52 protein-coding genes and 1 tRNA gene (1 of these 53 running past the window's edge) are annotated in these 57,671 nt (G+C 32.3%); 28 read left to right on the top strand and 25 right to left on the bottom strand.

Annotated elements, in window-relative coordinates:
* The 3 genes from CHB81_RS23560 to CHB81_RS23550 form a co-directional block, all read right to left on the bottom strand.
* Positions 1 to 896 carry the 5' portion of a serine hydrolase gene (locus CHB81_RS23560; RefSeq protein ID WP_089354278.1) on the bottom strand. Its footprint begins 214 nt before the window's first position, so 896 of the gene's 1,110 nt are visible here — the first part of the coding sequence; its start codon is at positions 894 to 896; its stop codon lies beyond the left edge, outside the window.
* Positions 897 to 1,406: 510 nt separating this feature from the next.
* Positions 1,407 to 2,462 carry a serine hydrolase gene (locus CHB81_RS23555; protein WP_089354277.1) on the bottom strand — a complete coding sequence of 352 codons (1,056 nt, stop codon included), beginning with the start codon at positions 2,460 to 2,462 and terminating at the stop codon, positions 1,407 to 1,409.
* Positions 2,463 to 2,942: 480 nt separating this feature from the next.
* Positions 2,943 to 3,017, bottom strand: a tRNA-Val gene (locus tag CHB81_RS23550).
* A gap of 264 nt (positions 3,018 to 3,281) precedes the next feature.
* Between CHB81_RS23550 and CHB81_RS23545 the strand changes: the two genes are divergently transcribed.
* Entirely contained in the window at positions 3,282 to 5,072 is a 1,791-nt protein-coding gene (locus CHB81_RS23545) for an ABC transporter ATP-binding protein (protein WP_089354276.1), read from the top strand.
* 39 nt (positions 5,073 to 5,111) lie between these two features.
* Entirely contained in the window at positions 5,112 to 6,419 is a 1,308-nt protein-coding gene (locus CHB81_RS23540; protein ID WP_089354275.1) for a hypothetical protein, read from the top strand.
* Positions 6,420 to 6,496: 77 nt separating this feature from the next.
* Here CHB81_RS23540 and CHB81_RS23535 read toward each other — a convergent pair whose 3' ends face one another.
* Positions 6,497 to 7,666, bottom strand: a complete 1,170-nt coding sequence (locus CHB81_RS23535) for a proline dehydrogenase family protein (RefSeq protein ID WP_089354274.1) — start codon at positions 7,664 to 7,666, stop codon at positions 6,497 to 6,499.
* Positions 7,667 to 8,006: 340 nt separating this feature from the next.
* On the opposite strand from CHB81_RS23535, the gene CHB81_RS23530 reads away from it, so the two are divergent.
* The 6 genes from CHB81_RS23530 (at position 8,007) to recQ (ending at position 17,266) form a co-directional block, all read left to right on the top strand.
* Positions 8,007 to 10,316 (top strand): O-antigen ligase family protein, encoded by a 2,310-nt coding sequence (locus CHB81_RS23530; RefSeq protein WP_089354273.1) that lies wholly within the window; start codon positions 8,007 to 8,009, stop codon positions 10,314 to 10,316.
* Positions 10,317 to 10,519: 203 nt separating this feature from the next.
* The gene (gene aroB, locus CHB81_RS23525; RefSeq protein ID WP_089354283.1) at positions 10,520 to 11,587 is read left to right on the top strand and encodes a 3-dehydroquinate synthase; all 1,068 of its coding nucleotides are present in this window, start codon (positions 10,520 to 10,522) and stop codon (positions 11,585 to 11,587) included.
* Between the two features lie 297 nt (positions 11,588 to 11,884).
* The gene (locus CHB81_RS23520) at positions 11,885 to 13,288 is read left to right on the top strand and encodes an arginine decarboxylase (protein WP_089354272.1); all 1,404 of its coding nucleotides are present in this window, start codon (positions 11,885 to 11,887) and stop codon (positions 13,286 to 13,288) included.
* 110 nt (positions 13,289 to 13,398) lie between these two features.
* Positions 13,399 to 14,367: a deoxyhypusine synthase family protein gene (locus CHB81_RS23515; protein WP_065450200.1), complete on the top strand. Its 969-nt coding sequence runs from the start codon at positions 13,399 to 13,401 to the stop codon at positions 14,365 to 14,367.
* A 7-nt stretch (positions 14,368 to 14,374) separates the two neighbouring features.
* On the top strand, positions 14,375 to 14,779 hold the full coding sequence (locus CHB81_RS23510) for a DNA primase (RefSeq protein WP_089354271.1): 405 nt from the start codon (positions 14,375 to 14,377) through the stop codon (positions 14,777 to 14,779).
* A gap of 168 nt (positions 14,780 to 14,947) precedes the next feature.
* A complete protein-coding gene (gene recQ / locus CHB81_RS23505; protein WP_089354270.1) occupies positions 14,948 to 17,266 on the top strand; it encodes a DNA helicase RecQ in 2,319 nt (772 codons plus the stop codon).
* Between the two features lie 110 nt (positions 17,267 to 17,376).
* Here the strand turns inward: recQ and CHB81_RS23500 are convergent, their stop codons facing one another.
* The 4 genes from CHB81_RS23500 to CHB81_RS23485 all read right to left on the bottom strand — a co-directional run bounded on the left by CHB81_RS23500 (position 17,377) and on the right by CHB81_RS23485 (position 22,309).
* Positions 17,377 to 17,892: a DinB family protein gene (locus tag CHB81_RS23500; protein ID WP_089354269.1), complete on the bottom strand. Its 516-nt coding sequence runs from the start codon at positions 17,890 to 17,892 to the stop codon at positions 17,377 to 17,379.
* Positions 17,893 to 17,921: 29 nt separating this feature from the next.
* Positions 17,922 to 20,507 carry a phosphoenolpyruvate carboxylase gene (locus CHB81_RS23495; RefSeq protein ID WP_089354268.1) on the bottom strand — a complete coding sequence of 862 codons (2,586 nt, stop codon included), beginning with the start codon at positions 20,505 to 20,507 and terminating at the stop codon, positions 17,922 to 17,924.
* A 90-nt stretch (positions 20,508 to 20,597) separates the two neighbouring features.
* The gene (locus CHB81_RS23490) at positions 20,598 to 21,077 is read right to left on the bottom strand and encodes an Lrp/AsnC family transcriptional regulator (RefSeq protein WP_007805990.1); all 480 of its coding nucleotides are present in this window, start codon (positions 21,075 to 21,077) and stop codon (positions 20,598 to 20,600) included.
* Positions 21,078 to 21,154: 77 nt separating this feature from the next.
* Positions 21,155 to 22,309: a M14 metallopeptidase family protein gene (locus CHB81_RS23485; protein WP_089354267.1), complete on the bottom strand. Its 1,155-nt coding sequence runs from the start codon at positions 22,307 to 22,309 to the stop codon at positions 21,155 to 21,157.
* 312 nt (positions 22,310 to 22,621) lie between these two features.
* On the opposite strand from CHB81_RS23485, the gene CHB81_RS23480 reads away from it, so the two are divergent.
* Positions 22,622 to 23,098 (top strand): helix-turn-helix transcriptional regulator, encoded by a 477-nt coding sequence (locus tag CHB81_RS23480; RefSeq protein WP_089354266.1) that lies wholly within the window; start codon positions 22,622 to 22,624, stop codon positions 23,096 to 23,098.
* Positions 23,099 to 23,181: 83 nt separating this feature from the next.
* On the opposite strand, the gene CHB81_RS23475 is transcribed toward CHB81_RS23480, so the two are convergent.
* Entirely contained in the window at positions 23,182 to 23,733 is a 552-nt protein-coding gene (locus CHB81_RS23475; protein WP_089354265.1) for a 1-acyl-sn-glycerol-3-phosphate acyltransferase, read from the bottom strand.
* Positions 23,734 to 23,797: 64 nt separating this feature from the next.
* On the opposite strand from CHB81_RS23475, the gene CHB81_RS23470 reads away from it, so the two are divergent.
* The 6 genes from CHB81_RS23470 to CHB81_RS23445 all read left to right on the top strand — a co-directional run bounded on the left by CHB81_RS23470 (position 23,798) and on the right by CHB81_RS23445 (position 28,574).
* Positions 23,798 to 24,463 carry a spermidine synthase gene (locus tag CHB81_RS23470; protein WP_089354264.1) on the top strand — a complete coding sequence of 222 codons (666 nt, stop codon included), beginning with the start codon at positions 23,798 to 23,800 and terminating at the stop codon, positions 24,461 to 24,463.
* Between the two features lie 11 nt (positions 24,464 to 24,474).
* On the top strand, positions 24,475 to 25,152 hold the full coding sequence (locus CHB81_RS23465; protein WP_089354263.1) for a peptidoglycan DD-metalloendopeptidase family protein: 678 nt from the start codon (positions 24,475 to 24,477) through the stop codon (positions 25,150 to 25,152).
* 6 nt (positions 25,153 to 25,158) lie between these two features.
* Positions 25,159 to 25,635 carry a hypothetical protein gene (locus tag CHB81_RS23460; RefSeq protein WP_089354262.1) on the top strand — a complete coding sequence of 159 codons (477 nt, stop codon included), beginning with the start codon at positions 25,159 to 25,161 and terminating at the stop codon, positions 25,633 to 25,635.
* 9 nt (positions 25,636 to 25,644) lie between these two features.
* Positions 25,645 to 26,169, top strand: a complete 525-nt coding sequence (locus tag CHB81_RS23455; protein WP_089354261.1) for a hypothetical protein — start codon at positions 25,645 to 25,647, stop codon at positions 26,167 to 26,169.
* 51 nt (positions 26,170 to 26,220) lie between these two features.
* Complete coding sequence (locus tag CHB81_RS23450) at positions 26,221 to 26,691, top strand: nuclear transport factor 2 family protein (protein WP_089354260.1); 471 nt, start codon at positions 26,221 to 26,223, stop codon at positions 26,689 to 26,691.
* Between the two features lie 140 nt (positions 26,692 to 26,831).
* On the top strand, positions 26,832 to 28,574 hold the full coding sequence (locus CHB81_RS23445) for an APC family permease (protein ID WP_089354259.1): 1,743 nt from the start codon (positions 26,832 to 26,834) through the stop codon (positions 28,572 to 28,574).
* Between the two features lie 321 nt (positions 28,575 to 28,895).
* Here CHB81_RS23445 and CHB81_RS23440 read toward each other — a convergent pair whose 3' ends face one another.
* The 3 genes from CHB81_RS23440 to CHB81_RS23430 form a co-directional block, all read right to left on the bottom strand.
* The gene (locus CHB81_RS23440) at positions 28,896 to 29,501 is read right to left on the bottom strand and encodes an NAD(P)H-dependent oxidoreductase (RefSeq protein WP_089354258.1); all 606 of its coding nucleotides are present in this window, start codon (positions 29,499 to 29,501) and stop codon (positions 28,896 to 28,898) included.
* Positions 29,502 to 29,622: 121 nt separating this feature from the next.
* The gene (locus tag CHB81_RS23435) at positions 29,623 to 30,483 is read right to left on the bottom strand and encodes an AraC family transcriptional regulator (RefSeq protein ID WP_089354257.1); all 861 of its coding nucleotides are present in this window, start codon (positions 30,481 to 30,483) and stop codon (positions 29,623 to 29,625) included.
* 253 nt (positions 30,484 to 30,736) lie between these two features.
* On the bottom strand, positions 30,737 to 32,224 hold the full coding sequence (locus tag CHB81_RS23430) for an aminotransferase class V-fold PLP-dependent enzyme (RefSeq protein WP_089354256.1): 1,488 nt from the start codon (positions 32,222 to 32,224) through the stop codon (positions 30,737 to 30,739).
* Between the two features lie 182 nt (positions 32,225 to 32,406).
* Between CHB81_RS23430 and msrA the strand changes: the two genes are divergently transcribed.
* The 4 genes from msrA (at position 32,407) to CHB81_RS23410 (ending at position 36,381) form a co-directional block, all read left to right on the top strand.
* Positions 32,407 to 32,940, top strand: a complete 534-nt coding sequence (gene msrA / locus CHB81_RS23425; protein ID WP_089354255.1) for a peptide-methionine (S)-S-oxide reductase MsrA — start codon at positions 32,407 to 32,409, stop codon at positions 32,938 to 32,940.
* Between the two features lie 167 nt (positions 32,941 to 33,107).
* Positions 33,108 to 34,676, top strand: a complete 1,569-nt coding sequence (locus CHB81_RS23420) for a YdiU family protein (protein ID WP_089354254.1) — start codon at positions 33,108 to 33,110, stop codon at positions 34,674 to 34,676.
* A gap of 178 nt (positions 34,677 to 34,854) precedes the next feature.
* The gene (locus CHB81_RS23415; RefSeq protein ID WP_089354253.1) at positions 34,855 to 35,757 is read left to right on the top strand and encodes an OmpA family protein; all 903 of its coding nucleotides are present in this window, start codon (positions 34,855 to 34,857) and stop codon (positions 35,755 to 35,757) included.
* Between the two features lie 15 nt (positions 35,758 to 35,772).
* Positions 35,773 to 36,381, top strand: a complete 609-nt coding sequence (locus CHB81_RS23410; protein WP_089354252.1) for a hypothetical protein — start codon at positions 35,773 to 35,775, stop codon at positions 36,379 to 36,381.
* A 91-nt stretch (positions 36,382 to 36,472) separates the two neighbouring features.
* On the opposite strand, the gene CHB81_RS23405 is transcribed toward CHB81_RS23410, so the two are convergent.
* The gene (locus CHB81_RS23405; RefSeq protein WP_217899738.1) at positions 36,473 to 37,438 is read right to left on the bottom strand and encodes a YpdA family putative bacillithiol disulfide reductase; all 966 of its coding nucleotides are present in this window, start codon (positions 37,436 to 37,438) and stop codon (positions 36,473 to 36,475) included.
* Entirely contained in the window at positions 37,435 to 37,917 is a 483-nt protein-coding gene (locus CHB81_RS23400) for a CYTH domain-containing protein (RefSeq protein WP_089354250.1), read from the bottom strand. The genes CHB81_RS23405 and CHB81_RS23400 overlap by 4 nt, the downstream gene beginning before the upstream one ends.
* 201 nt (positions 37,918 to 38,118) lie before the next feature.
* On the opposite strand from CHB81_RS23400, the gene CHB81_RS23395 reads away from it, so the two are divergent.
* Positions 38,119 to 39,030: an OmpA family protein gene (locus CHB81_RS23395; protein WP_089354249.1), complete on the top strand. Its 912-nt coding sequence runs from the start codon at positions 38,119 to 38,121 to the stop codon at positions 39,028 to 39,030.
* 20 nt (positions 39,031 to 39,050) lie between these two features.
* Positions 39,051 to 39,602 carry a hypothetical protein gene (locus CHB81_RS23390; protein WP_089354248.1) on the top strand — a complete coding sequence of 184 codons (552 nt, stop codon included), beginning with the start codon at positions 39,051 to 39,053 and terminating at the stop codon, positions 39,600 to 39,602.
* 46 nt (positions 39,603 to 39,648) lie between these two features.
* Here the strand turns inward: CHB81_RS23390 and CHB81_RS23385 are convergent, their stop codons facing one another.
* The 8 genes from CHB81_RS23385 to CHB81_RS23350 form a co-directional block, all read right to left on the bottom strand.
* Positions 39,649 to 40,695 carry an o-succinylbenzoate synthase gene (locus CHB81_RS23385; RefSeq protein ID WP_089354282.1) on the bottom strand — a complete coding sequence of 349 codons (1,047 nt, stop codon included), beginning with the start codon at positions 40,693 to 40,695 and terminating at the stop codon, positions 39,649 to 39,651.
* Positions 40,696 to 40,827: 132 nt separating this feature from the next.
* The gene (locus CHB81_RS23380) at positions 40,828 to 42,030 is read right to left on the bottom strand and encodes a M48 family metallopeptidase (RefSeq protein ID WP_089354247.1); all 1,203 of its coding nucleotides are present in this window, start codon (positions 42,028 to 42,030) and stop codon (positions 40,828 to 40,830) included.
* 41 nt (positions 42,031 to 42,071) lie between these two features.
* Positions 42,072 to 42,584, bottom strand: coding sequence for a DUF2199 domain-containing protein (locus CHB81_RS23375; RefSeq protein ID WP_089354246.1), 513 nt, complete (start codon positions 42,582 to 42,584; stop codon positions 42,072 to 42,074).
* Positions 42,585 to 42,849: 265 nt separating this feature from the next.
* Complete coding sequence (locus CHB81_RS23370) at positions 42,850 to 43,527, bottom strand: metal-dependent hydrolase (protein WP_089354245.1); 678 nt, start codon at positions 43,525 to 43,527, stop codon at positions 42,850 to 42,852.
* 30 nt (positions 43,528 to 43,557) lie between these two features.
* Positions 43,558 to 44,520 (bottom strand): 1,4-dihydroxy-2-naphthoate octaprenyltransferase, encoded by a 963-nt coding sequence (gene menA, locus CHB81_RS23365; RefSeq protein WP_089354244.1) that lies wholly within the window; start codon positions 44,518 to 44,520, stop codon positions 43,558 to 43,560.
* Between the two features lie 98 nt (positions 44,521 to 44,618).
* The gene (locus CHB81_RS23360; protein WP_017498510.1) at positions 44,619 to 45,452 is read right to left on the bottom strand and encodes a 1,4-dihydroxy-2-naphthoyl-CoA synthase; all 834 of its coding nucleotides are present in this window, start codon (positions 45,450 to 45,452) and stop codon (positions 44,619 to 44,621) included.
* A 699-nt stretch (positions 45,453 to 46,151) separates the two neighbouring features.
* Positions 46,152 to 46,925, bottom strand: a complete 774-nt coding sequence (locus CHB81_RS23355) for a hypothetical protein (RefSeq protein WP_089354243.1) — start codon at positions 46,923 to 46,925, stop codon at positions 46,152 to 46,154.
* A 74-nt stretch (positions 46,926 to 46,999) separates the two neighbouring features.
* On the bottom strand, positions 47,000 to 47,860 hold the full coding sequence (locus CHB81_RS23350; RefSeq protein WP_089354242.1) for a S1 RNA-binding domain-containing protein: 861 nt from the start codon (positions 47,858 to 47,860) through the stop codon (positions 47,000 to 47,002).
* 166 nt (positions 47,861 to 48,026) lie between these two features.
* On the opposite strand from CHB81_RS23350, the gene CHB81_RS23345 reads away from it, so the two are divergent.
* Positions 48,027 to 49,376: a M20/M25/M40 family metallo-hydrolase gene (locus CHB81_RS23345; RefSeq protein WP_089354241.1), complete on the top strand. Its 1,350-nt coding sequence runs from the start codon at positions 48,027 to 48,029 to the stop codon at positions 49,374 to 49,376.
* Positions 49,377 to 49,434: 58 nt separating this feature from the next.
* On the opposite strand, the gene CHB81_RS23340 is transcribed toward CHB81_RS23345, so the two are convergent.
* The gene (locus tag CHB81_RS23340) at positions 49,435 to 49,779 is read right to left on the bottom strand and encodes a DUF2853 family protein (protein WP_089354240.1); all 345 of its coding nucleotides are present in this window, start codon (positions 49,777 to 49,779) and stop codon (positions 49,435 to 49,437) included.
* Between the two features lie 98 nt (positions 49,780 to 49,877).
* The gene (gene menD, locus CHB81_RS23335) at positions 49,878 to 51,539 is read right to left on the bottom strand and encodes a 2-succinyl-5-enolpyruvyl-6-hydroxy-3-cyclohexene-1-carboxylic-acid synthase (RefSeq protein WP_089354239.1); all 1,662 of its coding nucleotides are present in this window, start codon (positions 51,537 to 51,539) and stop codon (positions 49,878 to 49,880) included.
* A 176-nt stretch (positions 51,540 to 51,715) separates the two neighbouring features.
* On the opposite strand from menD, the gene CHB81_RS23330 reads away from it, so the two are divergent.
* The 3 genes from CHB81_RS23330 to pip all read left to right on the top strand — a co-directional run bounded on the left by CHB81_RS23330 (position 51,716) and on the right by pip (position 54,455).
* A complete protein-coding gene (locus CHB81_RS23330) occupies positions 51,716 to 52,894 on the top strand; it encodes a thioredoxin family protein (RefSeq protein WP_089354238.1) in 1,179 nt (392 codons plus the stop codon).
* Positions 52,895 to 52,982: 88 nt separating this feature from the next.
* The gene (locus tag CHB81_RS23325) at positions 52,983 to 53,480 is read left to right on the top strand and encodes a GNAT family N-acetyltransferase (RefSeq protein ID WP_089354237.1); all 498 of its coding nucleotides are present in this window, start codon (positions 52,983 to 52,985) and stop codon (positions 53,478 to 53,480) included.
* A gap of 63 nt (positions 53,481 to 53,543) precedes the next feature.
* The gene (gene pip, locus CHB81_RS23320) at positions 53,544 to 54,455 is read left to right on the top strand and encodes a prolyl aminopeptidase (RefSeq protein WP_176427575.1); all 912 of its coding nucleotides are present in this window, start codon (positions 53,544 to 53,546) and stop codon (positions 54,453 to 54,455) included.
* Positions 54,456 to 54,532: 77 nt separating this feature from the next.
* Here the strand turns inward: pip and CHB81_RS23315 are convergent, their stop codons facing one another.
* A complete protein-coding gene (locus tag CHB81_RS23315) occupies positions 54,533 to 55,120 on the bottom strand; it encodes a glutathione peroxidase (RefSeq protein ID WP_089354235.1) in 588 nt (195 codons plus the stop codon).
* A gap of 885 nt (positions 55,121 to 56,005) precedes the next feature.
* Here CHB81_RS23315 and CHB81_RS23310 point away from each other — a divergent pair.
* The 3 genes from CHB81_RS23310 to CHB81_RS23300 all read left to right on the top strand — a co-directional run.
* Entirely contained in the window at positions 56,006 to 56,536 is a 531-nt protein-coding gene (locus CHB81_RS23310) for an RNA polymerase sigma factor (protein ID WP_089354234.1), read from the top strand.
* A complete protein-coding gene (locus tag CHB81_RS23305) occupies positions 56,536 to 57,324 on the top strand; it encodes an anti-sigma factor (RefSeq protein WP_089354233.1) in 789 nt (262 codons plus the stop codon). The genes CHB81_RS23310 and CHB81_RS23305 overlap by 1 nt, the downstream gene beginning before the upstream one ends.
* Positions 57,325 to 57,407: 83 nt before the next feature.
* On the top strand, positions 57,408 to 57,671 hold a 264-nt coding region (locus CHB81_RS23300; RefSeq protein ID WP_141130449.1), incomplete at its 3' end, for a transposase.

Genomic DNA, 57,671 nt, shown 5'->3' with positions numbered 1-57,671 from the left:
AAGCCGTCATATGTTCCGTTGTTTAATTTTACTGGCTCCCAAATGGTGTCCATTTTCTTGTTGTTTTTTAAGAATTTACCTGATAGTAAACCAATTATCCATTTTGCCATTTCTTCTGCTGTTGTAAAAGCACCAGCATCGGTTATCATTTTTGATGGGAATTCTTCATATGTTTCCCGTAATTTGGTTCCTTTTATATATTCATTAGTTGCTTTATCTTGCTGGTAATAGGAATAAGTTGGACATTTATTTTTAATAACGTCATAGGAATTTCCATAATATATCTGCTTCATTCCAATTACATCAAATTGATTTTTACGAACAAAATCTTCAAATTTGTTTAGACTGCATTTTTCAATAATTCGTTGTAATATGTAATAATTAGTAGCGTTGTAATAGAATTTTTCTCCAGCTTCGGATTGTAGAGGAAGTTTTTTGACTTTTACCCATGCAGAATCCTGCCCCATATTTCCAATTAATCCTTTTTCATCCTCAATGTCAGGAAGTCCTGAGGTATGACTTAGTAATTGTTTGAGCGTAATTTTTTTCCAAGTTTCAGGAATGGAATCAATATATTTTGAAATAGGGTCATTGATGCTGAGTTTATTTTGCTCTTCTAACTGTATTATAGCAACTGAAGTAAAAACTTTGGCTATTGAATTTATTGAGAAGATTGTATTTGTTTTGGTAGGAATCGAAAATGGAACATTTGCAATTCCAAGTGCTTCAGAAAATAAAACTTTATTATCCTTAATTACCACTAATTGACAGCCTGGAATTTGTTGTTCCGTCATTTCTTTTTTAAGATAATCAATAATTTCACTTTTCCTATTCTGAGAAAAAGCAAAATTTCCGCAAAATAATAATATCAGAACGACAATTTTTTTAATTTCCATAGTTGTAAATGAGTTCTAAAAAAGTTACACATAACTTATGTATATCCGCTACTTTATAGCGTATATCTGCCTCTGGATAGATGTATATGTGCTATTAATTAAGCATAAAGTTTTACAATACTACACAAAAAGAACTATATGATTGGCTTTTTTGGGCAAATTGAAATTTATTTTTTAAGAAAGTAAAAAATTAAGCTAAGTGATTCGTGAAGTATGTTAACAAAAACAGCGCCATTGGAATCCAATGGCGTTGTTTGTCTTTGTGTGGAGTGTCAGGGATAGCAATCGAACACCTTGTGTCTATTTTGAATCTATTTAATGAGGTTTAAAATAGTTAATTGATTGCCAATATTTTTGTGTTTACATCTATATATGACTTTTATTTTCTGGGGATTTCTGTGTAAAAATGCAATTGCTGAAGCAAGAGAATAGACAAAGTAGGTACAATTTCATAGTGTTTAGATTGCTGGATTTATTTTGATTTCTTCTATAGATCTCCTTAGCAATAAATTAAAGGATTACTCTCCCAATTCTAGAAGCATAATCCCCCAAATCTGTCAGGTTTGTATTTGATAAAATAATAATACTCAAGTCCTTATTTAAATAGTGAAACCAAACAGCATTTGCACCTGCTATACTACCATAACGCTCCATTCGTTTATATTTTCCAACATCCCTTATCCATACGCTATAGCCATAATCATCTAAACCAGGTGTTAAAAGCTCATCCAGGTTTTCCTTTTTAATCAGTTTAAAATTAAACAACGCATTATTAAATTTCATAAGATCAGATGTCGTGGAATACATTGCACCAGCGGCAGAAAAATCTTCCACATAGATTGGTATGTTTGGAATTAAGTGATCGATACTTTTATCTTTATAATATGACGTTGCCAGCCCTTTAATCACTTTATATTGCGAAATCAGACCTGAATTTTGCATCCCTAACGGAACGAGAATTTCATTGTTCAATATTTCCTCAAATGTCTTCCCATAAATAACTTCCAAAATTCGACCTAAAATCATATACTCTCCATTATTATAATCGAATTTTGTTCCGGGTTCATTAACTAAATCATTTGAACAAAATTTGTTTACAATATCTTTTAATTGATAGGGAAAATGATAAAATCCAATACCATATTTTAAAAAATTTGTACCTTTGACTGTATCGGTATTTTTCATTCCGGATGTATGATTTAATAACTGACGAACACTTATCTTATCTCCGCCTTTACCTTTGTAATCTGTTAAATAGTCACGAATTTTACTATTGAGGTTAATTTTTCCTTTCTCAACAAGCTGAAGGATAAGAACAGCTGTAAATGTTTTTGTGATTGAGCAGACCTGATATTTCGTTTCATTAGTGACTTTCGAATTAAATGAACGCTCAGCAACCCCAAAGCTTTTATGATAAATGATCTTATGATTATTTTGAACTAGCACCGTTCCATTGAATTGGTTCTTAACAGCATATTCATCCACCATTTTGCTTATATTGCTTTTTTGAGCAAAACTATATGTGCTTATAAAAAGTAGAAGGATTAAATTCAAAACATTTTTCATTTTTATTAATTTTATTGAAATTCGTAATAATTTCAGGATTTAAGATTAAATACTGCTTTTGTGGCTTCTTCATAAGGGCAGTGTTTAGTTCAGCCCACTCTGATTTTCCAGCTTTTGCAGAAAGTAAAATTAGTCGATTGGCATGTCATTAAATTGTAAAAATGCGAATGGCACGCTATTTTTTATTTCATCTTATTTATCCATCATTGCTGAATCATTATAAATAAAAATGCAAGAAAAAAAATTGACTTAAACTCAGAAAAGTAATTAAGAAAATGGGAAAGGAAATTCCGAGGTGCAATTAACTATCTGGCAAAAGTGAGGTTTACGCTTTTCCTTTTGCTCATAGAGAAAGAAATTAAAAGCAGAATGGAATGTTTATTAAATCCTTAAATAGTTGCACCAATTAGGAGAGAGTTTTGAAAAAATGCTATCAAAAAATAAAGCCATTGGAATCCAATGGCTTTATTTGTCTTTGTGTGGGCGATGAGGGGTTCGAACCCCCGACCCCCTCGGTGTAAACGAGGTGCTCTGAACCAGCTGAGCTAATCGCCCTATTTTACTAGGTTGCTATCGTTTTGTGATTGCGAGTGCAAATGTACAGTTAGATTTTGTATTTACAAGTGTTTTTAGAAAAAAAATGAAAACTTTTTCAGCGTTTTGCTTTACTAATCTCTATTACAGGTTTTTAAAAATAAAATAAAAATCGCAATTTCTTTACGTTTAGTTAAAAACACAAATACGAAGCCCTAAATTATAATATTCTTTTGTAATCGTTTGCTATAATCATACATTTGCATATCTTAATTGTATATTCAAATGGCAAGATTTCAAGAAAATGATTTACCAAAGGCTAAATTAGACTCTAATTCACTTCAAAAAGCTTTCAGAATTTTTAAATACGGAAAAGGACACAAATGGAAATTTTTCCTTGGTTTAATTTTCTTATTATTAACCAGTGCTACTGCCCTGGCCTTTCCTAAGTTAATGGGAATGTTGGTAGATTGTGTTACCAATAAAAACCTAAATAGAGCCAACGAAATTGCTGTTGGATTAATGGTGATTTTAACGCTTCAGGCAATCTTCTCTTTCTTTAGAATTTCTCTTTTTGTGAATTTCACAGAGAATTCATTATCTAATATCCGTTTTGCTTTATATGAAAATCTGGTAAAACTGCCAATGTCTTTCTACTCTCAAAAGCGTGTTGGAGAATTAAATAGTAGAATCAGTGCTGATATTTCGCAGTTACAAGACACTTTTACAACTACAATTGCAGAGTTTCTACGTCAGTTAATCCTGATTATTGGAGGATTTGTTATTTTAGGAAACATCAGTCCTAAATTAACTTTGATGATGCTAGCAATTGTACCAATCGTTGCTGTTGCAGCTGTTATCTTTGGGAGATTTATTCGTAAATACGGAAAGAAAACACAAGATAAAGTAGCCGAAAGTCAGGTAATCGTTGAAGAAACTCTACAAGGAATCAGTAATGTAAAAGCTTTTGCTAACGAATGGTACGAGATTCAGCGTTATAAAAATAAAATCAAGGAAATTGTAAAAATCGCTATTAAAGGCGGTCAATACAGAGGTTATTTTGCTTCATTTATCATTTTATGTCTTTTTGGATGTGTGGTTGCTGTTGTTTGGTACGGAATCACATTGACTATCAAAGGTGAAGTTGAAGGGGTTGGAGATTTAATTTCGTTCGTACTTTATACAACCTTTATTGGAGCTTCTTTTGGAGGAATTGCCGAAATGTATGCACAAATTCAGAAAGCAGTTGGAGCAACAGAACGTGTTTTTGAATTATTAGAAGAAACTCCGGAAGCAATCAATGCAAATCCAAAAACAACTCCTATAGAAAAAATTAAAGGAATTGTTTCATTCAAAAATGTAGCTTTTAGTTATCCTTCAAGAAAAGAAGTTCAGGTTTTGAAAGATGTAAATTTCTCGGCTGAATTTGGACAAAAGATTGCTATTGTTGGACCAAGTGGAGCAGGAAAATCGACTATTTCGTCACTTCTATTACGTTTTTACGATATAACTTCGGGAGAAATCTTAGTTGACGGAAAAAATATTTACGATTATGATTTAGAAAATCTTCGTGGAAACATGAGTATCGTTCCTCAGGATGTTATTTTATTTGGAGGAACTATTAGAGAAAATATTGCTTACGGAAAACCAGATGCTACAAACGAAGAAATTATGTTGGCAGCAAAACAAGCCAATGCCTTGAATTTTGTAGAAGGTTTCCCGGAAAAATTCGAAACTTTGGTTGGAGAACGCGGTGTAAAATTATCAGGAGGTCAACGCCAGCGTATTGCAATCGCCAGAGCATTGCTTAAAAATCCAAGTATTCTAATCTTAGACGAAGCAACATCATCATTAGATAGTGAGAGCGAAAAATTAGTTCAGGAAGCATTAGAAGTTTTAATGGAAGGAAGAACAAGTATTATTATCGCTCACCGACTTTCAACCATCAGAAACGCTGATAAAATTTTAGTTTTAGACAACGGAATAATCACTGAAGAAGGAACGCATCAGGAATTAATAAATCTCGAAAACGGTATTTATAAAAACCTGAGTAATCTACAGTTTAGTAATTCGTAACTAAATAAAAATATCACTAATTAATTTTAAATTACAGAAATGCCACATTTAAGAATTATTTTAATTTTATTATTTATTGTTTTAAATACCCTTAATGTTCTCGCACAAGATAAACCTTTCAACATAGTTAATATTTCCAAAGACGGATCACAATATATTAAATTCGGAATGAACCTTCAGGTTTGGGGAAGATATACCGAATTAAACGAAGGCAGTAAAATTGGTACAACTGAAGTGAGTGATACTTATGATATTGTTATTAGGCGTTTGCGCTTGCAGGCAATGGGAATGCTTACAGAGAATATTTTCTTTCATTTGCAATTAGGTCAGAACAATATCAATTTTACACAAAATAATGGTCCTTCAAATGCGCCGCTTTCCGTTATGGATGCCTTGGGTGAATATCATTTTAACGATAAACTTCACATTGGTGGCGGATTAACAGCCTGGGGAGCAGGAACAACCCGTTATTCGGCAAATAGCTCTTCTTCTCAGCTTACTTTAGATACGCCAATGTATCAGCAATTTGCCAATACATCATCAACTTTTGGGAATAGAAATTTGAGTATTTATGCAAAAGGATATTTAGGAAAATTTAATTATCGTGCAGCGATTACAAATCCGTATAGAAATTCAAACAATAATCTTGGGTTGAATTCTACTGTAAGTATCGAAACACCAAGAGCGCAATATTCAGGAATTCTAACGTACTCTTTCCTTGATAAAGAATCAATTGAAGATGCGTATCACAAAGGGACTTATTTGGGAACAAAAAAGGTTTTCAATCTGGCATTGGGATATATGACACAAGCCAAAGCGATGTGGCATTTAACACCTGATGCAACTGTAGCTTATGATGATATGAAAGTTTTAGGGCTTGATGTTTTTTATGATAGCCCAATTAACAGTAAAGGTGCTGCTCTAACAGCTTATGCAGCCTTTAACAACAATAATTACGGTAAAAACTACATTCAGTCTGTTAATACACCAAATCCCGCTATTGGTGATAATACACTGATTAATGGTTCTGGTGCAGGATTTATAGGCGTAGGAACCGGCAATATTTATTATGCTCAGTTGGGGTATCTTTTTGGAAAATCAGACAATGCAGCTAAAAAAGGGCGTTTTCAGCCTTACGCAGCGACACAAATTGCTGATTTAGAAGCTTTAGATACACCAATGACTATGTATGAGTTGGGTGTGAATTATTATACAACAGGTACTTTAGGTCCGAAGTTTAGTTTAAATTACCAAAACAGAGCGGTTTATGACAAAACACTTATTGGTGCGTACAAACAAAGCGACCGTTTAGGAATGATCGTTTTACAATGCCAGGTTTCCTTCTAAAAAAGCTTAAAAAATCCTATATAAAAAAACTCCACTTGTAACACAAATGGAGTTTTTTTATAGGAAAAATCTAAAATCTACTTCCCTTTTCTACGTTTACGTTCTGCTTTAATCATAGATAATTCGCGGCTTGTTTGCCCTGCAACCGAAGTATTTTCTTCAGCACGACGAATTAAATACGGCATAACATCTTTTACAGGTCCGAAAGGCAAATATTTAGCAACATTATAACCATTTTCGGCAAGGTTGTAACTAATATTATCACTCATTCCGTATAATTGTCCAAACCAGATTTTATTATCGTTTTTGGCAATTCCTTTTTCCTGCATCATTTCCATCAATTTATAAGAGCTCAATTCGTTGTGAGTTCCTGCAAAAATTGACATTATCTCTAAATGCTCTAACATATAATGTACAGCAGCATCATAATTAACATCTGTGGCTTCTTTAGAAACACAAATTGGCGAAACATAATTTTTCTCTTCCGCTCTTTTGTTTTCTTTTTCCATGTAAGCACCACGAACTAGTTTCATTCCAATAAAGAAACCTTCATTTTTGGCAACTTCATGTAATTTTTTCAAATAATCCAAACGATCCCAACGGTACATTTGCAAAGTATTGAAAACAATTGCTTTCTCTTTGTTGTATTTACGCATCATATCGGTAACCAAATCGTCGGCTGCATCTTGCATCCAGCTTTCTTCACCATCAATCAATAAAGCCACATCTTTTTTGTGAGCTTCACCACAAACATGATCAAAACGAGCTACTACTCTATCCCATTCTGCTTGTTCTGCTGGAGTCAACGTTTGTTTTTCTCCTAATTTTTCATACAATTCAAAACGGCCAAAACCAGTTGGTTTAAATACCGCAAACGGAATTGCTAAACGTTCTTTAGCAAATTCAATCGTTTTTAAAGTCATTTCTAAAGCAGCATCAAACTGCTCTTCTTCTTCTTTTCCTTCAACAGAATAATCTAACACAGATGAAACTCCTTTGGTAAACATTTTGTCTACTACTGTAATACAATCGTCTTCGTTTACACCACCACAAAAATGGTCAAAAACAGTTGCACGAATCAATCCTTCTACCGGAAGATTTGCTTTTATAGCAAAATTGGTAACAGCAGTTCCTATCCTCACCAAGGGTTGGCTGTCGATCATTTTAAAAAGAAAATAAGCTCTATCAAGTTCCGTATCACTTTTTAGTGAAAATGCAACTTGAGTGTTATCGAATATTTTTTCCATTAAATTTAGTTTTGGTGCAAAGATATAGAGTGTTTTGAATATTATTTACTAAAAAGTGCCATATTTTTCAATATCATTAATAACAATGTGTTAAATGTCGAATTGTACATTAAGAGTTCACACTCATTCTACGGGTGGTTTAGAATTTTGAAGAATGAAACTAAAAATTTCTGTATTAAAGTTTTCAGAAATTATTAGTTTCAGAATAAATTCAAGATAAAAAATAAGTTAGATATAATGAAACGGTATATTTTATCTTTAAAAGTAAGAATAAATTTATTTTAATTTAAAAAATAAGTAAGATTATACTTTTTAAAATTACATTTGCAAAAAAAATAGCATGAATAATATTCGAACAAACACAAATGATAGAATATCCATTATTCCGGAATATATTGTTTTAATTTTTATTGCCTTACTTCTACTTATAGATTTTATACCTAATACTTCCGGAGCTCTCATTGCAAATATTCAATTTTTGTACTTATCCGTATTAAATTTTGCAATTGGAATCTATTTTTATAGGAACTCAAAATTGATTTCTCTAAATATAATTCCAACGTTAAAAAGAAGCTATATTGTTTTAGGATATCTGCTTTTTTTGATAATTTGTGGGTTTTCGGTTTTTGTCGCAAGAAATACTTCTCTTGTTATAACCAGAATTACAGAATTAATAATCGTTTTTTGCCTGTTTTTAAATCTTTCTATTTTATTAAAAGATAAACTTGATCTGCTCTACAAAATTATTTTTATAGTTGCTATAGGCGCGTTCTTTCAGTCGGGTTTGGTATTATTTAAATTTTCACAAATAGCGAGATATATTTCTATAGAAGAAGCTTTAAGGAATATGACCGGCAATACAGGAAACATAAACATCTTTGCAGCAAGTTTAACAATTAAAATTCCTTTTTTGCTACTTGGAATTACTCATTTTTCCGGCATTAAAAAGAACTTTATACTTCTTGCATTTTTCTTTGCAGGTTTGGCTGTTTTTTTGACTGGTGCCAGAACATCACTGCTTAATCTACTACTTATTATTGCTGTATATGTCTTTTATTACTTAAAGATTAATACATTTAATAAATCAAGTTTTCTAAAAGTATTGGTGTTAATCATTCCGCTAATATTTGCATTATTTATTTCAAATAGATCTTTTGAAAAATCTAAAAATAACGAGCGTTATGTATCTGTAGAAAATAGATTCTCGCAAATCAATACTACAGATGCTTCCGCAAAAGCAAGGTTAACTTATTGGGGAAATGCTTTAAAAATAAGCAATGCAAATCCTTTATTAGGAATTGGACTTGGTAATTATAGGATTGAATCAATTCCTTATGAAAAAACAACCGAAAATGATTTTACGGTTTCATTGGATCCTCACAATGATTTTCTTGAAATTCTAGCTGAAACCGGAATAATAAATGCTTTATTGTATTTGTCTTTATTTGTCTTTATTCTTTTTATCAATATAAAAAGAGTCTTGAAATCTACAGATACAAATATACAAACAGTTGCTATTCTTACTTTAATGCTGTTAATTGTTTATGGAGGTGATGCATTTTTTAATTTTCCAATGTATAGACCAACAATGCAAATATTCTTTAGTTTAATATTAGCGTTGACAATAGCAAACAGCTCAAGAGTATTTGATCAGGATAATATTGTAATATTTGATACAAAAAAACTTCTGTCTGTTTTAGTTGTTTTAAGCTTTATTACCAGTTATTCAGCTTTTATAATTTATAAAGCTTCAAATCTAGAAGCCGAAATTATTAGAGACGACATTAATACAAATTTAAAAGGAGCACTAACCGGTGAAGAGATCCTTGATAGAATGCCTAAATATCCTAACGTATTTCTTACCTCAGAGTCATTTTATGAGTATGCTGGTATTTATTTTATTCGTGAGAAGAATTACAATAAAGCACTTTCCTGTTTTTCTAAAGCAAGTAAAATTAATCCGTATTCAGGTAGGATAAACTTCTATAAACATATTATTTCTAAGGAAAAAGGAGATTTAGATAGCGCTTACGTTTATAGTAAAGAAGCTTTTTATTTACGTCCAAGAAATCTATTGTTTTTTAAATATGCAACCAATATGGCGGCTATAAATAAAGACACAGTTGAAATACTAAAAGAACATAGAATATTTTCAGGATATAGAAAAACACCCGAAGCATGGATCGTTTCTGCCACTGAGTTACAAAAAGCAAATTTTAATCAAAAGAATCTAATTCATTTTGTAGATCAGGGATTAAAGGAAATACCTAATGACAGTACTTTGCTAAAATTTAAAAATGATATTTTAGTCAAAAGGTATACGTATGAAGGGCAAGTATTTCTTTCACAATCAAAGTTTGATAAATCTCTGGAGTCTTTTGAAAAAGCCTTAAAAATAAATCCTAAAGATGTTTATTTACTGCAAAGTATTGGCTTGAATTACTATTATTCAAAAAAATATACTCAAGCTCTTGGATACTTCCTTGATGCAATAAAATATCCTGGTTTGAATAATGGGCTGACTGAGTTTTATATTGGTACTTGTTATTTAAACATTAACGATAGAGAAAATGCCTGCAAATATTTTAATTTATCTAAGGCTAAAAATTTTGCAGGAGCTCAACAACAGTTAATTAAGGATTGTAAGTAAAATAAAGCTGAGTTTTATTGTTGTAATTAGTAAATAAAAAAAGGTAAGAGTTTACTGCTTTGCGTAATTTTGATCATAAAGAATCAAAACAAACCCTCTGATTCTTATTTGGAATGATTCATTTTAAAACAAATTAGACTTAAAGTTTGAATATTATTTAGTTAAAAATGCCTTATTTTGCGCTTTCAATTAACTACAGATATATGCAATCCATTCAAGCCAATAATTATCTCGTACATTTTAACCAAAATGCATACGAAGCTTTAAATAGTCATTTAAAAGAAAATAAATATTCTAATTTGTTTATTATAGTTGATAATGAAACAAACGAATATTGTTTGCCAAAGTTTTTGCCTTTACTTGAAACTGATTTAACGATAGAAATTATTGAATTTGAAGCTGGAGAAGCTAATAAAAATATCGAAACCTGTATTGAAATCTGGAATGTATTAACAGAACTTGGTGCAGATAGAAAATCGCTTGTAATTAACCTTGGTGGTGGTGTTGTAACGGATCTGGGAGGATTTGTTGCTTCGACTTTCAAGCGCGGAGTTGACTTCATAAACATCCCTACTACTCTATTATCTATGGTTGATGCTTCTGTAGGAGGAAAAACCGGAGTAGATTTAGGAAATCTTAAAAACCAAATTGGTGTTATCAACGTTCCTCAAATGGTTTTGATTGATACTCAATATCTTGATACTTTACCGCAAAGCGAAATGCGCTCGGGATTGGCAGAAATGCTAAAACACGGTTTAATATACGATTCCGCTTACTGGAAACAGTTTTTAGATTTAAAAGCAATTGATTTTGCTGATTTTGATGAATTAATTTATCGTTCTGTCGAAATTAAGAATGATATCGTAATACAAGATCCAACAGAAAAAAACATCCGTAAAGCCTTAAATTTTGGACACACTTTAGGTCACGCTATCGAAAGTTATTTTTTAGAAAGTAAAACTAAGAAAACTTTATTACACGGTGAAGCAATTGCGATTGGAATGATCCTGGAAAGTTATATTTCATTGCATAAAGGTTTAATTACTGCCGAAGAATATGCAGAAATTAAAACTGCAATTAAGAGTATTTATGACGATGTAAAAGTGGAAGAAAATGACATCGATCCGATTCTTGAATTGCTAATTCACGACAAAAAAAACGAGTACGGTTTGATTCAATTTGCATTAATTGAAGGTATCGGTAAAATAAAAATTAACCAATCCGTTGAAAATAAATTAATTCTAGACGCGTTTCAGGATTATAAATCTTAAACTTTTTTTAATAAAAAGCTTTGCTTTAGGTATATATTATTTTTTACATTTGCCACGATGAAAACAAACAATAAACAAAGACAATTCAGTTCTTATAGAAACCGGCTCAATAGTTCCTTACTAAGGATGTTGAATCGTTTTTATAATAGTAAAAGTCCGCTTTGCTTTGATGTTTTCTTGTGTTCGAAAGCAGAACATGAAAAATTGCAAATTGTATTTGCCAATATTAGGGTTTGAATTTTAGATTTAGCACCGTTTCCTAAATTAAAAATCATAATCTAAATATTTAAAAATATAATGAATACAAAATATTCTGATCTAATTAATCAAACTTACTACTTCCCACAAGAAGAATTCAAATTAAACAAAGACAACTTGCAATTTCACAATATCGATTTGATGAAATTGGTTGAACAATACGGTACACCACTAAAATTTACTTATTTACCACAGATTTCTGAGAATATCAATAAGGCAAAAGCCTGGTTCAGAAAATCGATGGAAAAAAACAAATACGAAGCAAAATATTTTTATTGTTATTGCACAAAAAGTTCTCATTTTGAATATATTATGAATGAAGCTTTCAAGAATAATATTCATGTTGAAACTTCATCTGCTTTTGATATCAATATCGTAGAGAATTTGTTAGAAAACGGTAAAATCAACAAGAGTACTTATGTTATTTGTAATGGTTTTAAGAGAGATGAATATATTAGCAATATTGCGAGATTAATCAATAACGGACATAAAAACACTATTCCGATCATTGACAATTATGAAGAACTTGATTTGCTTCAGGCAGAAATAAAAGGAAAATTCAAAATTGGAATTCGTATCGCCGCTGAAGAAGAGCCAAAATTTGAGTTTTATACTTCGAGATTAGGTATTGGATACAAAAATATCGTTGCGTTTTACAAAAAACAAATTCAGGAAAATGATAAGCTAGAGCTTAAAATGCTTCACTTTTTTATCAATACCGGAATAAATGATACAGCATATTACTGGAATGAGTTGGTGAAATGTATTAAAGTTTACATTGCACTTAAAAAGGAATGCCCTACTCTTGATGGCTTAAACGTTGGAGGTGGTTTTCCGATTAAAAACTCATTGGCATTTGAATATGATTATCAATATATGATTGATGAAATTATCAATCAGATTAAAATTGCCTGCGATGAAGCTGAAGTTGATGTTCCGAACATCTTTACAGAATTTGGGTCATTTACAGTAGGTGAAAGCGGTGGCGCTATCTATCAGATTTTGTATCAAAAACAACAAAATGATAGAGAAAAATGGAACATGATTGATTCATCATTCATTACCACTTTGCCGGATACCTGGGCGATAAATAAACGTTTTATTATGTTGGCGGTAAACCGTTGGAATGATACTTATGAGCGGGTTTTATTAGGAGGTTTGACTTGTGACAGTGATGATTATTACAACTCAGAACAAAATATGAACGCGATTTATTTGCCTAAATACAACAAAGAAAAACCATTATATATTGGGTTCTTTAACACCGGTGCATATCAGGAAACAATTGGAGGTTATGGAGGTTTACACCACTGTTTGATTCCACAGCCTAAACATATTTTGATAGATCGTGACGAAAACGGAATTTTAGCTACTGAAGTTTTCTCAGAACAACAAACTTCTGACGATGTATTGAAAATTTTAGGGTACACAAAAAAAGCATAAAAAAAAACTTGCAAATTAAATGTTAATGTCAGTAAAATTATTAATTTGCAGTACCATCTAAAAGGTTAAACTTTTAATTCAAAAAAAAAAAAAACAAAAACAAAAAAAAAATGAAAGGACCAATCAGTCAGTTTATTGAAAAACATTATTTACACTTTAACTCTGCTTCTTTAGTTGATGCTGCAAAAGCATACGAACAACAATTGGCAAATGGTGCTAAAATGATGGTAAGTATGGCTGGCGCTATGAGTACAGCAGAAATTGGTAAAATTTTTGCCGAAATAATTAGACAAGATAAAGTACAAATTATTTCATGTACTGGAGCCAATCTAGAAGAAGACATCATGAATTTGGTTGCTCACTCACACTACGAAAGAGTACCAAACTACCGTGATTTGACACCAGAAGACGAATGGGCATTGCTTGAAAGAGGATTAAACCGTGTTACTGACACTTGTATCCCTGAGCATGAAGCATTTCGTCGTTTACAAAAACACATTTATAAAATCTGGAAAGATGCTGACGACAAAGGTGAGCGTTATTTCCCACATGAATTCATGTACAAAATGCTATTATCCGGTGTTTTAGAGGAATATTATGAAATAGATTTAAAAGATAGCTGGATGTATGCAGCTGCAGAGAAAAACTTACCTATTATTGTACCGGGATGGGAAGATAGTACAATGGGAAATATCTTTGCTTCATACGTAATCAAAGGAGATTTAAAAGCTTCTACTATGAAGTCAGGAATTGAATATATGGTATTCCTTTCTGATTGGTATCCAAAAAACAGTACTAACGGAATTGGATTTTTCCAAATTGGTGGTGGTATTGCAGGAGATTTTCCTATTTGTGTGGTACCAATGTTGTATCAGGATATGGAAATGCATGATATTCCGTTTTGGAGTTATTTCTGTCAAATTTCAGATTCAACAACTAGTTACGGATCTTATTCCGGAGCAGTTCCAAACGAGAAAATTACTTGGGGTAAATTAGATATTAAAACCCCTAAATTTATTATTGAGTCGGATGCTACAATTGTTGCACCATTAATTTTTGCTTATTTATTAGATTTATAGGATATTTATGAAAAGAGTTATAGTAGACTACGCTAAACTTACCAATGAAATTTTGAACCTTTTAGTAGAGAAATTTCCTGATGGTTATGATGATTCGGATGTAATCCGTTTTAGAAATGCTAAAAACGAATTGATCGAAGCTGTTGAAGTTCGTACTGAAGACACTATTTATTTAGTAAAAATTAGTACTAAACTTGCTGACAGAATCGAGAATTACGATGAAGATGATGACATCGATCTTGATGTTGATACAATCGAGCCAGTAAAAGGTCTTGATCTTGACGATGATAGTGATGATGACGATGATGACGATACACAAGACAAACCAGATGTTGATGGTGGAGATGACGATGATGATGACAGAGATCCGGATGACATCGCTGACGAAGATGATGAAGACGATGAAGATTAATTTATATCTTTAAAAATAAACTAAAGGAACTCTACTAGGGTTCCTTTTTTTATGGAAATGACAAAATGGTTGGAATATTTGATTTTAAATATATTTTTTATTTTATAAGAAAAATAGTATATTTAATACTTTTACAACATTCGAAATAATAATGAAAATATCTGCCAAATGAGTTCAGAAGTATTACACGCCAAATTAAAAGAAAATTTTGGGTTTGAAAAATTCAGACCTAATCAGGAAACAATCATAAATACAATCCTTTCAGGTCAGGATACTTTGGCTATTATGCCAACTGGTGGAGGAAAATCAATTTGTTTTCAATTGCCAGCTTTGGTTTTACCGGGAATCACGATTGTGATTTCACCGTTAATTGCCCTGATGAAAGACCAGGTTGATAGTTTGAAAACCAATGGAATCAATGCTTGTTACATAAATAGCAGCCAATCTAGTGAGGAACAGCAATTTTATATTGATAATTTAAAATCTAATAAATTTAAACTTGTTTATATAGCTCCAGAAAGTTTATCTTATTTGGATGTGGTTTTTAATGAGTTGACAATCAGTTTAATTGCGATTGACGAAGCACATTGTATTTCTTCATGGGGACATGATTTTCGTCCGGCATATACAAATTTAGGATATTTAAAAAACCGCTTCCCTACTACTCCAATTCTGGCTTTGACCGCAACTGCTGATAAAGCAACGCGTACAGATATCACAAAACAATTAAACTTAAAAAATCCAAAGACATTTGTAGCTTCTTTTGATAGAAAAAATTTAAGTTTAGAAGTTCGTCCGGCATTAGATCGGGTGAAACAAATTATTGATTTTGTTGAAAAGAAACCAAATGAATCAGGTATTGTTTATTGCTTAAGCAGAAAAACCACAGAAGAACTTGCCGATAAATTGCGAAAAAACGGTATAAAAGCCAAAGCTTATCATGCAGGTTTAGACAATAAACTTCGGGCAAAAACGCAAGATGAATTTATAAATGATGATTGTCAGGTAGTTTGTGCTACAATTGCTTTTGGTATGGGAATTGACAAATCGAACGTACGATGGGTTATTCATTATAATTTACCAAAAAACATCGAAGGTTACTATCAGGAAATTGGTCGTGCCGGTCGTGATGGATTGCCTGCCGAAACAGTTTTGTTTGAAAGTTATGCCGATGTGATTCAGCTTCAGAAGTTTGCGTCCGAAGGATTAAACTCTGATGTTCAGTTGGCAAAACTGGAAAGAATGAAACAATATGCAGATGCATTAAGTTGTCGTAGAAAAATTCTTCTTTCCTATTTTGGTGAACTCGTTAAAGAGAATTGCGGAAACTGCGATATTTGCAAAAATCCTCCAACTTTTTTCGATGGTACGATTCTCGCACAAAAAGCATTGTCAGCAATTACACGATTAGAGCAATCTGAGCCTTTGGCTGTAATTGTAGATTTTTTGCGTGGCTCGAGAAACGCGTATATCTACGAAAAAAATTATCAAAGCTTAAAAACGTACGGAATTGGCGCTGACATTTCCTGGTATGATTGGAATCAATATTTAATTCAATTAATTAATCTTGGATATTGCGAAATTGCCTTTCATCAGCACAATAAAATTTTATTAACTCCTTTTGCAAAAAAAGTTTTGTTTGAAGGGGAAAAAGTAAAATTGAATACTGTTGTCAAAAAAGTAATTGATAAAAACGAAATCAAAGAGACAAAAACTAAAGCAGCTAAAAATTCTCTTTTTGAAATTCTTAGAAAACTTCGTTACGAAATTGCAAAAGATGAAGAAGTTCCGGCTTATGTGATTTTTAGTGATGCCGCTTTAAGACAAATGGAAAGTTTAAAACCAACAAATGATGAAGAGTTCCTGGCAATTGATGGTGTTGGTAAAGCTAAGCTTGAAAAATATGGTTCAGAATTTATAGATGCCATAATTTATTATGAAAAAGTAAAAAAAGCAAATGCTAAAGTAAAAAAAGAAAGCAACACTTATAAAACAACTTTAGAACTTTTTAAAAGTGGTAATAGTGTTGAAGAAATTGCCGAAAAAAGAAATTTGGGACAAGCAACTATCGTATCGCATTTGGCAAAATTATATGTTGACGGACATGATTTTGATTTAAGTCAGTTTGTTTCAGAAAAAGAAATTTCTCAATTGCAAAAAGTGCAAATCGAGCTTGAATTTCCAACTGCATTGAAACCTTATTATGATTATTTTGAAGAAAAAATATCTTACGATAAAATTCGATTTGGATTAGCTTTTCTAGAAAGGCACAAAAATGATGATGAAAAGCTAAAAATTAAAGCTTATTCATTGGATGAGAAAAGATTAGAAAATCCTGAAGCTTATAAAAAATGGAGTTCAGAGGAAGATTCAGATCTTGTTCATAATTTTTATCAAGGAAAGAAAGTGAAAGAAATAGCGCTTTTGTTAGGAAGAAATGAAGGCGCAATAAACTCCAGATTGAAAAAATTAGAATTGAAAAAATAATTTTCTCAGTTTTTTTTATTTCATTTTTGACTTAGTAGAAATTATAAATCATCTGTAAAAAAAATCCTGTGAAAGAAACTTCACAGGATTTTTTTATATTAAATAAAGAACTACAAATACCTCTCTTCAAAAACTTTTTGATGATGCTTTTGGTGTCCGATAATTACAAACCCCAAAGCACGAACAGAAATTTGATTGTTAGATGCGGTACCAATTCTTTTAAGTTGTTCTTCAGATAAACTTTTGTAAAACAATAGATTTGAATGTCTCAATGCTGATAATTCAGTCAGTAAACTCTGAATACTTCTGCTTCCTGAATCTGTGCTATTTGCGTAATCGTCTTCTTCAAAACTAGGCAATGGCGTTTTATCATTTCTGGAGAATCGCAAAGCGCGGTAAGCAAAAATACGCTCACAATCCATTATGTGTTGGATGATATCTTTAATAGTCCATTTTCCTTCTGCGTACCGATAATCAAATTTATCCATTGGAATATTTTGAACAAATTTTATAAAATCATGCAAAGAGATTTCTAACTCTTCAAACAAATTTACATTTCCGGCCTCTTTAATATAATTAGTAAATCCGCCTGAATATTCATTTTCTGTCAATTGATCTGCATTCATTTTTTACAACTTTTTATATTATAATTTTGTTATGCTGAATTTCTACTCGCATTAGTATTTCCGAAAAGTGATCTTGTAACAATTTTTTCATATACTTTGATCAGATCTTCGTTCGCACTATTTTCTTTGTTTAATTCATTAATTCTTAACAAAGCATATTGTTGTATTGTTAAGAGTGGTAGTACAATACGTTCTCTTATTTGAATAGAAGCTATACCATCAGGATAATTTTCCATAAGGGTTTTATGATCTGCAATTTTAAGTAAAAGACGTTTTGTTTCTAAGAATTCATCATAGATAATTTGCCAGAATTCTCCAAACTCAGGGTCTTTTTTCATGTATGCTGTAAGTGGGAAAAATGATTTTGCCAATGACATCATACTGTTTTCAAGCAAGGTTTTGAAGAATAAAGAATTGTGATACAAATCATATACTTTGTCCCATTGACCACTTTCTTCAAAATATTTTAAAGCAGATCCAACTCCAAAGAAACCAGGTACATTTTGTTTTAACTGACTCCATGAACCTACAAATGGAATTGCACGTAAATCTGCAAAATCCAACTGTTCAGATTTACTTCTTTTTGATGGACGGCTTCCAATATTTGTTTTAGAATAGTATTTCAAAGTACTCATCTTCTCTAAATACGGGATAAATTTCGGATGGTTTTTAAAACTCAAATATTTATCATATCCCAAACCTGCTAATTGCGTTAAAATTGCAGTTTCTTCAGCAGATAATTCATTTTGAGCTTTACTGAAAACTTGGTTTGTAACACCGGCACTCAATAGATTCTCAATATTGTAACGGCAAGAATCAAGAGTTCCAAAATTAGAACTAATCGTTTGCCCTTGTACTGTAATCTGAATTTCGTTATTTTCAATTTTTGGTCCTAACGACGCGTAGAATTTATGTGTTTTTCCACCACCACGAGCCGGAGGCCCGCCACGTCCATCAAAGAAAATAGCTTTAATTCCGTATTTTCTGGAAATTTCAGTTAATGCAACTTTAGCCTGATAAATACTCCAGTTTGCCATTAAGTAACCGCCATCTTTAGTTCCATCAGAGAAACCAAGCATAATAGTTTGTTTATTTCCTCTTGCTTCAAGATGTTTCGAATATTCAGGATTGGTGTACAATTGCTCCATGATTTCATGAGCATTTTGTAAATCATCAACTGATTCAAAAAGCGGAATAATGTCAACAGTAGGATTTTCCCAATCATTCAAACGAATCATTGCAAAAGTTTCCATTACATTCAAAGCACTTTCATTATTGCTAATAATGTAGCGATTAGCGCCAAACTCACCATTAGCTTTCTGAATTGCTTTTATAGCTTGTACAGATTCCAGAGTAGATTTTGTAATCTCGTCATTAAAGTCATTAGGATCTAATTCTCCTTTAACTTTCGATAAAACTGCTATTTTTTCAGATTCAGACAATTCAAAATAATTCTCAGGGAATATATTTGAACCGGAATTCAAATAATGATTCACTACATCTTTAAATACAGCGTCGTGAATTTTACTATTCTGACGAATATCCAAAGTAGCAAAATGGAATCCAAATAGATTAATTTTTACTAAGAAAGCTTCCAGTTCATCAAGATATAATGACTGGTGTTTCTCGATAATAATATTTCTGATTTTGTTTAATTGCGATAGTAATTCTTCTAAAGTGATGTAAATCTCTCCTTTGGAATAAAAAACAGAACGATAAAGTTTATGTTCAAGTTCTGCTACCAAAGTATCTACTCCTGAGAAGGTTAGCTTACGTTTAAGATTTCTCATTTCAACATAATAACACTTTAAAATAGAAGTGCGCAAACGGTCTGCCACTTTTAAAGTAATCTCAGTTGTAACGAATGGGTTTCCGTCACGATCTCCTCCAGGCCAGAATCCTAGTTTGATTAATTGATTCTCAATTGACTTTCCTTCATTTATGTTTTTCTGCAAATAATGAACAATTTCTCCCGAAGTAGCATAAAACACATTCTCTAAATACCAAATCAAAGAAACCGCTTCATCATAAGGATTTGGCTTTTCGTTTTGAATAAAAGGAGTTTTTCCTAATTGTGCTAATAATTGTTTTATTTTTAGTAAATCATTTAAACGAATTGCTTCGGTTAAATCATTGATAATACCCAAAACAGGTCCAGGATAAAATTGTGTTGGATGCGCTGTCAAAACTGTTCTAACGTTAAAACTTTCAAGGAATTCCATTAATTCCTCGTCTTTTTCCTTAGCATCTGATTTTTCTTTGATATCACGCAAAGATCCACGACCTTCCATGTTGTTAACAACTGGAAAAGCAGCATCTTCGATTGCATCAAAAAGTACAATTTGGCGCTCTATATACTGAATAAATCGAAACATTAAGTCGATTTTTTCAGTCTCTGAAGCATTGTTTAGGTATTTATTTGAAAAGAAATCAAAGATTTCTTTTGGAGTTTCTTGTTTTTTAAAGCCCGTTTCGCAAGTTTCTGTAAATAAAGGAAGTAAAACTCCGGTATTATCTATAGAATCAAATGGTAATGTTATAAAAACACTATTATAAATGTGATATTTAGAGAGAACATCTTGATTAAAACGTTCAATTTTGGGTAACGTGTACATAATTGTGTTGTAGTTGGTTGGTTAATTAGTCATAAAAAAACCCCAAGAATAAACTTGAGGTTATATTTTAATATAGCATTCAAGAAAATATTACATATTTTTAAAAATAGTATGCATCAAACGCTTCTTATCGTTTATACTTTCTTCTAATGAAATCATTGTTTCTGTTCTGTAAACGCCTTCAATATCGTCAATCATAAAGATAACCTCTTTTGCGTGCTTAGTATCTTTTGCTCTAATTTTGCAAAAAATATTGAATTTACCAGTAGTTACAGATGCCACTGTAACGAAAGGAATTTGATTGATGCGCTCTAGTACAAATTTAGTTTGAGACGTATTATTAAGGAATACACCAACATAAGCAATAAATGAGTACCCTAATTTATCGTAATCTAAGGCCAATGAAGAGCCCATTATTATTCCGGCGTCTTCCATTTTTTTTACTCTAACATGTACTGTTCCAGCAGAAATCAATAGTTTTTTTGCAATGTCAGTAAACGGAACTCTCGTATTGTCTATTAACATATCTAAAATCTGGTGATCTACTTCATCTAAACGAAATTTACTCATAATTCTTTAATTAATATTACTAATTGCTATTACAAAGTATAAAAATATATATAAAAAACAACAAATTCACATAAAAATTAACTTTTTATCAATCCGTTAACAAATTTAACATTTTTATCTAAACAAAAATCTGCTTTTTGATTCATTTTCGGAAAATTTGTAAAGTCATCTGAATAAACCGCTCCTTTTGCATCGTATTCATAATGTCCGAAATAATTTTCCAACTCACCTACTTCAACTATGTAAGCGTTGAAATGAATCTTATTTTCAATCAATTCTTCTTTGTATTGTGCGACAAAATTCGTAATAATTTCGATACCATCATAATTTATTTTGATATTTTTATACATAAAATCATAAAAAACGACTTTATTTTGTGAAATATTCAAATAATCATGAATTCTATTGTCAACTAAATCGTTTTCGTCAATCAGTTTGAAACTCGTAATAAGTGAGAAAAATAAGAGCTTTCGGGTGATTTCTCTACAATAGTCATTCGGAAAATGACCTCCTTCAAACAAGATTGTCGGCACTCCCAAAAACTGAAAAGTATCTCCTATGCAATTGATATTGAATGAATCATCAAAACGGCCAACCTGTCCCGGAATGTATTTTTGCAGAACATCATTGATTCCTGCGATCACATTTATGGCTTTTAATCGGTTGTCGTTAATCTCTCTTTCTTCGTTATATGAAGGTGCTAAAAACGAAACTGTAGCTGGTTTTCCAGTATCGCCTGCTCCAAAAATAGTTCGCTGATCATGAAGATTAAAACAGTAATGTGGTTTAAAAGATTCGAAAACCTCTCTTAAAACCTTGCTTTCTGGTTGAGTCAGGTTTTGAGAATCGCGATTTAAGTCAATTTTATTGGCATTTTCACGTGTATAAAGTCTTGCGCCGTCAGGATTTAATATCGGAATACTGTAAAACGTAAATGTTTTAAGCATTTTCTCTGCAAATTCAGATCCGCTGTTTAATACGTTAATGAAATCAAATAAGGCTTTTGTAGTTGTGCTTTCGTTTCCATGCATCTGTGACCAAAGATAGATACGTGTTTCTCCGGTACCAATTTCATAGCTATATATAGATTCGCCTAAAACTGATGTTCCAATAATTTTGACTTGATTGTTTGTATTTAACTTATCTAATAAAGGTTGAATGTGGTCTAAAGTTAAGTAACGACCTTCTATAGATTGTTCTTTGTATTGGCTGAATAATTCTTCTAAATTCATTGTCTTTTGATTAGTTTACAAAAGTAAACATCTTTATTTTTACAATTGTAAACAGTTTAAAATAGTAGAAATTTAGAAATGTAAACACGAAATTATGTTAATATTGATAATCTGATTCTAATGGAGTTAACAAATGTGATTACTTTAAATAGCAGATAGTAATAGTTAGTATTTCAATGCGTTATGTATTATTACTTAAAGTAATTGTTAGTGATTTAAGAGCTATTGAATTCAGTTTACAACTGTAAAATAGGTTATCTGATTCTTTTTAGTTACATTTGTAAACACAGGAATTAATTATAATAATTTACAATGGTAAACATCGATGATTTTGTAAAAAGACTAGAGATTATACTGGATTATTATGCTCTAAATGCTTCTTCTTTTGCAGATAGAATTGGGGTGCAACGTTCCAGTATGTCTCACCTACTTTCGGGCAGAAACAAACCAAGCTTAGATTTTGTTCTTAAAATTCTGGATGTTTTTCCAGATATAGATATTCATTGGATTCTAAACGGAAAAGGAAGTTTTCCTAAAAACGAAGAAGGAAATAGTGCTGTAAAAAATTATGAAACTCAGGAAATTGAAAACCCGTATGCCCCTACTTCATCAAATGAAAATGTTATGGCAGGAAATTTATTTTCTCAAATAAATAATAAGGAAGAGGAAAAAACTCAGACAAGATATTCACCAGAGATAAAAAATCAAAATTTGAGATCAGAGGAAAGCGAAATTGAGAAAATAGTTATTTTTTACAAAAACGGGACATTTAAGTCCTATGTCCCATAAATTATAAAAATCGTGTATTTGAAAATTTTTAAAAATATTTTTGATTTAAGCGATTCTCACATAATCAAAATAATATTGAAAATTTAGAGTTGAAATCCATTTTGAGGAATTTTACCAACAACTCCATCATAATGCTTTTTTAAAACTTGCATGTCAGCTTCGTAATTTCCTGTTGTGAGAAACGGCTTTCCTAAATTAACTTCTTTTTTGCCCCAATCAAATGCAACGGGAACAATTGGCACGTTTGCTTTTAATGCTATATAGTAAAAACCGGTTCTTATTTCTTTTACTTCTTTGCGCGTTCCTTCTGGAGCAACTGCCAGTCTAAAAACTTCTTTACGATCAAAAATCGCGGCAATTGAATCTACTTTATTTAATCCGCCGGAGCGATCTAATGGCTCACCTCCTACGCTTCTAAAGTAATATCCAAAAGGAAACTTAAATAATTCCTTCTTTCCTACCCAGTTCATTTCCAATCCGGAAATTCCACGGGTAAAAATTCCTAAATAAAAATCATGATTACTTGTATGCGGCATCACCATCAATATACATTTTTTCACCTTGGCATTTTCAATTCCGATTATCTTCCAGCCCATTAGCTTAAAAAAGATGAATTTATACAATTGTTTTTTCATTAAAATTTATTTTTCGTGCAAAATAAAAGATTTAAAGTGGTAATTTTGAGTAAAAGCATATAAAATGATTCAAAAGTTATTCAGTTATCTAATTCCAATCAAAATATTCAAGAAAAAATCAGCCAGAAGCAAAATAATCGAAGTTACATGGGCGAATGGCGAGTTAGTTTTAGATTCTGAAAACACCAATTATTCGTACGGAAGTTTGCAGCGTATATTAAGATATGGACTTAGAAATATTGGATATAAAGCAATTCTTGAAATGGATCACGTTCTATTACTGGGTGTTGCCGGCGGAAGCGTGATAAAAACATTGGTTGATGAAGTTGAGTATAAAGGTAAGATTACCGGTGTTGAGATTGATTCAGAAATGATTCAGATTGCAAATGAATATTTTAACCTTAATCAAATAAAACAGTTGGACGTTATTATTGATGATGCTTTTGAATTTGTTTTGAAAACAAAAGAGAAGTACAATTTAATAATCATTGATATTTTTGAAGACATACACATGCCAAATTTTTTGTTTGAGAAATTTTTTAGCGAACGTGTTTGTTCTTTATTAAAAGATCAGGGTTTTGTTTTATTCAATACAATGATTCTCGATGAAGCGCATAATGTTCGAAACAGAAAATACATATCTGAGATAAACCCAAAATTATTTACTTCAAAAATGCTGCCCCGCATAGAAGTTCATAACGAATTAATAATTATTGAAAAAGTCGCCTAAATCTAAATTTTATGAAACCTCTTGCCTCTATTTTAAAAGCCTTACCACCTACAAAAGTAATTGATTCAAGTATTGATTTTTCTAAGTATATACCTTTAGATTTATCTGTTACCAATCAGGAATTAGTTGAATTTAAACCTGAAAATGCTGTTGAATTCGAGAATTTTATTTCAAACTATCTCAAAAAAAATAACGCCGAAGTTGCTTATGGCGGTTATATCGAAGGACGGACATTATATCAAAGAAGTACAATTTTTAAAAATGATTCTATTCCAGAACGCAATATTCATATTGGTCTGGATTTATGGACAAAAGCAAATACTGCTGTGTTAGCTCCGCTTGATGGAAAAGTACATAGTTTTAAAAATAATATTGGTTTGGGTGATTATGGCCCAACGATTATTCTGGAACATGAAGTTGAAAATGAAAAATTTTATACTTTATACGGACATTTATCGTTAGAAAGTATAGAGAACCTCACCGTTGGGACATTATTTAAAAAAGGGGAAAGAATTGCTACTTTAGGAAATTCAGATGTTAACGGAGATTACGCACCTCATGTACATTTTCAAATTATACAAAACATTGAAGAATACTGGGGAGATTATCCCGGAGTTTGCAATACAAATGACCTTAACTTTTATATAGAAAACTGTCCCGACCCTAACTTATTATTAAAAATTACTTAAATAGTTATGAAGAAAGCAGGATTGATTATATGTTTGTTGTTATTAATTGGATGTAAATCTAAAACCATTACCAGAGATACAGAAGATTTAAAAGTAAAGAAAGTTTCCAGCGCCGAAATTAATGCGAATCAACAGAGAAAAGCCTACGAATTAGGCAAAAGAGTTTTGGAAACTTGCAATACATCAAAATTTAAACCTTTTAATGAAACTGAAGTAACCCAATCGGTTAGAGAAAATACGACTGAAGAACGATTGACTAAAACTTGTTTGAGATTTAGACAATACTACGGAAGTTTTATTGATTTGAAATTAGATGGCGTTTACAAAACCAAACAAGAAGTCATATATCGCTATCACGCTTTATATACCAAAAAAGTGGCCAACAAAGAGTTGCGTGTTTTTGTAAACGAAGACAATCTAATTTCGGCAATAAAATCTATGGATTGGGATGAAAAGTTTGATTCAAAAATAACAGATCAATAAACTAAGACTATGAATTTAAGATTACCGCTGCTTGTAGTATTGCTAATTTCGACTTTTGTAAATGCTCAGAATACAATGAGTGTAAAAGACTCAAAACCTTTTCCGGCAACGCAAACCTATACTTTTATTTGCGAAAAATATGCCTTTACAGGTGAAACGAGTGTTCAGATTGCAAAAACAGATAAAGGCGGAATCTTAAAATTAACTGTTCAGACTGCCGATGATAAAGCGAGAATTGCTGGTGGTGTTTATATTGATTTAGCCAATGCAGATGTGATTGCCTGCGTAGATAAAAATGTAAAGGAATCCTCTGATGGTAAGACTTCAGCCTATTATTACTTTACGCCTTCCGAGTTTGCAAAGCTAAAAAAAACCGATATATATGCCGTTCGATTTATCATTTCAGGCGGACCCGATACGTTTGGAAATCAAACTGGGCATTTTACGGCAAAGAACAAAATGAATTATTTTTCTACAGCATATGATAAGTCAAAAAAATCATATGACACGGCAAAAGAAATTAGTATTTTATAACGGAGTCATTTAATAAAATTAATCTTATATTTATAATCTAATACTTTTCTTATGAATGCCAACGAAGCTTTAATTACAAAATTCTACACTGCTTTTGCAAATGCCGATGCTAAAACAATGAGTGAATGTTATCATCCCAAAGTTCATTTTATTGATCCCGCTTTTGGTTTATTAAAAGAAAAACAAGTTTCTAAAATGTGGGAAATGTTGATCTTAAAAAGCAAAGGCAACTTAAAAGTTGAGTTTTCAAATGTTAAAGCTGATGATTTTTTTGGTTCTGCAAATTGGGTTGCTACTTATAATTTTAGTAAAACCAACAGAACTGTTATCAATAGAATCGCTGCTGAATTTTCGTTTCAAGACGGTCTAATTGTCAAACATACAGATAATTTTGATGTTTGGAAATGGTCAAAACAGGCTTTTGGTCCAATGGGATATTTACTAGGCTGGACAGGTTTTTTTCAAAATAAAGTTCAGCAACAAGCCTTATCATCCCTCAAAAAGTTTCAGGAATCCAAATAATTTTGTTAAATTGGATATTCTAAATATGCACATTAGCTAAAATATAATTTTAGTCTTATACAATCTATCTGCCTCTTAAAGAATTTGCTTGTCTGTTTCTACATTTTGTTGAGTTAATCGTGTTTTAATCTTGAATATCTATGAAAGAAATTGTACACAAAAAACTAAACCAATTACAAGCAACTGCAATTTGCGGAAACGATATCAGTTCTTCCTGCCTATACGTTTCGGCATTGACTATTTTGTATGCTGGACAGTATGCCTGGATTTCTTTAATAATTGTTGCAGTAGTTTTATTTCTTTTCAGACGAATTTATGGCGAAGTTGTTGGAGCAATTCCGTTAAACGGCGGGGCTTACAATGTTTTATTAAATACTTCAACCAAACGATTAGCTTCCTTAGCAGCAACATTAACCGTTTTATCCTATATGGCAACTGCAGTAATTTCAGCTTCTGAAGGAATGCATTATTTAAATGGAATTTTCGAAAGCTTAAACGTAACTATTGCAACAATTGTCGTTCTTATTCTATTTACCGGACTTGCAATTTTAGGCATAGGTGAATCTGCATTTGTGGCCGTAATTATTTTTGTGACCCATATTGCCACTTTAACCTTACTTGTTTTAGCTTCGTTATGGTTTATTTTAAATAATGGTTTAGAAACTTTTCATATCAATTGGCAAACACCAATTGCTTATGGAAATATAAAAACAGCACTATTTCTGGGGTTTTCAGCCGCCATGCTCGGGATTTCAGGTTTTGAAAGTTCAGCTAATTTTGTTGAAGAACAACAACAAGGAGTTTTTCCAAAAACGCTGCGAAACATGTGGGCAATTGTAAGTTTCTTTAATCCTGTAATCGCTATTTTATTAATCAGCGTAATTCCGTTAACAGAAGTTGGAGCCAACAAAGAATCACTTTTAGCCCATTTAGGAGAAACAACTGGAGGGTCGTGGCTGGCGTGGTTAATTTCTATAGATGCCGTTCTGGTTTTATGCGGAGCTGTATTAACCTCATTTGTTGGAGTTTCCGGATTGCTAAACCGTATGACATTAGACCGGATTCTTCCAAATTATTTTCTAAAACAAAACAAAAGAGGATCACATTACCGCATCGTAATAAGTTTTCTGGTTCTATGTATTTCAGTGCTTTTTGCTACAAATGGGCATTTAGAATCATTAGCCGGAGTTTATACTTTTTCGTTTCTGGCTGTAATGGCATTATTTGGAATTGGAAATTTACTACTAAAATTCAAACGAAGTAAATTACCAAGACCCGAGCGTGCACGTGGTATTGCGGTTGTAATTGCTGTTTCTTTCATTATTGCCGCTTTCATCGGAAACATGAGATTGAACATCAACGCATTTTATACCTTTTTGCAATACATGGTTCCTTCCCTACTTTTCATCGGAATCATGCTCAACCGTGTTATTCTGATAAAACTTTTAATCGAAGCTCTGGAATATTTCTATCAGCCACTCCGCAGATTCGTTATTGTGAGCAATCGCTATTTGCAGAAAATGAGCGTCGAAATTAACTCGCAGGAATTTGTCTTTTTTACTAAAGGCGATGATATTGCAATTCTAAACAAAGTCTTACAATATGTTGAAAATAATGAAACTACCAAAAAACTAAAAATAGTTCATGTCATAAACGGCAAAGTAAACAATGAAGAATTAAAAAGAGATCTCGAAGTTTTAGATCGTGCCTACGATGACATCGATATTGAGTTCCTGGAAATAAAAGGTGTTTTTGGTCCGGACATTATAGACGAACTTTCTCAAAAATGGAAAATTCCAAAAAACTTCATGTTTATTGGTTCTCCCGGAAATAAATTCTCTTATCGCGTTTCAGATCTTGGCGGAGTCCGTCTGATTATGTAAAGTTATCAGGAGCAGACCATTTCGGTTTTTCAAGACCAGAAGTCCCGCTTTCACCTATATCTTTGTTCGTTCCTCTCAAAGGATATCGGCTCTATCGGGGCTAAGCCAGAAATCTATAATTCATAACAAATGAAAAAACTGTCGGGTTTACTTTGTAGAATACACATTGAGGATTCAGATTGTCAAATCTTTGTCAAAGTTTAAAACTTTGACAAAGATAAGTCACAGATAAACTTTACGTTGTCCAATAAAATTATATTTCAACCACAATAGACTTTGTGAACTTTGTGTAAAACTTGAAGAACTTCTCGGTTAATGTGTCTACAAATTAAAAACGTCAGCTAAATGCTCCGGATAATTTTCAAGATAACTTTTGATAGTTCCACCTTTAAAAATATCAAAGCAATTGTAATCCGGTGAAACATCAAAACCACAAAAACGATAGCTGCTCGAAATATTCAAAAACAAATCTGATGTCGTTTTTCCTTGCATGAACTGCTGAGAAGGATTTCCGAAAGCCTCTTCGGGAGCGTTCCAAGTTGCTGAGATCATGAACTTTTTTCCCTGTAATTTTCCACCACTTCCATATTGTTTTGTCAAATCTTCGAGTGATCTCCCGTCTCCCGAAAGGAATTTTTGACTATGTAATCCGCTGTTAAAAACTTCGTCCGTATACTTTTTATAAATCCACGGAGCGCCAAACCAATTTACGGGAGTTTGCAGAATTACAATATCAGCGCTTAAATGTTTTTCAACTTCTTCATCAGGATTGTATCCATTTTCGATCTTAGTTTCAAGAACTTCGTAATTCTTGTCTTCAAAAAATTGTTTTGCAATTTCAATAAAGGAGCTGTTTAATTTTCCTTCCGTCCAATTTGGGTAAGTTAAATGCGTATTAATCAATAATACTTTCTTTTGTTTTTCCATTTTTAATATTTCTATTTTCTACTCAGCAAAAGTAAAAATGGATCATCGAGAAGGAAGAGACAAACTACTAGTAAAAAAGAAACAAATTACTGATGATAAAAAAGCTACTTAACACATCGTATTAATGATTGATTTTTATTTGCTCCCGATATTCTTTAGGAGTTAGATTGACTTGTTTCTTGAAAAACTTAGAAAAATAGTTTGGATACTCAAAGCCTAATTCATGAGCTACTTGAGTATTATTCATTGCGTTATTTTTTTCTAATAATTCCTTTGCCCTTTTTATTACAAACTCATGAATATTCTCAAGAGCCGACTTATTAGTAAAATGTTTAATAATATCCCCCAAATAGTTTGGAGTCAAACCCAACTGATCGGCAAAATACTGAACATTTGGAAGTTGCTTAACCGGTTTATTGTAATAATCTTTTAAGCCTTGCTGAAAATCGGTTACAATACGATTATACTGTTTTGGGTTTGTAGAAAATTGTCTATTATAAAAAGCTTCAACTACTGAAATCAATACATTAATATAAGAAAGTAAAACTCCAAAATCTTGTTTTTCGTTTTTATAATACTTGTACATCAAACCAAAAAGTGTTTGTATTTCCTGCACCTCGCTTTCTGTTAAATATAAAGCCTCATGTTGACCGTAATCAAGATACGTTTTGAATAAAAATCTGTTTTCTTCAATAATCTTTTTAGAAAGCTGCACATACATTCCGGTATAATCAGGTTCAACATTCCATCCATTTAACATGTCAGGACTGCTAAAAAATATCGCTGTTATAGGTTTTAGAACAGGTAATGTTTTATCAGTATAATCAATTTTAATTGAAATACGATAAAAATCAGCCTTCACAGGCTCAGATTGTGACCGCATATTTGGAGAATCATAATAACCAATATCGATATCATTATCGATTGGTTTTTTTAATCCAACGTATTCATTAAACGATTCAAAATCCTTAAAGATTATCATTTTACTGTATTGCTAATTTTGACAAAGGTTATAAAAAAAACTATAAAAATAGCCCTGGCATTTTTAATTTCAAGGTTTCGCGGCTTAAAAATCTGCTTTCAAGACATAGCTTTGCGTCCTTAAGAAGACAAAGTACAAAAAACAAACTTTGCTTTCTCTGCGAAAAACTTAGCAGACTTTGCGGTTAATTAAATAAGAAACCCGACTGGTTTAAAAATCAATCGGGTTCAATACTATATTTTGTTGTTTATTTTTAAGACTTAAACCAACCAGCAACCAATTCATCTTCAAATGAATTAGCATTTTTATGGATAAATTCGTTTGTGTTTTTATTATAAGAATAGTCCAAAGCCCATGATTTATGATTTTGGGCTAAATCTTTAATGCTTTCGCAAACAAAAGCAATTTCTTTATCAGTAGTTGTTGGGTGAATTGACATTCTAATCCATCCCGGTTTTTTGATTAAATCACCAATAGTAATTTCATTAACCAACTTATTTGAAGTTTCCTGATCTACGTGTAACAAAAAGTGCCCATAAGTTCCCGCACAGCTGCATCCTCCTCTGGTTTGAATTCCGAATTTATCATTCAGTAATTTTACACCTAAATTAAAATGTAGATCTTCAATAAAGAAAGAAATTACCCCCAAACGATTTTTATGTTGTCCGGCAAGAATTTTAATATTTGAAACCGGATCTAACTCGTTAAAAACAAAATCAACAATTTCGTGTTCACGCTGTAAGATGTTTTCAATTCCCATTTCTTCTTTAAGCTCAATTGCAAGTGCGATTTTAATCACTTGCAGGAAACCTGGAGTTCCGCCATCTTCGCGATCCTCGATATTATCAATATATTTATGTTCTCCCCAAGGATTTGTCCAGCTTACCGTTCCTCCGCCAGGACAATCAGGAATCATATTATGGTATAATTTTTTATTAAAAATCAAAACTCCCGAAGTTCCCGGGCCTCCTAAAAATTTATGAGGAGAAAAGAAAATAGCGTCTAAGTAAGCCTCTGGATCTGCAGGATGCATATCGATTTCTACATAGGGTCCTGAACAAGCAAAATCTACAAAGCAAACTCCATTATACTGGTGCATTAATTTTGCAGCTTCATGAAACGGTGTTTTTAAACCCGTAACATTTGAACATGACGTTATAGAAGCAATTTTTATCGTTCTGTCAGCATATTTTTCTAATAATAAAGCCAAATTATCTAAGCAAAAAAGTCCTTTTTCACAAGACGGAATAATCTCAACATCTGCAATAGTCTCTAACCAAGAAGTTTGATTAGAATGATGCTCCATATGAGAAATAAAAACAACAGGGCGTTTTTCAGCAGGAACTATAGTACAATCCTTCAAGTTTTCAGGGATTTTTAAACCTAAAATACGCTGAAATTTATTGATAACACCAGTCATTCCTGTACCATCAGTAATTAAAACATCATCATTATTGGCATTGGTATGGCGCTTAATAATGTTTCTTGCGTGGTGATATGCTTTTGTCATGGCAGTACCTGACACAGTAGTTTCTGTATGAGTATTAGCCACAAAAGGGCCAAATTCATTCAGAAGTTTCTCTTCAATCGGTCTATATAAACGTCCGCTGGCAGTCCAGTCAGTGTAAACAATCTTTTTTTTGCCGTAAGGAGAGGTAAATTCCTGATTAACCCCTACAATATGTTGTCTAAAATCCTGGAAATAGGTTTCTAAAGTGATGGTATTATTTTTGCTATTCATTAGTGTGCCTGAGTTTAATTGCAAATATATTGCTTTTTTATAGAATTGCGAATTTATCAATTGTAAACTTCAAAACATTAGATAACCTTTTAGTATCTTTAATTAAATAGTCTTTTTTTGAATAAATCGTCATAATATTCTATCGGATTAATAGGGCATGTAAAACTTTAACTATAACATTTATGGGAAATTTATCAGTAGCTACTTTTGGTGGTGGATGTTTTTGGTGTATAGAAGCTGTAATTCAGCGTTTAAAAGGTGTAGAATCTTTAAAATCAGGTTATTCAGGCGGGTTTATCAAAAATCCTCCGTATCGTGAAGTTTGCACTGGCAGGACCGGTCATGCAGAAGTCATACAAGTAACCTTTAATCCTGACATAATTTCATATCATGATTTAATTTTCATATTCATGACAAGTCATGATCCTACAACTCTAAACCGCCAAGGTGCAGATGTTGGAACACAATATCGTTCTATTGTTTTGTATCATGACGAAGAACAAAAAGTAATTGCAGAGCAGGTTTTTGAAGAAGTTAAACCTTTTTATGAAGATCCAATTGTAACGCAATTAGTTGAATTTGAAGTATTCTACGAAGCCGAAGAAGATCATCAAAACTATTACAACAACAATCAGGATGCTCGTTATTGTCAAATCGTAATCGATCCGAAAATTCAAAAACTAAAAAAAATGTACGCTAAGCAATTAGCAGATTAATAAAGGTTTGTTACAGATTTTATTATAACGATCTAAAAAAATAGCCACGAATTCACGATTGATTGCGCATAGTTTTTTAAAATAAATTCGTGAATTCGTGGCAGTTTTTCAAATAATGAAATCTTTCCAATCTTTAATATCGGAAGTGACAAGAAATAAAAAATAGAATGAAAAATTTAAAGATAAATAACAGATTTACAGCTGAATTACCTGCAGATACTAACGAAGTAAATGAAGTTCGTCAGGTATCAAATGCGCTTTTTTCGTATGTGAATCCAACAAAACCATCAAATCCACAATTAATTCATGCTTCAGAGGAAGTTGCTGAATTAGTTGGAATTACTTCTGATGAAATTCAATCTGAATCGTTTTTGAATGTTTTTTCAGGGAAAGAAATTCTTCCAGAAACTCGTCCGTATGCGATGTGTTATGCAGGTCATCAATTTGGAAATTGGGCCGGACAATTGGGTGATGGACGCGCTATTAATTTAGCAGAAGTAGAAAATGACAATCAGTTTTTCACACTTCAGCTAAAAGGTGCCGGAAAAACTCCATATTCAAGAACTGCCGATGGTTTGGCGGTTTTGAGATCTTCGGTTAGAGAATATTTATGTGCCGAAGCAATGTATTATCTTGGAATTCCCACTACCCGATCACTATCCTTAATGTTGTCTGGTAACGAAGTTTTACGTGATATTTTGTACAACGGAAATCCGGCTTATGAAAAAGGAGCGATTGTTTGTCGTGTGGCACCATCGTTCATTCGTTTTGGAAGTTTTGAAATGCTGACAGCACGAAATGAGCTTAAAAATCTGAAACAATTTATTGAATATAATATCAAACATTATTTTCCGGAAATTAAAGGAGAACCAAAAGAACAATATTTGCAGTTCTTTAAAACCGTTGCTGATAAAACCCGCGAAATGATTTTGCATTGGCAGCGTGTTGGTTTTGTACATGGTGTGATGAATACGGATAATATGTCTGTTCACGGAATTACGATAGATTATGGTCCTTATGGATGGTTAGAGAATTACGATCCAAATTGGACTCCAAACACAACAGACAGCCAATACAGAAGATATCGTTTTGGGAATCAGCCGCAAATTGCACAGTGGAATTTATATCAACTGGCAAATGCAATTTACCCTCTAATTAACGATACCAAACCTCTGGAAGACATACTTGAATCGTTTATAATAGATTTTAATTCTGATTATAAACTTATGTTTTTAAGCAAATTAGGATTGTTTACTTCTAGTGAAACTGATGATGAATTAATTGCGAATCTGGAAACAGCTTTACAATTATCGGAAACGGATATGACAATCTTTTTTAGAAATTTAAGCACAGTTCAGAAGTCGGATTCTGTTGAAAAAGCGATGGAAAAAATTCAGTATTCTTTTTATATTCCAGAGCAAATTTCGGGTGGGATATTAGATTCCTGGAATAATTGGTTTACTCTTTATATTCAAAGATTAAATACAGAGAAACTTTCGGATAAGGAGCGTTTAGAAAAAATGAATGCAATCAATCCAAAATATGTTTTAAGAAATTATATGTCTCAATTGGCTATTGACGCCGCTGATCAAGGTGATTACTCTTTGATAAATGAATTGTACTTGCTATTGCAAAAACCTTATAACGAACAACCTGAATACGAAAAATGGTTTGCAAAACGTCCAGATTGGGCAAGATCTAAAGTAGGTTGTTCTATGCTTTCCTGTAGTTCTTAAATCACTTTTCTTAAAAAAGTCAGAATAAAATTTTAATAAAAGTCTAAGTTTAGAAAATTAAATGTATTTTCTAAACTTAAACTTCTCTATTTAATAGTTTTAACAAGAAAAATAATTATTTTAAGATCTCTTTCTTAAGTTTAATGCTTATTTTTGTAAGAATTTTAAACTCAATGTTATGTCTAAGAAATTATTTTACTTATTAGGCATTGTAGTAACGATTATTTTGGGAACTATATTGTACCTGAAATTTTGCTGTAGTTGCTGCGTGCCAACAAAAACTACTGATAATACAACAAATATTGTCAAAACTCCGGAGCGAAATCAGACTCCGTTTTTCTTGGATGGTTCAGGAATTAACTATCAATGCAATGATAACTTTAATTTCTTACAGAACAACTCTGCGCTGTTAGAACCAATAAGTGATTCTATTTCTATTGGTGTTGAAGCTCTAAAAGATGTCTTACTGGAAAATCCCAACCAGAAAATCACCATTACCGGATACGCAATGAGTAACGAAGAGAATGCAACTAAATTTGAAAATTTAGGTTTAGCACGTGCTAATGATGTCAAAACATTTTTTGTTTCTAAAGGTTTGGCAGAATCGCAATTTGATACCAAAGGTGAACTTGTCGATTCCTGGCAAATATTAGGAGATACTCTTTCTGGACCTGTCAAATTTATATTTAGTACTTCTGCAGCTTCAAATTCAACTGATTTAGATCTTTTAAGAGACAAAATAAACAAAAGCCCGCTTGTCTTATACTTTAACACCAATCAGTCAAATAATAAATTAAGCACCTTAGAAAATCAAAAAATAAACGATATTATCAGCTATACAAAACAAGTTCCTGATGCGAGGGTATTAATTGTTGGTCATTCTGATAATGTTGGAAATCGCGATGCCAATACAGTTTTGGCACAAAAAAGAGCCGATTTTACTAAAGACTATCTGATAAAAAACGGAATTGAAGCTTCTCGAATAGAAACACAATCACAAGGTCCTGACGCTCCTGCTGCTGACAATAATACTGCAGCCGGAATGGCCAAAAACAGAAGAACTGTAATTACAATAAAATAATAAAACATAAACATCATGAATATACCTTGTATCTTAATCCCCGCGCTGGTAGGGTTAATCTGTGGAATTTTGGGTTACTTAATTGGAAAAATGAATTCAAAAGATGGAAATGACTCGAAATCTGTAGAATTAGAATCTGAATTAAATAAATGCTTATCAATTACTCAAAAACTAAAAGCTAAAATAGTAACTTTAGAATCTGATTTAGAATTATGCAAATCTAATGGGGTAAAATTAAATACTAAAATTTCAAATTTAGAAGCAAGATCTACTTCTGAAACCAATAATGTTAGTTCATTTGCTTCAAAAGTTACTCCGATAGTTCTTTTTAATAGTGAGCTCGCTTCTAGCGTTTTTGGAAAAAAAATTAAAATAAATGATTTAAAAATAGTAGAAGGAATTGGTCCAAAAATTGAAGAATTATTTAATTATGCCGGAATTAATACGTGGCTAACACTATCTGAAACTTCTACTGAAAAATTACAAGCTATTCTGGATGCAGCTGGAGAAGGTTTTTCTTTACATAATCCGGGAACCTGGGCAAGACAAGCAGAACTGGCTTTTCTTGGAAAATGGCAAGAACTAAAAGAATGGCAAGATATTCTTGACGGTGGCAAAGAATAGTAATTAAGTACAAGAAAAGAGCTGGTTTTGATCAGCTCTTTTTCATTTATCTTTTAAAGTAAGAAGTTGATACAGATAGAAAAATTAGGTTCTATTTTGAAGTAATATAGTCAACAATCATATTGGCATGAATACGCGAATTTTCAATAAACCATTTATGAGTCTGCATTCCGCCACAGACAACTCCTGCCAGAAATAATCCTTCAATGTTTGTTTCCATTGTTTCAGGATTGTAAGATGGCGTTTTTAGTGCATCTTCGGATAATTTAATTCCCATTTTTTCAAGAAAAGTTAAATCTGGTTTGTATCCGGTTAAAGCCAGAACAAAATCATTTTCTATGATAACTTTTCCGTCTGGAGTTTCAATTTCTACTTCATTATCACGAATTTCAGTAATATTCGATTCGAAATAAGCTTTTATATTTCCTTCGGCAATTCGGTTTTCGATATCGGGTTTAACCCAATATTTTACACGATTGTTTATTTCGTTTTTTCGGATCACCATAGTAACATTAGCTCCTTTTCTCCAACATTCTAAGGCAGCATCAACAGATGAATTATTGGCGCCAACCACAAGAATATTTCTAAAAGCATATTCGTGTGCTTCTTTATAATAATGGCGAACTTTAGGCAACTCCTCTCCTTTTAGATTCATCTCTATCGGAATGTCATAGAAACCAGTTGCAATAATAACATTTTTAGCTGCATATAAAGCTTTGTCTGTTGTTACTTTAAATAAAGAGTTTTCCAGTTTATGTACTTGCGTTACTTTTTCAAATAAATGGATTGAAAAGTTAAAATAGCGATGGATATTTCTGTAATATTCCAACGCTTCCTGACGTCCGGGCTTTGGAGCCAGACAGTTAAACGGAATATCCCCTATCTCAAGTCTTTCTGCTGTAGAAAAAAAAGTCATGTACAAAGGATAATTAAAAATACTGTTTACAATGGCGCCTTTTTCGAGAATTAAATAACGTAAATTTTTCTTCTGAGCTTCAATTGCGCAAGCAAGTCCAATTGGTCCGCCTCCAACAATGATTAAATCATATTCTCTCATAATTCATATTTCTCCCAGTATTTAAAAGGATTTTTACTCAAATAAGCGTTGTAATATCTTTCATCATTGGTTACCTCTTCTCCTAACCAATCCGGTTTTTCAAAAGATTCTGTTTCAGATTCTAATTCGATCTCAGCCATTACTAAGCCCTCGTTTTCACCATAAAATTCGTCTACTTCAAAGGTGTGTTTTCCTGATTTTATTTCGAAACGTGTCTTTTCAATTTTGCCTTTCTCACATAATTTAAGCAATTCCTGAGCTTCACCAATCGGAATTTCATTTTCCCATTCAAAACGAGTCATTCCACCATGTTGGCCTATTCCCTTTATAGTTATAAAGCCTCTTTCGCCTTTAATTCTAACTCTTACAGTTCTTTCGGGTGCAGAACTTAGGTAGCCCTGAGCTATTCTATTTTGGGTAAAAGCCTGTTCTTTGAAATCATCAGATTTCACAAGAAACTTTCTTTCTATCTCGACCATTTCGTGTTTAAATTAATTTTTAATGCAAGTTACTCAATTTAATCGTGTCATAAAATTGTGATTTGTGACTATCCTGACTTATTTATAACACACCTGTTTAATTATCTCATAATTAGGTATGTAACTTTAAAATAACTAATTATTAATTCATTCTGTATTTATTTTTTTGTTAAATTTGATAGAATCTTAACTTCATCACTTATGTCTAAAAAAGCACTTTATCTATTAGGCATTGCAATAACAATCATTTTAGGTACTTTTTTGTATGTGAATTTGTGTTGCAATTGTACTATGAAAACACCAGCAGGTGATACTGAAAAAGTACCGGTTGTTGTGGCCCAGGACGTTGTTATTGTCCCTTTTATTCTAAATGGTTCCGGAATTGATTATCAAAGTAATGATAACATCAAGTTCCTTAAAAACAGTTTTGCAGTAGTTCTGCCTGTTAGTGATTCTGTATCAATTGGAATTGAAAATCTTAAAACATTTTTGATTGCAAATCCTAAGCAAAAAGTTACCATCACCGGTTATGCTACTTCTGATGAAACAAATACGACGACTTTTGAAAATCTAGGCCTGGCGAGGGCAAATGATATTAAAAAATTCTTTGTTTCTAAAGGTTTACCTGATGCTCAGTTTGATACTAAGGGAGAGATTAAAGATAAATGGAAAATGGATGGAGATACCCTTTTAGGGCCTGCCGATTATACGTTTGCTGCTGCAGAAGCAACTCCAGCCGTTACGGATGAATGGGTTATCTTGAAAGATAAAATTAATGGTGATCCGTTAATTTTACACTTCAGTACCAATAAGTCCAGCTATAAATTGACAGCTGTTGAGAAACAAAAAGTAGCCGATTTGGTGAAATATATGGAGCATGTTAAAGATGCCGTTATTCTGGCTGTTGGACATAGCGATAATGTTGGAAACCGTGACTCTAATATTGTTCTTGGGCAAAAACGTGCTGAATTTTCTAAAAGTTATTTGTCTAAAAATGGTATCGAAGGCAGTCGTATTACAACAGAATCAAAAGGTCCGGATGAACCAATTGGCGAAAACACTACTGCTGAGGGCAAAGCAAACAACAGAAGAACTGTTATTACAATCAAATAATTAATCAAAAATATACTATTATGAATATACCTTGTATCTTAATACCTGCATTAGTAGGGTTAATCTGTGGAATTTTAGGTTACTTACTGGGAAGAATGAATTCTAAAGGAGATGATTCTCTTGCCTTGTCACTACAAGCAGATTTGGATGCTTGTAAAGCAAATACACGTAGTTTAAATGCTAAAATTGCTTCACTGGAAGCTGATTTGGCTGCTAAGGCAAAAATAGCACCATCTATACAATCTTTTGCAGCAAATGCTGCTCCTGCAATAGTTTTTGATGGAGCACTTGCAGCAAGCGTTTTTGGTAAAAAAGTTAAAGAAAATGATCTGAAAGTCGTTGAAGGAATTGGACCTAAAATTGAGGAACTATATCATAACGCCGGAATTAAAACATGGTTGGCGCTATCAGAAACTCCAACGCATAAATCACAAGAAATTTTGGATGCGGGTGGTGAAAATTTTGCGATTCATAATCCCGGAACCTGGGCAAAACAGGCTCAGCTTGCTTATCAGGGAAAATGGCAGGAATTAAAAGACTGGCAAGATTCTCTTGATGGCGGAAAAGAATAAACCACGATTATAATAACCTGAAAAACTGGCTTAACGGCCAGTTTTTTTATGCTTTGTCAATAAAGCTGGAATCCCATTTTTTAGATATATTGTACCATAATTGTCCTTGAGAAACTTCAAGCGGACAATCAAAATTATTGGTATAAAGTGCTCCGGTTCCTAAACCTTGTGGCATTTTAGAATTTTGTAAAAATGTCCATTGTGCAATTGCATTTAGTCCGATATTGCTTTCTAATGCTGATGTTATCCACCAACCAATATTGTATTTATCAGCTAAATCAATCCATTCTTTTGTTCCTCTAAATCCTCCAATGAAGCTTGGTTTTAGGATAATGTATTGTGGTTTGATTTGAAGTAATAATTTTTCTTTTTCTTCTAAAGAAAATATTCCAATTAATTCTTCATCCAGCGCAATAGGAAACGGAGTGTTTTTACATAAATCGGACATTGCTTGAATGTTTCCTTTTTTTATAGGCTGTTCGATACTATGCAGTTGGAATTTATTAAGTTGCTCCAGTTTATCTAAAGCTTCATTTAAAGCAAAAGCACCATTAGCATCAACCCGAATCTCTATTTCCTCAGCCGAAAAATGACTTCTGATAAAGTGCAATAATTCTAATTCTTTTTCGAAATCTATAGCTCCAATTTTAAGTTTTACACACCTAAAACCTGTGGCGATTTTTTCTTCGATTTGCTCTTTCATGAAGGAAGCTTCGCCCATCCATACTAAACCGTTTATAACTATCGATCTTGAATTATTTGCAAAATGTGATGGAAATAACAAATATGGAGTTTCACTTTTTAGGGATAAAAAAGCCGTTTCAATCCCGAATTGTATGGACGGAAATTCTGGTAAAGCTTCCCAAAGTGCCGTTTCTCCCAAATGAATATTCTGGCAAGCCCATTGTAGTTTTTTTTCATAATCATCACGGTCATCGGCACTCAAACCACGAAGTATACCGCACTCACCTATTCCTTTTTTACCGTTCTCTTCAAGAATAATAAACCAGGTTTCTTTCTCGGTCATAATGCCACGGGAAGTTCCCGAAGGACGCTTAAACTCGAGCATGTATTTGTGGTAAGTTGCTTTCAAAATAATATATTTTGCCACGAATTTCACTAATTTTTACGAATAAATTTAGATTTATTTGAAATAACACAAACTGGATCAAAATCTTATTTCCGCCAATATGATTAGTGAAATTCGTGGCGTATTTTTTTTTAATTAATTATAAAGATTTAGAATTTTTTCGAAGTCTTTTGATGGTAAACCTGCTTTTTGAAAAACTGTAAAATCTTGTTTTGTTTTTTCTTTCCAACTCAAACTATCTGTAACATTCTGAGTCTGGTATTTTTTATAGATAACTTTTGCTTCGCTATAATCGTCGCTAACCAGATAAACGTGGGCTAAATTTAGTTTTACTAATAACTCCGTATCGTCTAGTTTTTCGCCTTCCTTAAGAAACTTAATCGCTTTTGCGTATTGTTTCGTCAAAATATAGCAATATCCAATCGAGCTGTAATCTACCGCAGTTGCTTTTCCGTCGTTTATTATTGTATTTAATTTCGGAATTGCTTCGTTGTATTTTTGTGCTTTTATTAAAGATGCAATCTGAGCTCGCAAATCATTAAAAACGTTTTTAGAAATATCTGCATCTTTATAACAGGTGTTTCCGAAGTCTTTGTAAACTTTGTTTTTTTCGATTGCCAATAATTTCTGAAATTCTGTGTAGCGGTATTGTTTCATGATTTTATCGAGAATACAAACACAGAAATCATCAGAATTGGCCATTTTTTGAGCCATTGTCGATGTTTTACAAAGACTTATAATTTCGTTTTTGTTATCCTGATTCCAGCCACGATTTAATTTTGTATCAACCCAAGGCACAACTTCCAGTACTATTTTCTGATTCAGAAGCCAGTTTTTACTATGAAAACCAAACCAAATTGTACTTATATGATCTCCTAAACAGGAGGATTTATCAAGTGATAATCGTTTTGCATCTTTACTTAATGGTTCTTCCTGAGCATAACAGGATTTATCTGTTTTTCCGTCATCGACATACTTTTTAGCACTATCATTTGAAGTAAAAAGGGCATAAGAGCAAGTATCGTCTCCAGAAATTTTAGACATTAAAAAAACTGCTCCGGCAGATCCCTGACTGATTCCGGTTGGGTCCGGAATTGATTTTAATACTGAAACTAAACTATTTGCCATTTGTTGGTTTTCGTCCAGAAGTGTTATTCGGTACACAATTTCAGTGGTTCCAACGGGTAAATCTTCTGTTTTAAGGATGATTCGGTCGCGGGCAGAAACTATAATTTCTTTTGTAGTGGCGCGTTCTTTGTCCCAATAACCATCTTTTTGGGCATACGTACTATAAGAAACTCCAATTAAAAGAAATAGGGCAACTTTTTTTAAATTCATTTTATAAAATTTAGTTTAAATGTCTTCTACAAATTTCAAGCCTAATTTTTTAACATTTCCCTAATTCTTTCTTCGGCTTCTACTTTTGTGATTCCTTCGTAATAATCTTTTACAAAGGGATGATCAAAATCCTGATGCGGAAAAATTTCAGGTCTTTCGTTACCGCTTTTGGTAACTACTGTGGTTGGAATACTGTTTGAGAATTGATATTGGGCAATATAATTGGAAAGCCATCCAAAATATTGCGTTTCATGATTTTCGTTATCGAAGTTTTCAAGATAATCTTCAAAGCTTTTTTCGCTTAATGAAACCCAGAAACCGTATTCTAAATCTTCACAATGATCATTCACTTTTTGAATTAAAACGCATCTGATAAAGCGATGTACCACCTGATCTGAATGTTTTATAACACAAAAATCCTGATCGATTACGGCTATTTCTTCTTTTTCCTGATCGGAAAGGTTGTGATAACTACTTGGAGAATTGTATGTTAATGCAGGCCAGCTTACATGTTCCTGACCGCAACACTCACAAATAAATTTAATTTCTTCCATTCTTTTATAAACGTAAAGATGTTTTTAGCCCCGATTACTTCACTTAATATTTATTTTCAAAGGAGTTCAGTGAACTTCGTTTGAGGCGGTATCCTTTTTTTGAGGCATTTTTTTCCTGCCTCAAAAAAAGATATAGCCGAAAGCGGAATTAGCTCCTCCTTCTCCCGAAGCGTCGGGACGCTCAGGATGACAATCGACTTCGCTCAGGATAACAAATTTAACTTTGCTCACGATGGCAATTATTCTTCTTAAAATAGCCATTTTTTTATAATTCGATTGATTCTCCAATTTCAAGAAGCATCAAATCTTTTCCTTTGTCGAAAAATTTACGAATTGATTCTTCGTGATCGATTTCTATATAGCCAAAGGTGTCGAAGTGATATCCTAAGATTTTATCGCATTCTACAAAATCTGAGGCGATAATAGCGTCTTCAACATCCATTGTAAAATTGTTACCGATTGGAAGTATTGCCAAATCCAGTTTTGTACGCAACGGAATTAGCTTCATATCCATTGTCAATGCTGTATCTCCGGCAATATAGATATTTTTGTGCTCGCCTTCGATAACAAAACCTCCCGGATTTCCGCCGTAACTTCCATCAGGGAAAGAACTGGAGTGAATTGCGCTTACATATTTTACTTTTCCAAAGTCAAACTGCCAGCTTCCGCCGTGATTCATTGGGTGCGCCTTAAATTCTCTTTGTGCGTAATAACTTGCGATTTCGGCATTTGAAACAATTGTTGCATTGGTACGTTTTGCAATAGCTTCAACGTCAAGAACATGGTCGCCATGTGCGTGTGTAAGCAAAATATAATCTGCTTTTAATGTATTTATATCAATTGCCGCTGCTTGTGGGTTTCCTGTAATGAAAGGATCTACAATAATGTGTTTTCCTCCAACTTCGATGCCTAATGAAGCGTGTCCGTAAAATGTGATTTTCATTTTTGTAAAATTTTAAAGTTGAACTTTAATTTATCTGCCTCCTAAAAAGAGGTTAACAATAATGTCTGAAATCAATGAAATCATACATACTGTTAGTAATATTGAAAGTAAAAATGTGCTAAGTGCCAGTTTTTTTAATTCAGGATCTAATAGCTTAGGATTTTGGTTTTTATAGACCGTAATTAAATGTTTAGTTAAAGGTATAAAAGCCAATATAAATAAATATTGATCGAAGTTATAATCGCTTAAAAAAGCAAAAAGAAGCACCAAAACCATTGCTGTAATAATCAATGTGAAGTGGTAAATCTTAGCTTTTGCTCCGCCCATTTTAACTACGATTGTGTTTTTTCCTGATTTTCTGTCTGATTCTTCATCGCGCATATTATTCAGGTTTAAAACGCCAACGCTCAATAAACCAATAGAAATTGCCGGTAGAATTAATAATGGATCTACTTCTTTTGAGTACAAAAAGTTAACACCCAATGTGCTTACAAGTCCGAAAAAGATGAAAACAAATACATCACCTAAACCTTTGTATCCGTAAGCTGAGTTACCAACTGTGTAGCGAATAGCGGAAACAATTGCAGCGATTCCTAATAATAAGAAGAAGATTGAATATCCGAAATTACTCTCTCCAAAAGCAAAATAAATTAGAATTATAGCGGATAATAATGTCAATACAGCTGTAATAATAATCGCTTTTTTCATGGCTTGTGGTGTGATAACACCACTCTGGATAGCTCTTTTTGGGCCTATTCTATCAACGTTATCGGTACCTTTTACTCCATCTCCATAATCGTTTGCAAAATTGGATAAAACCTGTAAACCTAGCGTTGTTAATAATGCGAAACCAAAAATTTTCCAACTAAATACTTCTGTTGGTGTATTGATTGTTTCTGTTGGGTTTGATAAGGCGTATATACTTCCTACTATAATTCCGGAAACTGATAAAGGTAATGTGCGCAATCTCGCGGCTTCAATCCAATGTTTCATTATATTTTTTTGTTTAAATGTGCAAAAGTTTCAGGTTTCAGGTTTCAAGTTTTGGTCTCGCAACTCGAAACCTGAAACTTGAAACTATTTTTATTTCTTTATGGAAGCCACTTATTTTCGCCAAAGTTTGGTTTTCTTTTTTCTAAGAAAGCATTTCTTCCTTCTTTAGCTTCTTCGGTCATATATGCTAAACGAGTTGCTTCTCCGGCAAAAACTTGCTGTCCAACCATTCCGTCGTCAGTTAAATTCATGGCGAATTTTAGCATTTTTATAGAAGTTGGTGATTTTTGCAGGATTTCCTGTGCCCACTCATAAGCTGTAGCTTCTAGCTCGTCATGAGGAATTACGGCATTTACCATTCCCATGTCCATAGCTTCCTGAGCTGAATAATTTCTTCCTAAAAAGAAAATTTCGCGTGCTTTTTTCTGTCCTACCATTTTGGCCAAATATGCAGATCCGTAACCACCATCAAAACTAGTTACATCGGCATCTGTTTGTTTAAAGATTGCATGCTCTTTACTTGCCAAAGTCATATCGCAAACGACATGTAAACTATGTCCGCCGCCAACTGCCCAACCTGGAACAACTGCAATGACAACTTTTGGCATAAACCGAATCAGACGCTGTACTTCAAGAATATTCAAACGGTGCTGACCATCTTCGCCAACATAACCCTGATGTCCGCGAGCATTTTGATCTCCTCCACTGCAAAAAGAATATACACCATCTTTTGTCGACGGTCCTTCGGCAGAAAGTAAAACAACCCCAATTGAGGTATCTTCCTGAGCATCATAAAAAGCCTGGTATAATTCTGAAGTTGTTTTAGGACGGAATGCATTTCTAACATTTGGTCTGTTAAAAGCAATTCTCGCAACTCCATTACATTTTTTATAGGTTATATCTTCAAATTCTCTGGCAGTAATCCAATCCATTTCTATTTGTTTTATTTTAAATAATAATAGTGTAAAAATAAAGCATTTTTATATTTTTACCTACTCAATTTGGTTTAAGTCTGTACTAAAATTACTTTGAATGTTAACAATTGGGATTTACTTACAAAAAATAACATTTTTTAACATTAGTTTTAAAAAATAATATCTAATTTTACAGCCTAGAAATCAATGAGATACATTTTATTTCATTGATGTAAGATTGATTTTCTTTCACTGATTTATTAACCTAAAAAATGATTTTTTTGAGAAAATTTAAAAAATTTGTCGCTCATTTTTTTACGGTTTTTATTCATAAACCTGTGATTAATGGGCAAATGATTTATTCATTTGTTGAAACTTCAAAAAGGAAATAGTAACACCTAAGGTTAAACGCTAGAATTGTTTAGTAATTAGTATCAAATTGATTACGAAAAGAGGAAAAAATGCTAACTAAAACTTTCTATAAGTTATTTTATCAAACCAAATGGACTAGCCGTGAACTTAAATTTTTGCTTTTAATATGAATGTATATATTGTTTAAAGACATACCGTTTCAGGAAGTAATTTCTAAAATTTATAAAGCTATTATTTTTTGAATGGATTCGAATTTATTTTATTTCTGTTTTTTTTTAATTACAATTTTTTTTAAAACTAGAATAAAAAGGGAAAGGCTGCTTGTAATGAGCAGCCTTTCCTGTTTTAGTGTTTTATACGTATTAATTTAACCGGAACTTTTTTTGAATAAATAGTTCCGTCAAATACAATATATCCATTTTCTTTTATCTCCCTTTTTCGATCTTGACTTAATCTTCTATTTATAAAACTGGAATCACTTTTTAAAGAAAGTGAACCTAAATTTGGTTTCTTCTTGTCAATATTCGAAAACCATTTTTGATTATTTCTATAAGGTAAATTAATTACTGAAGTAAAATATTTTGTTTCTCCAGGCTGAAGAAAATAACCTTGTAATGATTCATCGATATCATTAACATATTCTAGCTGGTATTTTCTAAAAATTCGGTTCTTTCTTAAAAACTTAGAGACTATAGTATCTAACTCTTCAATTTTCATTAGTTCAAGACCATTGACGCACATATTTTCAGCCCTTGTGGAACTTCCATCTAAAATAGAATCTTTTTTATACATGCTAAAGCCAATCGAATTATAAGTATAATCTTTTCTTCCTAAAGCTTCTCTATAAAGATCTCGCTCGACAGTTCCCAGATTATTCTCGTTGAGCATTATAAAATATTTTTTATCTGAAATATTGGTTATTTTATAATGAAGAATGTTTTTTGAAAGGCTGTCGTATTCTGCATTTGGTTTATAAAAAACTTCCCGAAAATCATTCATATAAACATCTTCAACGCAAACAATCTCATTGGTTAGCAATTCAAGTTTTAAATCTTTTTTATTTTTTTCACACGAAAACAGAATCAAAAACATAAAACCTAAACAGATCGTTTTTCTCATAACTTACAATGAATTGCATTTAGTATTGTGAAAATATAAAAAAACTTGCTAGTTCGTAGCAAGTTTTTTTATTTTTAATTATCCTCTTTTACCAGATAAATTCCATCTTCTTTGATTTCGATGAGTTTGTCTTTATATAAGGCCCCAATGGCTTTTTTAAAGGTCTTTTTACTCATTTTCAATACCGTTTTAATATCTTCAGGATGTGAAGCGTCATTTAGTCGTAAAAATCCACGATTGGCTCTTAATTCGTCTAAAATCTTTTCTGCATTTGGCTCAATACTTTGATATCCTTGTACTTGTAATGCAACATCAATTTTATTATCAGGACGAATGTTTTTGATATAACCGCGCATTCTGTCTCCGGTTCTTATAGCGTCATCATAAACTTCGTCTTTGTACAGTAATCCTTTGTGTTGCTCATTGATGATTACATTGATACCCAATTCTGTAATATGTGAAACGATCAAATCAACTTCTTCTCCTTTTTCAACTGTAAGCTGATCGTTACTTAAAAATTGGTTCAATTTACTTGAAGCAACCAAGCGATTTGTTTTTTCGTCCATATAAAGGTAGACCAAGTAACGCTTTCCTTTTTCCATTGGGCGCGCTTGCTCTTTAAACGGAACAAGAATGTCTTTTTCCATTCCCCAATCCATAAAAGCACCAACCTGATTGATATAATTTACTCTTAAAAGCGAAAATTCATTCAATAAAATATAGGGTTCCAGCGTAGTTGCAACCGGGCGTTGTTCATGGTCCAGATAAACGAAAACAATAAGCTCCTCGCCTATTTCAAATTCATTTGGAACGTATTTATTTGGTAATAAAATGTCGTGAATTCCTTCAGGATCTTTTTCGGGATTTCCTAAAAACAAACCAACTTTGGTATCACGTAGTATAATAAGGGTATTGTATTTTCCTATTTCAATCATATTCTTGAGGTTCTAAGCTATAAAGTAGCTGAGTTTCTAAGGTGCAAATGTACGAAGTTTGAAAATGGTACAACGAAAAAAGTTTTAGATAAAATCAGCTAAAACATCTTTTTAAGGTTTCTGTTTTTTTTAAGTAAATTTGAGAATCTAAATTAATCCCAAATCAATGAAAAAGACCTTTTTTTATTCTGTATTTGCTTTTGTATTTTTTACACAAATTACCTTTTCTCAAGTTGCAGAAGATCCTGAAATAAAAAAAATGATTACCGAAATTAAAGCCGAAAACCTTGAAACTACTGTTCGAAAGCTAGTTTCTTTCGGGACACGACATACTTTAAGTGATACTAAAAGTAAAACCAAAGGAATTGGCGCTGCACAACAATGGGTAAAATCTGAATTTGATAAATATGCTTTGGAATCTGGCGGAAGATTAACCGCTGAAATTGATTATTTTGAAGTTAAGGCAGACGGAAAACGCATCAACAAAGACAGTAAACTTGGGAATGTAATGGCGACTCTTAAAGGAACTGACCCAACTGATAATCGTATTATTATTATAAGCGGACATCTTGATTCAAGGGTTTCTGATGTCATGAATATAAAATCTGATGCTCCTGGCGCCAATGATGACGCCTCTGGAGTTGCGGCTGTATTGGAATTGGCCAGAGTAATGAGTAAAAGATCTTTCTCTGCAACTATTATTTTTGTGGCTGTAGTTGGTGAAGAACAAGGGCTTATTGGTGCTCGTCATCTTGCTGAAAATGCAAAAGAATCGAACTGGAATATCATGGCAATGCTTAATAATGATATGATTGGTAACAGTTTATCGAGCGGAACTAATTTAAGAGACAATACTCAGATTAGGGTTTTTAGTGAAACGATTCCGTTTTTAGAAACCGAAGACGAAGCCAAAATACGTAAAGCAACAAGTCGCGAAAATGATAGTCCGTCGAGATTATTGGCGCGTTACATTAAAACGGTTACGGAGCAATACGTAGATCAATTAAAAGTAAAATTAGTATATAGAAACGATCGTTTTTTACGTGGTGGCGATCATACTCCGTTTAGTCAAAATGGCTTTACAGCAGTTCGTTTTTGCGAAATGAATGAGAATTTCGATCACCAACATCAGGATATAAGGACTGAAAACGGCATTAAATACGGTGATTTAGTTGAATTTATGGATTTTGAGTATTTAAGAAAAAACACTTGTTCTAATTTAGCGACTCTGGCCAATTTAGCATGGTCACCAAAAGCGCCAACAAGTGTAGGAATAGAAGTTAAAAACCTTTCTAATTCATCTGCATTCTTCTGGACAGCTCCGGAAGGAAAAGCACCTTATGGTTATCAGATTTTAATGAGAGAAACGGCTTCTTCGCATTGGGAAAAAACGTTTTTTGTAAAAGATACCAAAGCCGAAATGCCATATTCTAAAGACAACTACTTTTTTGCTATACAAACTGTAGACGAGTTAGGTCACGCAAGTTTACCCGTGTTTCCGGTTCCAATTCGTTAAGAACAGAAAATATAAAAAGCACCAATAACGGTGCTTTTTGTATCTGTATTAATAGAAATTATTTATTGTAAACGCTTTCTTTTTTAAAATGCAAAGTCAGTAAATAATAAACTACTGCTCTATACTTGTGTTTATTAGAATGTCCGTACTGTGCAAGAACATCATTGATTGCAGCTTCTAAATTTGGTCCATCTGGCAATCCCAGTTTTTTAATTAGAAAATTCTTTCTAACAGTATCTATTTCAGTATGTTGAGTTGCTGCAACTGTTGAAGCATCTGCATGATAAATCGAAGGTCCGCAACCTATAGTTACTTTGGTCAATAAATCCATGTCTGGCGTTACTCCGCATTTATCTTTTAAATCTGATGCGTACTTTTTGATTAACTCTTCTCTCGTGCTCATAATATTAATTTAGATTATTTTTCTTACTTTTTAAGTTCTCAAATCTAAAACAAATATTTAGTATTACACAAAAAATTAACACTATTTTATTTACGGAATTAAATCAATTCTTTAAAGAACCTTTTTAGAATAACATCATTTTCAAAAGTTGGAGTAAAAATCTCTAAAATTGCCGGTGCATCATTATTGCTATAAAGTACTTCTAAATTTTCCTTTAGAGAATCTTCATTTGATGCTGTAAAATAATTCATCTTGTACATTTTGGCAAGATGCTCTGCTGTTAAATGATGTGAGGTTTCGAAAAATGTATTAAAAACAGGTTTCTCTTCATGACCCGGCAAAATTCTAAAAATTCCCCCTCCTCCATTATTAATCAAAATAATTTTGAAATTTTGTGGGATGTAAGCATTCCATAAAGCATTACTATCGTACAAGAAACTAATATCGCCGGTAATAAAAACATTTTGTTTTGAGTTTCCAACGGCTGCTCCAATTGCGGTTGATGTACTTCCGTCGATTCCGCTGGTTCCGCGATTGCAAAAAACTTCAATTGAAGGATTAATATCTATTAATTGTGCATATCGAATTGCTGAACTATTACTAATTTGTAACTGACTATTTCCAGGTAATGATTCAATTACTTTCTCAAATACTTTAAAGTCCGAAAAAACAGTTTTTTCAAGATATTCTGCTCTTCTGATTTTTCTTAAATCGTAAATTTTATCAATCTTCGAAAAATAATCACTTTCTGCAAAAGTAGTTTCAGCCAACAATTGATTGAAAAACTCATTTGGCTGCATTACAAAATGTTTTGTCAGAACATTAAAAGTATCATAAGCACGCAAAGTATCAATATGCCAATGTTCTTTTGGTTTGTATTTTCGTAAAAAAGCTTTGATTCGTTTTGATACAATCATTCCGCCAAAAGTGATTAATATTTCTGGCTTAAATGCTTCAAAATCCACCTCTTCAAATGGTGTAATTAAAGTATCAATACTACCCACAAAACTTGGATGATGCAAGTTTGAAGTTGTTTCTGTAAGTACTACAATTGACGGATCGTTTGCGAAATTTGCTATTATTTTCCCGTCTATAGAATTTGCTTCGTTTACACCAATTAAAACTAGTTTTTTCTTGGCTGAATTCCATTTTGAAATAATTTCTTCGCTATTTTCGATAGCTTTAATTCCTGGAATTTCTTCTAAATCTGTAATTGTTGGCTGAACTGAAAGTGTTTCTACGGTTTCGTATAATGGCTCTTCAAAAGGTGCATTAATATGAACGGGACCTTTTTGAAGTATCGCGGTTTCAATGGCTTTGTTGATTTTTAAATCATTCTCTAAAGAAGCTTCTTCGGTTAAATTAGCATTGAAAACGGAATGGTTCTGAAAAACATTTTCCTGACGAATAGTTTGTCCGTCGCCAATATCGATCTTGCTTTGCGGACGATCTGCAGAAACAACAATCAGCGGAATCTGACTGTAAAAAGCTTCGGCTACAGCCGGATAATAATTTAATAATGCAGATCCAGATGTGCACATAATTGCTGTTGGCTGTTTGGTTTGCTGTGCAATTCCTAATGCAAAAAATGCAGCACAACGTTCATCAGCAATGCTGTAACATTTAAAGTTTGAATTCTGGGCAAATCCTATGGTTAATGGTGCGTTTCTAGAACCTGGAGAAATTATGATATTTTTGATTCCTTTGGCAGAAAAAATTTCGATAATGCTTTGTGCAAGCGGTATTTTGGGGTAAATCATTCTTATGGCGTATTACTTTTTTAAAGAAACACTTTAAGTTTAAGCGCTCTTCTTTGATATTACAAAGTTACAAACTTCGTGTTGGATTTAACTTATAAATAGGAAGATATTAAGGCTGCTTTTGGAAAAAGGGAATATATTTGTAGAAGCTAATTTTTGATATAAATAATCTTCATATGCGATTTCTCTCTATACTCCTTCTTTTTTTGTCGTTGCAAGTTGTAAAGTCTCAAAATCAGTTTGTTCCGGATGACACACCTTATAAAACAGCGCTTGAAACTGCAAAACTGCAAAATAAACCGCTTTTTGTAATGCTTTACGCCGATTGGTGTCCGCATTGTAATCAAATGAAAAAAGAAGTGTTTAGTGATCCAAATGTGATGGCTTTCTTAAAGGAAAACTATGTTTGCGCCTGGAAAAACATTGAAAAAGAAGAAGGAATCACGCTAAAAGACAAATATAATACTAAATCCTTGCCTACTTTCTTATTTATTGATCCAAATACAGAAACACTTTTGTATGCTTTAAAGGGCGAAATGAAAACGCCGGAATTTATGACTGAGGTTAAATACTCATTGAATTCGAGAATGCAATTGCCTTATTTAGAGAAGGAATTCCTGAATGATCCCAGCAATTCTACTAAGTTTTTTGCGTATTTAAATACTTTAAAAAAGGGAAAAGACAGAACTGATTTATCAATTCCGACGCATATTTATCTTAATACTCAATCTGATGAACAATTGGTTAGCGAAACCAATTGGCGTATTATTGCAAATGGTGTTACGGACATAAAATCGAGAGAATTTCAATATGTTTTAAAACATCAAAAAGAGTTTGCTGCCGTGGCTTCTCAAAATCGTGTAGATCGAAAAGTAGAAAGTATTGTAACGGAATTACTTCGCCCTTATGTCGATAATTTGGACACTATAAACTATTACAAACAAAGGGAAGTTGCGAAATCTATTAAATTGCAAAAAACGGATTCTCTGGTTTTTAAATTTGATTTAACTTTAGCTGAAAGAACAGAAAAATGGCAGTTTTATAAAAAAGTAACTCTCGATGATACTCAGAAATTGGTCTGGAATGATGCGAGTTTTCTAAAGGATATTGGGCAAACTTATTTGAAACACATTTCTGATACTGAGAGTTTAAAAAAGTCCATTTTCTGGGTAAAACATTCTTTAGAATTAAATGATTCTTATGATGGAAACTTACTTCTGGCAAGACTTTATAACAAAATAAAAGATAAAAAATTAGCCTTGCAATACGCAAAAGACGCCAAGGAAATCTGTACCGAAATGACCTGGAGTACTAAAGAAGTGGATACTTTATTGGCTGAATTAAATACTAAATAATATCAAAAAAAATAGCTACGAATTCACGAATTAAAATAAAAAATATTAGATTACAATTAGTGAATTCGCGGCGAAAAAAACAAAAACCATGAGCCTTACTCTTAGACCAGCAACTACAAACGACTTAGAAAAAATTCTGGAAATTGTAAATCATTCTATTTTGCATACTACTGCAAATTATAGTTATGATGTTCAAACTCTTGATGTCCAGACAAAATGGTTTGAGGATAAAAAAGCTAAAAACTTGCCTATTATTGTAGCCGATTTAGATGGCGAAGTCGTTGGTTTTGGGAGTTATGGGCAATTCAGGGAGAAAATTGGGTATCAATATACCGTTGAACATTCTGTATATGTGGTTGATAATGTAATTGGTAAAGGAATTGGATCTAAACTGCTTATTGAATTAATTCGGTTGGCCAAAGAACAAGGTTTTCACGTTATGATTGGCGCTATTGATGCTGATAATGCGGGAAGTATTGCTTTTCATGAAAAGTTTGGATTTGTTGCAACAGGAACGATTCGAGAAGTTGGTTACAAATTTGATCACTGGCTGGATTTGGTTCTTATGCAATTGATATTAAGGTAATTATCAATGTAGTTTTAACTAAACCGACTATTTCTAATCTACAAAAATCTAATCAAATTCTTATTGAAACATAATTACAACGTAGAAAAAGGGTATTTAAAAGTTAATGAAATCCATGAAATTTATTATGAAGTTTGTGGAGATGGTGAACCTTATTTATTTGTTCACGGTGGTCCTGGTGCAGGATTTTCAGAAAGAGACAAGCGCTTTTTTGATTTTGAAAAACATAAAATTATCTTTTTTGACCAAAGAGGATCTTCAAAAAGTAAACCTTTTGCATCTATAGAACAAAATACAACTCAAGATCTTGTCGATGATATTAATTTGCTTCTCTCCTATTTAAAAATAGACAGTATAAACGTTTTTGGAGGTTCCTGGGGAACAGCTTTAAGTCTTGTATTTGCGATTCAGAATCCTGAAAAAGTAAGAAGTCTTTTATTGAGAGGACTTTTCTTAGCCAATAAACCAACAATTGATCACTTCGTGTGCGGAGGGCTTAAAAAGGAATATCCAAAAGAATGGAGCCGCTTTGAAAACAATGTTCCCTTAAATAGTACTCTTAGTATTTCTGCGTATTATCTTGATCAAATGCTTAACGGAACTCCCGAAAATAAAGAGTTTTATTGCTATGAATGGGCGTATTATGAAATATCGATTTTTAAAAAAGGAATTCAGGAAAATGAAATTGAAATGATATTAAAAGAATTCCCATACCATTCTTTATCAATAATGGAAGCGCATTATTTAAGCAACAATTGTTTTCTTGAAGATAATTATATCCTGAATAATTGTAATGTGTTAGAAAACATTCCGACAATTATAATTCATGGCAAAAAAGATGCTATTTGTCCTGTTGAATATGCGGAAGAATTTCATAGTATTTTAAAAAATTCTACCTTATATATTGAAGATGCCGGACATTCTGATTCTGAACCTGAAATAGAAAAGAGAATTATTACTGTTTTAAACGATTAATAACAATTTAGAATAAAAAAAAATCCACAAACTTGATAAATTCAAATTTGTGGATTTTTTGTTTAGATACTTATAAATTAGCTTTTAATCCAGTTTATAACTTCTGGTTCTGTTACTAAAGTTTTAGGTTTAATGACTTTTACCAATTCTCCTTTTTCGTTGATTAAGTATTTTTGAAAATTCCATTCTACTTCAGAATCCTGTAAACCATTTTTAGATTTTTGAGTAAGGAATTTGTAAACCTCACACATATCATCTCCTTTTACAGAAACTTTGTCCATCATTGGGAAAGTTACACCGTAATTTTGTTGGCAAAACGTCTCAATTTCTTTATTTGTTCCCGGTTCCTGAGAAGCAAAATTATTAGCAGGAAAACCTACGATTACAAAACCTTTATCCTTATACTCTTTGTATACTGCTTCAAGATCCTTGTACTGAGGTGTTAATCCGCATTTTGAAGCGGTATTAACGATCAGGATTTTTTTACCTTTTAAGGATGCAAAATCAAATGGATCTCCTGATAAATCTTGTACTTTAAATTGATAAATCGTTTCTTTTGTCATGACTTTATCTGTTTTAGATACTTTAGTTTTACTTGTTTGTGCCTGAAGTTGAGAACTCAGGAAAAAGACCACACTACAAGCTATAAATATTACTTTTTTCATTGTTTAATTTTTTATAAAATTAGTTAAAATCTATCTTTATAGAAGTTTTTGCCTGCATTATTTTTATTAAAGATTAGTTAAAAAATGAAGCCTAACGTTAATCAGACGTTAGGCTTCCCCCCATACAAACAAATCAAACCATGAATTAATTATTGTGCTTTTATGCAATCTCTTAAATTATAGTTGATGCCTCGGTTATTGTGAGCTTTTTTTAATGAATTCAGTTCCTCTTTAATTACAATTTTTTCTTTTATGGCGTTGATTCTGACTAGTTTTCTTTTATTGGTACAAGAGTGTAATTTTGAGTGTATGCAATTCTTTAATACTAAAAAAAATCGTTTGGAAGTCCGAGGACATCAACTATTTATATTTTTAAACGTTAGTTATATTTATATTTTGATTTGACATAACATCTGTATACATATCACAATAGCCTAAGACTTCTTTTCTAAACCGGTCTTTTGCAAAATTATTAAGTGCAAGAACCGTTGTTAAGCCAACTATTAGTATTTTCAAATTAGTTATGTTGCTCATCACTTAAATTTTATTTATTGAATTTTTGCTTTATTCACTTCTTTAAACAAATGTTAAATTAAGTGGTTTTAGTGTTTATAATAAGCCTCTAATAATCAAATGAAAAGCTTCTTTTTTCGTTTTTTGCTATTTTCCTAAATAATAATTTTCTGTTATAATAGCATCTACGTAATTGGATTGCTTTTGGTTTTAAAAAAATGAAAAAAAATTAAACTTTTTTAAAATTCCCTGTTTTAATGGGGTTATGACTGTTAAAAAAAATCTAATTTTAAAGAAAAAATAAATTATCTTTATCTCAAGTATTGAAATAATGTTTAATAAATTTTGTTTAAGCTTTAAAAAACTAAATCTATGAGTCAAGAAGAATTATTAGTTTTAATTTACAAGAAAGACGAAAGAGCTTTTACCCATTTGTATGATATGTACTCTAAAAGTTTGTTTTCGGTAATTAATGTTCTCATAAAAAATCGAGAAGAAGCAGAAGATGTTTTACAGGAAGTTTTTGTTAAAATCTGGAAAAACATAGATTCTTACAATGAAAGTAAGGGGCGATTTTACACTTGGATCCTTAATATTGCCAGGAATACTTCGATCGATATGCTGAGATCTAAAAATTATAATAACAATCAAAAAAACCTTTCATCAGATAATTTCGTAAATCTGTTAGACGACAGTAACAAACTCGTTAATAAAATTGATACCATTGGTATACAAGAATTTGTAAAAAAATTAAAACCAAAATGTATCGAAATTATTGATTTGTTATTTTTTAAAGGATATACCCAACAAGAAGCTTCAGAAGAATTGGCAATGCCACTGGGAACTATCAAAACGCAAAACAGAAACTGTATTAACGATTTAAGAAATTATTTAAAAATCTAATGGAAGCACAAGAATATATTGAATCAGGAACTCTAGAGCTATATGTTTTTGGTCTGTTGACCGAAGCTGAGAATTTAGAAATAGCCGAAATGGCGAAGAAACATCCGGAAATGGATCAGGAAATTATTGCAATCGAAAAGGCGATTGTGGCTTTATCATCTAGCTTCTCTCCTTTTCACTCGGTAGCAAATTTCGAGAAGATAAAAGAACGTCTGGAATTGAAGCATGGCAAAGTAGTCGACTTGAAACCAACATCGAACTGGACGCAATATGTGGGCTGGGCAGCAGCGGTTTTATTGCTTTTAGGTCTTGGTTATCAGACTTTAGAACTTACAAAAACAAAAAAAGCAATTACTACTGTTGGAACTGAAAAGAGTAAAATCGAAAAAGATTATGCTTTCTTAGATCAACAAAATAAGCAAACTGAGAAGAGTTTAACCATTGTTAGAGATATCAAAAATACTGTTGTAACTCTGGGCGGACAAGCTGTTTCTCCAAACTCTTTTGCAAAAGTGTATTGGAATAAAGATACCAAAACGACTTATATTGATGCTGCGGGTTTACCAAAACCTCCAAAAGGAATGGTGTATCAGGTTTGGGCTTTAAAATTAAGTCCTGTATTAACACCAACAAGCATTGGTTTACTTGACAATTTTGAAGGAAATTCACAGAAAATATTTGCTGTTGATCAAACGCAATCTGCTGAGGCTTTTGGGATTACATTAGAGCCTGCCGGTGGAAGTTTAACACCAACAATGACACAATTATATACTTTAGGAAAAGTCTAAAAGTAAACTTGTTATAAAACTTAAAACGCATATTACATTCTGAACTGCCCCCAAAAAGTTAGACACTATTTGGGGGCATTTTTATGGAAAGAAAAGTAAAATATAATTATGAGTTTAAACTTCGTTGTGTTCAGGAAGTTCTAAAAAATAATTATTCAATTCGCTCAGTTGCAAAAGAGAATAATTTTACTGAGAGTAATCTCAGAAAGTGGATTAACCTTTATAAGCATTATGGTAACGAAGGTCTTTTGCCTAAAATGAATCAATATTACAGCATTGATTTTAAACTTAAAGTATTAAAAAAAATTCAGAAGAAGTCTTTATCTTTGATTGAAGCCTGTTTTGTT

It is taken from the genome of Flavobacterium sp. ov086 (assembly GCF_900187965.1).
In the GTDB taxonomy this organism is placed as follows: domain Bacteria; phylum Bacteroidota; class Bacteroidia; order Flavobacteriales; family Flavobacteriaceae; genus Flavobacterium.
The sequence above is the reverse complement of the archived record's forward strand: the minus strand, read 5'-3'. Positions and strand labels throughout refer to the sequence as shown.

Excerpts from the sequence above, each read along its gene's own strand:
- CHB81_RS23555 (WP_089354277.1), bottom strand. The coding sequence starts at position 2,462 with ATGAAAAATGTTTTGAATTTAATCCTTCTACTTTTTATAAGCACATAT.
- CHB81_RS23545 (WP_089354276.1), top strand. The coding sequence starts at position 3,282 with ATGGCAAGATTTCAAGAAAATGATTTACCAAAGGCTAAATTAGACTCT.
- CHB81_RS23540 (WP_089354275.1), top strand. The coding sequence starts at position 5,112 with ATGCCACATTTAAGAATTATTTTAATTTTATTATTTATTGTTTTAAAT.
- CHB81_RS23535 (WP_089354274.1), bottom strand. The coding sequence starts at position 7,666 with ATGGAAAAAATATTCGATAACACTCAAGTTGCATTTTCACTAAAAAGT.
- CHB81_RS23530 (WP_089354273.1), top strand. The coding sequence starts at position 8,007 with ATGAATAATATTCGAACAAACACAAATGATAGAATATCCATTATTCCG.
- aroB (WP_089354283.1), top strand. The coding sequence starts at position 10,520 with ATGCAATCCATTCAAGCCAATAATTATCTCGTACATTTTAACCAAAAT.
- CHB81_RS23520 (WP_089354272.1), top strand. The coding sequence starts at position 11,885 with ATGAATACAAAATATTCTGATCTAATTAATCAAACTTACTACTTCCCA.
- CHB81_RS23515 (WP_065450200.1), top strand. The coding sequence starts at position 13,399 with ATGAAAGGACCAATCAGTCAGTTTATTGAAAAACATTATTTACACTTT.
- CHB81_RS23510 (WP_089354271.1), top strand. The coding sequence starts at position 14,375 with ATGAAAAGAGTTATAGTAGACTACGCTAAACTTACCAATGAAATTTTG.
- recQ (WP_089354270.1), top strand. The coding sequence starts at position 14,948 with ATGAGTTCAGAAGTATTACACGCCAAATTAAAAGAAAATTTTGGGTTT.
- CHB81_RS23500 (WP_089354269.1), bottom strand. The coding sequence starts at position 17,892 with ATGAATGCAGATCAATTGACAGAAAATGAATATTCAGGCGGATTTACT.
- CHB81_RS23495 (WP_089354268.1), bottom strand. The coding sequence starts at position 20,507 with ATGTACACGTTACCCAAAATTGAACGTTTTAATCAAGATGTTCTCTCT.
- CHB81_RS23490 (WP_007805990.1), bottom strand. The coding sequence starts at position 21,077 with ATGAGTAAATTTCGTTTAGATGAAGTAGATCACCAGATTTTAGATATG.
- CHB81_RS23485 (WP_089354267.1), bottom strand. The coding sequence starts at position 22,309 with ATGAATTTAGAAGAATTATTCAGCCAATACAAAGAACAATCTATAGAA.
- CHB81_RS23480 (WP_089354266.1), top strand. The coding sequence starts at position 22,622 with ATGGTAAACATCGATGATTTTGTAAAAAGACTAGAGATTATACTGGAT.
- CHB81_RS23475 (WP_089354265.1), bottom strand. The coding sequence starts at position 23,733 with ATGAAAAAACAATTGTATAAATTCATCTTTTTTAAGCTAATGGGCTGG.
- CHB81_RS23470 (WP_089354264.1), top strand. The coding sequence starts at position 23,798 with ATGATTCAAAAGTTATTCAGTTATCTAATTCCAATCAAAATATTCAAG.
- CHB81_RS23465 (WP_089354263.1), top strand. The coding sequence starts at position 24,475 with ATGAAACCTCTTGCCTCTATTTTAAAAGCCTTACCACCTACAAAAGTA.
- CHB81_RS23460 (WP_089354262.1), top strand. The coding sequence starts at position 25,159 with ATGAAGAAAGCAGGATTGATTATATGTTTGTTGTTATTAATTGGATGT.
- CHB81_RS23455 (WP_089354261.1), top strand. The coding sequence starts at position 25,645 with ATGAATTTAAGATTACCGCTGCTTGTAGTATTGCTAATTTCGACTTTT.
- CHB81_RS23450 (WP_089354260.1), top strand. The coding sequence starts at position 26,221 with ATGAATGCCAACGAAGCTTTAATTACAAAATTCTACACTGCTTTTGCA.
- CHB81_RS23445 (WP_089354259.1), top strand. The coding sequence starts at position 26,832 with ATGAAAGAAATTGTACACAAAAAACTAAACCAATTACAAGCAACTGCA.
- CHB81_RS23440 (WP_089354258.1), bottom strand. The coding sequence starts at position 29,501 with ATGGAAAAACAAAAGAAAGTATTATTGATTAATACGCATTTAACTTAC.
- CHB81_RS23435 (WP_089354257.1), bottom strand. The coding sequence starts at position 30,483 with ATGATAATCTTTAAGGATTTTGAATCGTTTAATGAATACGTTGGATTA.
- CHB81_RS23430 (WP_089354256.1), bottom strand. The coding sequence starts at position 32,224 with ATGAATAGCAAAAATAATACCATCACTTTAGAAACCTATTTCCAGGAT.
- msrA (WP_089354255.1), top strand. The coding sequence starts at position 32,407 with ATGGGAAATTTATCAGTAGCTACTTTTGGTGGTGGATGTTTTTGGTGT.
- CHB81_RS23420 (WP_089354254.1), top strand. The coding sequence starts at position 33,108 with ATGAAAAATTTAAAGATAAATAACAGATTTACAGCTGAATTACCTGCA.
- CHB81_RS23415 (WP_089354253.1), top strand. The coding sequence starts at position 34,855 with ATGTCTAAGAAATTATTTTACTTATTAGGCATTGTAGTAACGATTATT.
- CHB81_RS23410 (WP_089354252.1), top strand. The coding sequence starts at position 35,773 with ATGAATATACCTTGTATCTTAATCCCCGCGCTGGTAGGGTTAATCTGT.
- CHB81_RS23405 (WP_217899738.1), bottom strand. The coding sequence starts at position 37,438 with ATGAGAGAATATGATTTAATCATTGTTGGAGGCGGACCAATTGGACTT.
- CHB81_RS23400 (WP_089354250.1), bottom strand. The coding sequence starts at position 37,917 with ATGGTCGAGATAGAAAGAAAGTTTCTTGTGAAATCTGATGATTTCAAA.
- CHB81_RS23395 (WP_089354249.1), top strand. The coding sequence starts at position 38,119 with ATGTCTAAAAAAGCACTTTATCTATTAGGCATTGCAATAACAATCATT.
- CHB81_RS23390 (WP_089354248.1), top strand. The coding sequence starts at position 39,051 with ATGAATATACCTTGTATCTTAATACCTGCATTAGTAGGGTTAATCTGT.
- CHB81_RS23380 (WP_089354247.1), bottom strand. The coding sequence starts at position 42,030 with ATGAATTTAAAAAAAGTTGCCCTATTTCTTTTAATTGGAGTTTCTTAT.
- CHB81_RS23375 (WP_089354246.1), bottom strand. The coding sequence starts at position 42,584 with ATGGAAGAAATTAAATTTATTTGTGAGTGTTGCGGTCAGGAACATGTA.
- CHB81_RS23370 (WP_089354245.1), bottom strand. The coding sequence starts at position 43,527 with ATGAAAATCACATTTTACGGACACGCTTCATTAGGCATCGAAGTTGGA.
- menA (WP_089354244.1), bottom strand. The coding sequence starts at position 44,520 with ATGAAACATTGGATTGAAGCCGCGAGATTGCGCACATTACCTTTATCA.
- CHB81_RS23360 (WP_017498510.1), bottom strand. The coding sequence starts at position 45,452 with ATGGATTGGATTACTGCCAGAGAATTTGAAGATATAACCTATAAAAAA.
- CHB81_RS23355 (WP_089354243.1), bottom strand. The coding sequence starts at position 46,925 with ATGAGAAAAACGATCTGTTTAGGTTTTATGTTTTTGATTCTGTTTTCG.
- CHB81_RS23350 (WP_089354242.1), bottom strand. The coding sequence starts at position 47,860 with ATGATTGAAATAGGAAAATACAATACCCTTATTATACTACGTGATACC.
- CHB81_RS23345 (WP_089354241.1), top strand. The coding sequence starts at position 48,027 with ATGAAAAAGACCTTTTTTTATTCTGTATTTGCTTTTGTATTTTTTACA.
- CHB81_RS23340 (WP_089354240.1), bottom strand. The coding sequence starts at position 49,779 with ATGAGCACGAGAGAAGAGTTAATCAAAAAGTACGCATCAGATTTAAAA.
- menD (WP_089354239.1), bottom strand. The coding sequence starts at position 51,539 with ATGATTTACCCCAAAATACCGCTTGCACAAAGCATTATCGAAATTTTT.
- CHB81_RS23330 (WP_089354238.1), top strand. The coding sequence starts at position 51,716 with ATGCGATTTCTCTCTATACTCCTTCTTTTTTTGTCGTTGCAAGTTGTA.
- CHB81_RS23325 (WP_089354237.1), top strand. The coding sequence starts at position 52,983 with ATGAGCCTTACTCTTAGACCAGCAACTACAAACGACTTAGAAAAAATT.
- CHB81_RS23315 (WP_089354235.1), bottom strand. The coding sequence starts at position 55,120 with ATGAAAAAAGTAATATTTATAGCTTGTAGTGTGGTCTTTTTCCTGAGT.
- CHB81_RS23310 (WP_089354234.1), top strand. The coding sequence starts at position 56,006 with ATGAGTCAAGAAGAATTATTAGTTTTAATTTACAAGAAAGACGAAAGA.
- CHB81_RS23305 (WP_089354233.1), top strand. The coding sequence starts at position 56,536 with ATGGAAGCACAAGAATATATTGAATCAGGAACTCTAGAGCTATATGTT.